Source organism: Anaerohalosphaeraceae bacterium, from assembly GCA_037479115.1.
Classification (GTDB): Bacteria; Planctomycetota; Phycisphaerae; order Sedimentisphaerales; family Anaerohalosphaeraceae; genus JAHDQI01.
Genome location: JBBFLK010000006.1, coordinates 1 through 57,671 on the forward strand (window position 1 = coordinate 1; position 57,671 = coordinate 57,671).

At 54.5% G+C, this 57,671-nt stretch carries 41 protein-coding genes and 1 pseudogene (1 of these 42 running past the window's edge); 3 read left to right on the forward strand and 39 right to left on the reverse strand.

Annotated elements, in window-relative coordinates:
- Nucleotides 1–323 precede the first annotated feature (323 nt).
- The 35 genes and pseudogenes from WHS88_04215 to WHS88_04385 form a co-directional block, all read right to left on the reverse strand.
- Nucleotides 324–1,568: pseudogene (locus tag WHS88_04215) on the reverse strand (site-specific integrase).
- Nucleotides 1,569–1,735: 167 nt separating this feature from the next.
- The gene (locus WHS88_04220; protein MEJ5259377.1) at nt 1,736–1,996 is read right to left on the reverse strand and encodes a hypothetical protein; all 261 of its coding nucleotides are present in this window, start codon (nt 1,994–1,996) and stop codon (nt 1,736–1,738) included.
- A 33-nt stretch (nt 1,997–2,029) separates the two neighbouring features.
- Nucleotides 2,030–2,815, reverse strand: coding sequence for a hypothetical protein (locus WHS88_04225; protein MEJ5259378.1), 786 nt, complete (start codon nt 2,813–2,815; stop codon nt 2,030–2,032).
- A complete protein-coding gene (locus tag WHS88_04230) occupies nt 2,805–3,050 on the reverse strand; it encodes a helix-turn-helix domain-containing protein (GenBank protein ID MEJ5259379.1) in 246 nt (81 codons plus the stop codon). The genes WHS88_04225 and WHS88_04230 overlap by 11 nt, the downstream gene beginning before the upstream one ends.
- Nucleotides 3,031–3,222 (reverse strand): helix-turn-helix domain-containing protein, encoded by a 192-nt coding sequence (locus WHS88_04235; GenBank protein ID MEJ5259380.1) that lies wholly within the window; start codon nt 3,220–3,222, stop codon nt 3,031–3,033. The genes WHS88_04230 and WHS88_04235 overlap by 20 nt, the downstream gene beginning before the upstream one ends.
- Nucleotides 3,223–3,349: 127 nt before the next feature.
- Nucleotides 3,350–4,039, reverse strand: coding sequence for a hypothetical protein (locus WHS88_04240; protein MEJ5259381.1), 690 nt, complete (start codon nt 4,037–4,039; stop codon nt 3,350–3,352).
- A 326-nt stretch (nt 4,040–4,365) separates the two neighbouring features.
- Complete coding sequence (gene carA / locus WHS88_04245) at nt 4,366–5,484, reverse strand: glutamine-hydrolyzing carbamoyl-phosphate synthase small subunit (GenBank protein ID MEJ5259382.1); 1,119 nt, start codon at nt 5,482–5,484, stop codon at nt 4,366–4,368.
- Between the two features lie 9 nt (nt 5,485–5,493).
- Nucleotides 5,494–8,700 carry a carbamoyl-phosphate synthase large subunit gene (carB, locus tag WHS88_04250; GenBank protein ID MEJ5259383.1) on the reverse strand — a complete coding sequence of 1,069 codons (3,207 nt, stop codon included), beginning with the start codon at nt 8,698–8,700 and terminating at the stop codon, nt 5,494–5,496.
- Nucleotides 8,701–8,803: 103 nt separating this feature from the next.
- A complete protein-coding gene (locus tag WHS88_04255; protein ID MEJ5259384.1) occupies nt 8,804–10,465 on the reverse strand; it encodes an NAD+ synthase in 1,662 nt (553 codons plus the stop codon).
- 10 nt (nt 10,466–10,475) lie between these two features.
- The gene (locus WHS88_04260) at nt 10,476–11,903 is read right to left on the reverse strand and encodes a glutamate synthase subunit beta (protein ID MEJ5259385.1); all 1,428 of its coding nucleotides are present in this window, start codon (nt 11,901–11,903) and stop codon (nt 10,476–10,478) included.
- Nucleotides 11,896–16,443: a glutamate synthase large subunit gene (gene gltB / locus WHS88_04265; protein ID MEJ5259386.1), complete on the reverse strand. Its 4,548-nt coding sequence runs from the start codon at nt 16,441–16,443 to the stop codon at nt 11,896–11,898. The genes WHS88_04260 and gltB overlap by 8 nt, the downstream gene beginning before the upstream one ends.
- 265 nt (nt 16,444–16,708) lie before the next feature.
- A complete protein-coding gene (locus WHS88_04270) occupies nt 16,709–18,805 on the reverse strand; it encodes a glutamine synthetase III (protein MEJ5259387.1) in 2,097 nt (698 codons plus the stop codon).
- A 114-nt stretch (nt 18,806–18,919) separates the two neighbouring features.
- Nucleotides 18,920–19,261 carry a P-II family nitrogen regulator gene (locus tag WHS88_04275; protein ID MEJ5259388.1) on the reverse strand — a complete coding sequence of 114 codons (342 nt, stop codon included), beginning with the start codon at nt 19,259–19,261 and terminating at the stop codon, nt 18,920–18,922.
- A gap of 29 nt (nt 19,262–19,290) precedes the next feature.
- Complete coding sequence (locus WHS88_04280) at nt 19,291–20,628, reverse strand: ammonium transporter (protein MEJ5259389.1); 1,338 nt, start codon at nt 20,626–20,628, stop codon at nt 19,291–19,293.
- A gap of 252 nt (nt 20,629–20,880) precedes the next feature.
- The gene (locus WHS88_04285) at nt 20,881–21,222 is read right to left on the reverse strand and encodes a P-II family nitrogen regulator (GenBank protein ID MEJ5259390.1); all 342 of its coding nucleotides are present in this window, start codon (nt 21,220–21,222) and stop codon (nt 20,881–20,883) included.
- Nucleotides 21,223–21,254: 32 nt separating this feature from the next.
- Nucleotides 21,255–22,622 carry an ammonium transporter gene (locus WHS88_04290; GenBank protein ID MEJ5259391.1) on the reverse strand — a complete coding sequence of 456 codons (1,368 nt, stop codon included), beginning with the start codon at nt 22,620–22,622 and terminating at the stop codon, nt 21,255–21,257.
- A gap of 36 nt (nt 22,623–22,658) precedes the next feature.
- Complete coding sequence (locus WHS88_04295) at nt 22,659–23,414, reverse strand: hypothetical protein (GenBank protein ID MEJ5259392.1); 756 nt, start codon at nt 23,412–23,414, stop codon at nt 22,659–22,661.
- A 238-nt stretch (nt 23,415–23,652) separates the two neighbouring features.
- Nucleotides 23,653–25,167: a sigma 54-interacting transcriptional regulator gene (locus tag WHS88_04300; protein MEJ5259393.1), complete on the reverse strand. Its 1,515-nt coding sequence runs from the start codon at nt 25,165–25,167 to the stop codon at nt 23,653–23,655.
- A 131-nt stretch (nt 25,168–25,298) separates the two neighbouring features.
- The gene (locus WHS88_04305) at nt 25,299–26,543 is read right to left on the reverse strand and encodes a hypothetical protein (GenBank protein ID MEJ5259394.1); all 1,245 of its coding nucleotides are present in this window, start codon (nt 26,541–26,543) and stop codon (nt 25,299–25,301) included.
- A gap of 13 nt (nt 26,544–26,556) precedes the next feature.
- Nucleotides 26,557–28,626, reverse strand: a complete 2,070-nt coding sequence (locus WHS88_04310; GenBank protein MEJ5259395.1) for a sodium/solute symporter — start codon at nt 28,624–28,626, stop codon at nt 26,557–26,559.
- A 248-nt stretch (nt 28,627–28,874) separates the two neighbouring features.
- A complete protein-coding gene (locus WHS88_04315; GenBank protein ID MEJ5259396.1) occupies nt 28,875–29,753 on the reverse strand; it encodes an FAD:protein FMN transferase in 879 nt (292 codons plus the stop codon).
- Entirely contained in the window at nt 29,750–31,321 is a 1,572-nt protein-coding gene (locus tag WHS88_04320; protein ID MEJ5259397.1) for a flippase activity-associated protein Agl23, read from the reverse strand. The genes WHS88_04315 and WHS88_04320 overlap by 4 nt, the downstream gene beginning before the upstream one ends.
- Complete coding sequence (locus WHS88_04325; GenBank protein ID MEJ5259398.1) at nt 31,318–31,953, reverse strand: discoidin domain-containing protein; 636 nt, start codon at nt 31,951–31,953, stop codon at nt 31,318–31,320. Before WHS88_04325 ends, WHS88_04320 begins: the two co-directional genes overlap by 4 nt.
- Nucleotides 31,954–32,123: 170 nt before the next feature.
- A complete protein-coding gene (locus WHS88_04330) occupies nt 32,124–33,410 on the reverse strand; it encodes a Gfo/Idh/MocA family oxidoreductase (GenBank protein ID MEJ5259399.1) in 1,287 nt (428 codons plus the stop codon).
- 8 nt (nt 33,411–33,418) lie between these two features.
- Complete coding sequence (locus WHS88_04335; GenBank protein MEJ5259400.1) at nt 33,419–34,606, reverse strand: MFS transporter; 1,188 nt, start codon at nt 34,604–34,606, stop codon at nt 33,419–33,421.
- Between the two features lie 11 nt (nt 34,607–34,617).
- Nucleotides 34,618–35,223, reverse strand: a complete 606-nt coding sequence (locus tag WHS88_04340; protein ID MEJ5259401.1) for a hypothetical protein — start codon at nt 35,221–35,223, stop codon at nt 34,618–34,620.
- The gene (locus tag WHS88_04345) at nt 35,220–37,055 is read right to left on the reverse strand and encodes a cytochrome c3 family protein (GenBank protein ID MEJ5259402.1); all 1,836 of its coding nucleotides are present in this window, start codon (nt 37,053–37,055) and stop codon (nt 35,220–35,222) included. Before WHS88_04345 ends, WHS88_04340 begins: the two co-directional genes overlap by 4 nt.
- 19 nt (nt 37,056–37,074) lie before the next feature.
- The gene (locus WHS88_04350; protein MEJ5259403.1) at nt 37,075–38,439 is read right to left on the reverse strand and encodes a Gfo/Idh/MocA family oxidoreductase; all 1,365 of its coding nucleotides are present in this window, start codon (nt 38,437–38,439) and stop codon (nt 37,075–37,077) included.
- 26 nt (nt 38,440–38,465) lie between these two features.
- Nucleotides 38,466–39,872: a family 16 glycoside hydrolase gene (locus WHS88_04355; protein ID MEJ5259404.1), complete on the reverse strand. Its 1,407-nt coding sequence runs from the start codon at nt 39,870–39,872 to the stop codon at nt 38,466–38,468.
- Nucleotides 39,873–39,874: 2 nt separating this feature from the next.
- Nucleotides 39,875–41,272, reverse strand: a complete 1,398-nt coding sequence (locus WHS88_04360) for a Gfo/Idh/MocA family oxidoreductase (protein MEJ5259405.1) — start codon at nt 41,270–41,272, stop codon at nt 39,875–39,877.
- A 21-nt stretch (nt 41,273–41,293) separates the two neighbouring features.
- Nucleotides 41,294–43,363, reverse strand: a complete 2,070-nt coding sequence (locus WHS88_04365) for a HEAT repeat domain-containing protein (GenBank protein MEJ5259406.1) — start codon at nt 43,361–43,363, stop codon at nt 41,294–41,296.
- Nucleotides 43,364–43,378: 15 nt separating this feature from the next.
- The gene (locus WHS88_04370; protein ID MEJ5259407.1) at nt 43,379–44,701 is read right to left on the reverse strand and encodes a Gfo/Idh/MocA family oxidoreductase; all 1,323 of its coding nucleotides are present in this window, start codon (nt 44,699–44,701) and stop codon (nt 43,379–43,381) included.
- Between the two features lie 12 nt (nt 44,702–44,713).
- Nucleotides 44,714–46,027, reverse strand: coding sequence for a Gfo/Idh/MocA family oxidoreductase (locus WHS88_04375; GenBank protein ID MEJ5259408.1), 1,314 nt, complete (start codon nt 46,025–46,027; stop codon nt 44,714–44,716).
- Nucleotides 46,028–46,051: 24 nt separating this feature from the next.
- Nucleotides 46,052–47,047, reverse strand: coding sequence for a sugar phosphate isomerase/epimerase (locus WHS88_04380; GenBank protein ID MEJ5259409.1), 996 nt, complete (start codon nt 47,045–47,047; stop codon nt 46,052–46,054).
- 17 nt (nt 47,048–47,064) lie between these two features.
- Complete coding sequence (locus WHS88_04385; protein ID MEJ5259410.1) at nt 47,065–48,237, reverse strand: Gfo/Idh/MocA family oxidoreductase; 1,173 nt, start codon at nt 48,235–48,237, stop codon at nt 47,065–47,067.
- Between the two features lie 265 nt (nt 48,238–48,502).
- Here WHS88_04385 and WHS88_04390 point away from each other — a divergent pair, with 265 nt between their 5' ends.
- Nucleotides 48,503–49,417 carry an NADPH:quinone reductase gene (locus WHS88_04390; protein ID MEJ5259411.1) on the forward strand — a complete coding sequence of 305 codons (915 nt, stop codon included), beginning with the start codon at nt 48,503–48,505 and terminating at the stop codon, nt 49,415–49,417.
- 4 nt (nt 49,418–49,421) lie between these two features.
- On the opposite strand, the gene clpB is transcribed toward WHS88_04390, so the two are convergent.
- Nucleotides 49,422–52,016 carry an ATP-dependent chaperone ClpB gene (gene clpB / locus WHS88_04395; protein ID MEJ5259412.1) on the reverse strand — a complete coding sequence of 865 codons (2,595 nt, stop codon included), beginning with the start codon at nt 52,014–52,016 and terminating at the stop codon, nt 49,422–49,424.
- Nucleotides 52,017–52,226: 210 nt separating this feature from the next.
- Complete coding sequence (locus WHS88_04400; GenBank protein ID MEJ5259413.1) at nt 52,227–53,477, reverse strand: response regulator; 1,251 nt, start codon at nt 53,475–53,477, stop codon at nt 52,227–52,229.
- 274 nt (nt 53,478–53,751) lie between these two features.
- On the opposite strand from WHS88_04400, the gene WHS88_04405 reads away from it, so the two are divergent.
- Entirely contained in the window at nt 53,752–54,789 is a 1,038-nt protein-coding gene (locus WHS88_04405) for a TRAM domain-containing protein (protein ID MEJ5259414.1), read from the forward strand.
- A 22-nt stretch (nt 54,790–54,811) separates the two neighbouring features.
- The gene (locus WHS88_04410) at nt 54,812–55,975 is read left to right on the forward strand and encodes a PatB family C-S lyase (protein MEJ5259415.1); all 1,164 of its coding nucleotides are present in this window, start codon (nt 54,812–54,814) and stop codon (nt 55,973–55,975) included.
- A gap of 8 nt (nt 55,976–55,983) precedes the next feature.
- Here WHS88_04410 and WHS88_04415 read toward each other — a convergent pair whose 3' ends face one another.
- Together WHS88_04415 and WHS88_04420 are read right to left on the reverse strand one after the other, a co-directional pair.
- Nucleotides 55,984–57,003, reverse strand: a complete 1,020-nt coding sequence (locus WHS88_04415) for a 2-hydroxyacid dehydrogenase (protein ID MEJ5259416.1) — start codon at nt 57,001–57,003, stop codon at nt 55,984–55,986.
- A gap of 107 nt (nt 57,004–57,110) precedes the next feature.
- A protein-coding gene (locus WHS88_04420; protein MEJ5259417.1) for a thiamine pyrophosphate-dependent enzyme crosses the window boundary here: on the reverse strand, nt 57,111–57,671 show its 3' portion. It continues 312 nt past the right edge of the window; 561 of the gene's 873 nt are visible here — the last part of the coding sequence; its start codon lies beyond the right edge, outside the window; it ends in the stop codon at nt 57,111–57,113.

Below are 57,671 nucleotides of genomic sequence, written 5' to 3' on the forward strand. Positions count from 1 at the left end.
GTAGCTCAATTGGATAGAGCATCGGTCTTCGGAACCGAGGGTTGGGGGTTCGAGTCCCTCCAGACGCATGGAGTTTTCAGTTGTGCAGAATGCGTCAAAAAAGGGGTTTCTAAGCATTCTAACGCATTTTCTGATTTTTTATTTCGTCCGACTGTGTGTGCAAATCTGTGCTTACTTGTGCAGGATTTTGCAGGTCGAATCAGTGCTTTTTCATATACCATTTTTGGGCCGCCATCTGTGCCGGTTTTGAGGGCCGCTGTTTCGGATTCCCAGTCCAAAGAGGGAAGATTTTCGACTGCGGCTGCCTGGTGTTCCGCTCGGGTGTGTGTGTAAATATCCAGCGTCATTGCCGCTGTGGAATGCCGCAGCAGGGCTTGAGCGGTCTTAATGTCCGTTCCGGATTCCACCAAAAAGGTCGCAAATGTATGCCTCAAACTGTGGAAATCGACTTTCCCCTGGCTTGTTTGGACGGCCAGAAACTCTGATTCCATCCGCCGCCGGTATTCTGCGGGATCGTCTCGGGCCGCTTCAATCCATTCCTGGCGGGCTGCGGTCAGATCGGCCTTGAGCATATCGGCCGTATGGTAGCCGGTCAGATGAAACGCCGGGGCCGTCGGCAATTTGTTCTTTAGGTGTTCCTTCAGCAAAGCCATTGTGGCCGTCCGAATGGGCAGGAAAGCCCCTTTTTTTGTTTTGGTATGCTCCGGTTCAACCCGAACCAAAAGCCGCTCAAAATCGAAATTGGAGCGTTTCAGAGAGCGGATTTCGTTCCTTCGCAGGCCGGTTTCCAGGGCCAACCGATAGACCAGATAACGTTCGGGCCCGCTCATCCCGTACTGTACCCCTGCTGCCCGCTTGGTATAGTCCAGCAGATAAGCGGCCTCCTCTCGGGTCAGGGCGCGCCGTTTGTTCGAAACGACAGCCCCTCTGAAAGACAGAATCTCCAGCGGATTGCCGGCCAGCCGTCCCATTTTCCTCAACCATCGCGTAAATTGCTTGCAGGCTCGGATGTAGTGCCGTTTGGACAAGGGCGACAAGGGCTGCTTGGTTTCGACCTTCTCCATCCTGCCGGTCTTTGGATTTTTCCGGCTCACAACCGCCCGCAGCCGCTCAATCGTCGCCTGGGTCTTATCTGCTGTTATATCCGGCAAATAGGAAAACCCCGCCGCCTGAAAAACCCTCCATACCCGAGCGGCCTGCTGGTTGGCCTGTTCGGGTGAAATCCCGCCGGCAAGGATATGATTTTTCCACTCCTCCAGGTGCTCCCGCAGCGGAACCCCTGCGGCAACCAACCCACCCGGCAGCAAATCCCACTGGGCCAGTTTGTGCCGCAGGCGGGCCGGCAGGCCGTCCAGCCAGTCGGAAACGTCCGGCGGGAAAAAACCGCTCTTTCGGCAGCCGACCGCTTCCAGCAGGTGCCGCTGAAGTTTTTCGGCCTGCGTTTTGTCCGTTCCGGCGGCAATCGTGTGCAGCCGGCCGTAGTGATCAGCAAAGGTGATATACCAGGAACGGGATATTTGCACACGCCCCGTGAGCGGATTGCGCCGCCGTCTTTTGTGAACAGCCATCTTCAGTCCTCCCGAAAAGTGTGCTTCTCTCTGTAAACCCTGCTGGGCGGTTCCGTCAATCTTTTTTTGCTGCAGCGGGTTCAACAGAGCCTGTTTTTAACGCCTTCTTTCTCGCGAACCCCCCGAAAACAGGCCTCTCGTTTTACGAACACCGCCCGGGGGATACCTTACCTACCCCCCTCCGTCGTTTTCTCTCTGAAGTACCCTCTAACAGCATTCTGGGCAGAATTTGCAGACGTTTTCCGGTAGGGATACAGCGGACAAGTACTCACTACGCACAAGGCGACTTCCTTACGCTGCCAGTTAACACAATCCAGGCATTTGGCATAAATCGCCGCCTTTTTCGACTGCCCCTGCATCGCCTTTTGATAAATCCCCTGATACCGCTTGGGGATTCCCGCAAGATACTCATCAAGCGAAATCGTCATCTTAACATCTCCTTAACATTTAATAAGTATCTCTTATAATCCGTGAGAATTTGCGTTTGACCCGGCCGCCGGTCTTTGGGCGTCAGGTTCCAGAGATTTCAGACACCCTCCCGTTTTCCGTTTCCAATCTCGCATTGGCTGGGTCAAAGAAACAACCGGTTTTCCGTTCTCGTCAGTCCAGTTCTTTTGCCTGTAGTAATCATAAAATTCTTTTGACTGCTGCTCGGATAAACCCAGAAGGTTTCCGTTCTGTATGCATTGATCCAATGAATACCTTTCGTCAGCAGCTTTTTGCTCTTTGGACAGCTGGACTGGGTTATCCCGGCCGGGTCCTGTCTGTCCTGTGCAGATTTCCTCGGAAGAATGATTGTTTAAGAGAGGGGGAGAGGGTTGTTTGCGTTTCCCTTTCTTTTTTATTTCTTCTTTTAAATTCTCTTTTAAATTCTGTTTGACGCCAGACGCAAAGTAAACGGCCTCAGAACGCAAAGTAGAAGAAGATTTCGTCAAAGTAGACGCAGAATTTGTCAAAGTATCGGGGGAATTTACTTTGCGTCTGGGCGCAAAGTAGATTCTCCTATAGCGGTTCTTTCCGTTTTCGATTTGGATAAAGTTTCTTTCCTGCAAGGCCGAAAGAATCCGAGAAACACTCTCCGGACGTTTGTTTATGATTTTTCCCAGAGCGGCATTGCTCATCCGGAGCCCCTTCTTTGGAAACGAAGCCGCCGCGCCCAAAATGACCTTTTCAGCCAGGGTCAATTCCTGAAGATAGAGAATCTCCGCCGGGATTCGGATGTATTTCAGGCCGTTTCTATCGCTCATTTTTGCCCCCCTTGCCGGCCGCCAGCGTCTGGAACCGCTCCAGGGACGGCATGCCCCATTCGACCCAGAGCGTAATATCCTCCCGCCGCCAGACCCGTTTGCCGCCCAGACGATAGGACGGGGGCAGCTTGCCCGCGTGCAGCAGACTGTAGAGGGTCCGGCGCCCTACGCCCAGCATTCGGGCCACCTGGGCAGGTGTCAGTAATAAAGGGGGTTCAAACGGCAGCGGCTCCATCTTGTCGCCCTTTTAGAGATTCCAAAACTCGTGAACGGTCAAAGCGGATAACCTTTGGCGAAATGACAATCCGGGGGATTTTCCCTTCTTTGGCCCATCGCAGAATGGTTTGCGGCTGGACTCCGATAAGAGCGGCCAGCTCCTCTTTGGTAAGTAAATCTATTGGCTGCATAAAAAAAGACCTTTCAAAAAAATGTCGTTTTTTTAAAAGGCCTTTTTATGCAAATGCATAAATTGCATAATGCAGCCGTTAGGCCTATAACTCAATTATACGTGAGAGATTGGCATGCATAAAAATTTCATTTCGGCCTTGTTCGACCATCTGTCCGCTTCCCCAGATCTACAATCCGGCTGTTGTAAGCGACTTTGGGTTTGGCCCCCTTCTCTTCTGTGAGAAGGTTATGATACTTTGCCCAGCCTTTAAACTCTTTAATCAACCGGCTAACCGTGTATTGCTTAAGTGGCCTTTTATATTCTTTCGAAAGCATTTTGGCAATTTCAGATTGGTTATAACCAGATTGATACAACAAATAGGCCTCTCTGGCCTCCTTCCTCGGTTCCTTCGGCAGTCGCAACGGCTGCTGCTCCTGAGGGACAGTGTTAACGGAGCGGTGGTGCTGAACCGCTTCCTGCAAAACCCTGAGTTGTTCAATCTTGGGCAGGCGTTCAAAGTCTTTGTAGGACAACCCGATGATTTTCTGAACCGCCAAAGCCAGGACAAAAGGGGATGCAAACTCATTTCCGGTCAGTTCTTTTGCGGCTCTATGGACAACCAGTTTATCCAGAAACTGAACAACCCCAGCCGGCCCGCCAAAACACTTTTCCAGTTTCTCTAAAATGTGGCTTGGCAAAGTAATCGGCCCCGGCCATCGGTCTAAGTCGCTATCTGTCAGCGGATATTCGTCTTCGGTTTGCTTCGCAGGAGCAACCCAATACTGCAGGATACCCCCCTTGGATGGATTCTGCGGTTTGGTTTGTTTCTTTTTCACTTGTCGCAGCCCTCTCGACAAGCCCGGAAAAACTCGGCGCGGCCAGCCAGGCGGGCTTTTCCTGGTTTTCGGACGCGACCCTATGCCGCGCCGTTTGATTCTATCCGTCAACGCCGGCCAGCGTCAAGATGGCTTTCCGGATATAGTCCGGCAGGGCATCCCAGACCAAAACCAGCTGCTCCAAATCAGTGCTTTTTCGTGTGCCTTGCGGTTTTTGATTTTCACAAGTGCTTTTATTATCAAGGACTTGCGATTTTAGAGCATCGGTCTTCGGAACCGAGGGTTGGGGGTTCGAGTCCCTCCAGACGCAGTCAAACCGAACCAACTCAGCGTTTGCTCATCCAGTCTGTAAATTGCTCGAAAAGATACCGCGAATCGTGCGGGCCCGGGGAGGCCTCCGGGTGATACTGGACGGAGAAGGCCTTTTTCTTTTTGACGGATAGCCCTTCGCTGGTCATGTCGTTGAGATTCAGATGCGTCATTTTGGCGCCTGTGCCCTTCAGCGAATCCAAATCCACACAAAAACCGTGATTCTGGCTGGTAATCTCAATGCATCCGGTTTCAAGATTTTTCACAGGGTGATTGGCGCCGCGGTGACCAAACTTGAGTTTGTAAGTTTTGCCGCCGAGGGCCAGGGCCAGCAATTGATGCCCCAGACAAATTCCGAAAATCGGCACTTTGCCCAGCAGAGCCCGAACCGTTTCGACCGCAAACGTCAAAGCCGCCGGGTCTCCGGGACCGTTGCTGAGGAAAACTCCATCGGGTTTTCGAGCCAGAACTTTTTCTGCAGGAGTATGAGCGGGAACGACCTCAACGGCACAGCCGTGCGAACGAAGCAGCCGCAGAATATTGTGTTTGATGCCGAAATCATACGCCACGACGGAATACCGTATCGAAGGGCGAATTTCCTCCCCTCGCAGAACATCCACAAATCCCTTATCCCAGCGGTAGGGACGTTCGGAGCTGACTTCACTGACAATATCGCGACCGACAAGCCCCGGATAGGCCTCCAGCCGATTCCGCAAAACCGAAATGCTGAATTCCTCTGAGGAAAGAATGCCGCGCATGGCTCCCTGCGTGCGGATATGGCGGACGAGCTTGCGGGTATCAATGCCCTCCAGGCCGACCACCCCGCTGTCTTTCAGATAGGCGGAAAGGGTCTTTCGGCTTCGCCAATTGCTCGGGTAGGGACAGGCCTCTTTGACAACCAGCCCGGCACAGAAAATTTTGCGGGATTCCCAATCGAGCTCGTTGGTGCCGGTATTTCCGATCATCGGATAGGTCATGGTCATAATCTGTTCATGATAGGACGGGTCGGTCAGGATTTCCTGGTAGCCGGTCATCGCCGTATTGAATACGACCTCGCCGCAGACTGTTCCGACGGCACCGAAAGAAGTGCCTTCAAACACCGTTCCGTCTTCGAGCAGTAAAATTGCTTTGGACATATCGTTCCTTTATCGGTAATACAGCTGAATCGGTTTGACTGAAATTTTCTTTTTCCGCATTGCCTCAATCGCCTGAACAATGGCTGCCGCCGCCCGAATCGTGGTGGCATACGGCACCTGATGGTCCACCGCGGCCCGGCGAATCGGGAAGGAATCCCGAATCGTCTGCTCGCCGATGGTGGTATTGATAATCAAATCCACCTGACCGTTGATAATGCGGTCCACAATATTCGGTCGGCCCTCATTCATTTTGCGAATAAACTCCGAGGGAATGTTGTTTTCAATCAGCGTGATGCAGGTCCCCCGGGTGGCAATAATCTTAAAGCCCATTTCATGGAATCGCCGTGCGATGGCCACAGCTTTGGGTTTGTCAGCATCTTTGACGCTGATAAAGACTGTTCCCCCGGTGGGCAGCGGATTGCCGGCGGCTATCTGGGATTTGGCATATGCGATTCCGATATCCTCGCTGATGCCCATCACCTCGCCGGTCGAGAGCATTTCAGGCCCCAAAATGACATCCGCACCCGGAAACTTCAGGAAGGGGAAGACCGCCTCTTTGACGGAATAATACGGACGAACCACCTCGCGGGTAAACCCGAGCTGTTTGAGGGTCATCCCGGCCATCACCTTGGCAGCCAGTTTGGCCAGCGGAACTCCAATGGCCTTGCTGACAAAAGGAATGGTTCGGGAGGCCCGCGGATTGACCTCAAGGATATAAACCTGATTGTCCTTGACAGCGAACTGAATATTAATCAGGCCTTTGACGTTCAGGGCCAGGGCCAATTGTTTGGTCTGACGTTTGATGTCCGCAATCACGGACTTGGGCAGAGAAAAGGTCGGCAGAATGCAGGCGCTGTCGCCGGAATGGATGCCGGCTTCTTCAATATGCTCCATAATGCCGCCGATCACGACGGTCTTGCCGTCACAAATCGCATCCACATCCAATTCCGTCGCATCATCGAGGAACTGGTCAATCAGGACCGGATGTCCTTCGGCGGCCTCAAAGGCCTCCAGCACGGAAGTGCGGAAGTCCTCCTCGTTATAGACAATATCCATCGCCCGACCGCCGAGCACAAAGGACGGTCGAACCAGAAGCGGAAACCCGATTTTTTTGGCAATTTTCAGGGCTTCAGCATAGGTGGTAGCACTGCCTCCGGCGGGCTGCCGCAGCCGCAGCTTCCGTATCAGCCGATTAAACTTTTCCCGGTCTTCTGCAATGTCGATGCTTTCCGGAGAGGTCCCAATAATCGGCACGCCGGCTTTGCGGAGCGGGGTAGCCAGTTTCAGGGGAGTCTGACCGCCCAGCTGGACAATCACACCGTCCGGACGTTCCGTCTCCACAATATTCATCACATCCTCAAATGTCAGCGGCTCAAAATACAGCCGGTCGGAGGTGTCATAATCCGTGCTGACCGTCTCGGGGTTGCAGTTGACCATGATGGATTCGATGCCGATTTCCCGCAGGGCAAAGGCCGCATGACAGCAGCAGTAGTCAAACTCGATTCCCTGTCCGATTCGGTTGGGCCCGCCGCCTAGAATCATCACCTTCCGAAGCGACGTCGGAGCGGCCTCGCACTCCTCTTCATAGGTTGAATACAGATAAGGAGTCTGGGCTTCAAACTCCGCGCCGCAGGTATCGACCTTCTTGTAAACAGGGTGAATTCCTTTTTCTTTGCGATACGTGCGAAATTCGATTTCGGAGACTCCCAGCTGTTCCGCAATATATTTGTCGCTGAAGCCTGCTTTTTTGAGTTTTTCGACAAAGGAAGCTTTCAGAGGTTTGGATGCAGACTTGAGTTCCTTTTCAAGATGAACAATCTCTCGAATGTGGTCCAGAAACCACCGGTCAACCTTTGTATATTCATAAATCTGCTCGGTGGAAAGCCCCCGCCGAAAGCCCTCAGCGATATACCACATTTTGTCCCAGCGTGTCGAACGAAGCTTGGAAATGAGCTCCACTTTGGACAGGTTGTCCGGAAGATGTTTGGCGTCCAGCGAATACCGGCTGATTTCCAGCGAACGAATGGCTTTCTGAAGCGACTCCTTCATGGTGCGTCCGATGGCCATTGCCTCGCCGACGGATTTCATCTGGATGGTCAGCTCCGGAGCAGTTTGCGGAAACTTCTCAAAGGTAAACCGCGGCCATTTGGTCACCACATAATCAATTGTCGGCTCAAAACAGGCCGGCGTCTTTTTGGTAATGTCATTGGGAATCTCATCCAGGGTATATCCGACGGCCAGCAGTGAAGCAATTTTGGCGATGGGAAAACCCGTGGCCTTGGACGCAAGGGCCGAGCTGCGGGACACACGCGGATTCATCTCAATGACAACCATCTTGCCGTTTTCGGGGTTGACGGCAAACTGAATATTCGACCCGCCGGTTTCCACGCCGATGGCCCGGATGATTTTGAGGGCGGCATCCCGCATGAGCTGGTATTCCTTGTCCGTAAGGGTCTGAGCGGGCGCAACGGTGATGCTGTCACCGGTATGGATGCCCATCGGGTCCACATTTTCAATTGAACAGACAATCACAACATTGTCTTTGCGGTCGCGCATCACCTCCAACTCATACTCTTTCCAGCCGATTACGGATTGTTCAATCAGGATTTGATGAGTCGGGCTTAAATCCAGTCCCCACTGAACGAACCGCTCGAATTCCTCTGCATTATAGGCAATGTTTCCGCCGGTTCCGCCCAGCGTATAGGAAGGACGGATAATGGCCGGAAATCCGATATCTTTGACGATTTCCCGTGCCTCCTCGGCTGTATGAGCATAGCCGCTGGCCGGTACTTCCAGCCCGATGCTCTGGATAATTTTCTTAAAGCGGTCGCGTTCTTCGGCCCGCTTAATGGACTGAAGATTGGCGCCGAGAAGCTTGACCCCGTACTTTTTCAGAACGCCGCTTTCCGCAAGGGCCACGGCGGTATTTAAGCCGGTTTGGCCGCCGAGTGTCGGCAGCAGCGCATCCGGCCGTTCCCGCTGGATGATTTGCGCAACAATCTGCGGAGTAATCGGCTCAATATAGGTCCTGTCGGCCATCTGCGGGTCGGTCATAATCGTGGCCGGGTTGCTGTTGACCAAAACAACCTTAAATCCCTCTTTTCGAAGGACTTTGCAGGCCTGAGCACCGGAATAATCGAACTCGCAGGCCTGGCCGATGACGATAGGGCCTGAGCCGATAATCAAAATTTTGTGAATATCGCTGCGTTTGGGCATAGGTCTTCTTTCTGTTCCGTCTTTACGTTTCGCCTGACGTCGTGTTTCCAAAAAAATCGCCGGATTATAGGGAAGCGGCGCGTCCGTTTCAAGACCTTTTCTTTTATCCTCTGTATCGGTTGGTAATCGGCATTCGCCGGTCCTTTCCGAATGCCCGGGGGGTAATCTTTATGCCGGGCGGAGACTGCCGGCGCTTGTATTCGTTCCGATCCACCATCTGAAGCACCCGTTCAACCTCCGGACGGGGAAGGCCGCGGGCAATCAGCTCATCCCGGCTGAGTTTTTCCTCAATAAAGCCCTTCAAAATCTGATCGAGAACAGGATACTCCGGGAGGGAATCGCTGTCTTTCTGGTTGGGTCTGAGCTCTGCCGAAGGAATGCGGTCGATTACACTCTGCGGAATCACCTTTTTCCCTTTGATTCGGTTGTAATAATCACAGAGCTGATAGACCATGGTTTTGGGCACATCTTTAATCACGGCAAATCCTCCGGCGGTATCCCCGTAGAGGGTGGAGTATCCGACGGCTGTTTCACTCTTGTTGCCGGTGGTCAGCACCAGATAGCCGAACTGGTTGGACAGGGTCATCAGCAGGGTCCCGCGAATCCGGGCCTGGAGATTCTCATAAGCCAATCCGGCTTCATTCCATCCTTTTACGGCCGACAGCGTCCGGCTGAAAGCAGACAGGATGTCTTCAATCGGCAGGATTTGAAAGCCGATACCGAGATTTGCCGCAACCATCTGAGCATCGGAACGGGTTTCGGCGGCATTAAAGCGGGACGGCATAGTAATCCCAATGACGTTCTCCGGCCCCAGGGCCTCCGCCGCGATAGCTGCCGTCAAAGCGGAATCCACCCCCCCGCTCAGGCCGATGAGAACCTTGGAAAAGCCGTTTTTGAGGACATAATCTTTTGTACCCAACACGAGGGCCTGCCAGACCTCTTCCATTGGGTCTGCAGGAATCGGTTCATAAGGTGCTGCCAACGGACTGGTTATCTCAAGTGTGCCGTCTTCGTTCCTGAAACAGTCAAAGACCAGCAGGTCCTCCTGAAAACCGGCGGCCTGAAAAAGGGTCTTTCCTTGTGCATCGACCACCATGCTGCGGCCGTCAAAAATCAGTTCATCCTGACCGCCAATCAGATTGCAGTAAAACAGCGGACATCCGAAATGGACGGCACAGCGGGAAATGACCTTCCTGCGCTCCTCAATCTTTCCCATATGAAACGGGGAGGCCGCCAGACAAAGAACCGCGTCGAATTCTCCCCGAATCTTTAGAAAGAAATCATCCAGCCAGGGCAGCTCCCAGATGTCTTCGCAGATGGTCAAGGCCAGCCGAAGAGGACCGGCATGGGCGACCACCGGCTCCCGACCGGGATGAAAATACCGTTTTTCGTCAAACACACCGTAATTCGGCAGGCAGCCTTTTTGGTAGTTTTTGAGAATTTTGCCGTCTCGAATGACGGCTGCGGCATTGTAGAGTCGACTCTTTTCTGATTGGGGCCAGCCGACAATCAGCATAAGAGACTGAATCTGACCAGACAGATGCTCTATCGTTGAATGGCAATCCTGCAGAAAGCGGGGACGATGAAGCAAATCCTCCGGCGGGTACCCGGAAAGAAACAATTCCGGAAGAACGAGTAAATCGGCCTTTTTCTCCTGTGCTGTTTTAACAAAATCGAGGGCTTTTCGGCAATTGCCTTCCAAATCTCCGACTGTCGGATTGGCCTGTCCTAATGCGATTCGAATCGACTTAGGCTCCTGCGGCATTCCTTTTCCCTTATAATGACTTCAGCCAGCGGTCGATGGCCGCTGCGGCTTTTCGTCCGGCATCAATTGCCCGGACCACCAGCGACGCCCCTGCCACGGCATCTCCTGCGGCGAAGACCATCGGATTGCTGGTCTGAAAATCCGACACCTTGATATTGCCGTTGTCATCCAATGTCAAGCCCAAATCCTGAATCAGCGGGCTGTGCTCAACATGGACAAATCCCATCGCCAACAGCACCAAATCCGCCGGCCGTTCAAATTCAGTTCCGGGGATTTCTCGAACCTCCCATCGCTGATTTTTCCGGATCCACTCTACCTGAATACAGTGAATGCGGTTTACATGCGTCTCGACACCGGAAAAACGAGTCGTCATCACGCTCCAGATGCGCTCACAGCCTTCTTCGTGGCTGGAGGAGGTCCGCATCTTCTTCGGCCAAAGAGGCCAGGGGGTTTCCGGCGCAGGCGTTTCAGGAGGTTTGGGAAGAATTTCAATCTGAAGGATTGATTTAGCCCCCTGCCGGCGCGCGGTTCCCACACAGTCGCTTCCGGTATCTCCGCCGCCGATAACCACTACATGTTTGCCCCTGGCGTCCAGACGTTCCTCTTCCGGAGTGAGCGGCTCGCCGGCCAGACGTTTGTTCTGCGCCCGCAGAAAGTCCATCGCAAAGACGATATTCTCATAGCCGCGGCCCGGAACAGGCAAATCCCGAGGCTGACCGGCCCCGAGGGCTAGACAAACGGCATCAAATCGTTTGCACAAATAGCGGGCTGAAAGGTCAGCTCCAACCACAACGCCGGTCTGAAACTGCACCCCTTCTTCCGTCATTTGGCGAATCCGCCGGTCCAAAACCCACTTTTCGAGTTTGAAATCGGGTATGCCGTATCGAAGGAGTCCGCCGGGCTGCGGGTCTTTTTCGAATACCACCACCTCATGCCCCGCCCGAGCCAGCTGCTGTGCGGCCGCCAGACCGGCCGGCCCGGAACCCACAACGGCGACCCGTTTGCCGGTTTTAACCAGGGCCGGCAGAGGGCGAATCCATCCTTCGGCAAATCCCCGCTCCACAATCTGAAACTCAATGTGCCGAATCAGAACCGGTTGGTCATTGACAGAGAGGGTGCAGGCGGTTTCGCAGGGAGCCGGACAGACCCGCCCGGTGATTTCCGGAAAGTTATTCGTGGAATGCAGGTTATCGCAGGCCTCCTTCCAGCGGCCCAGATAAACCAGGTCATTGAATTCCGGAATGCGGTTGGCAACGGGACAGCCGAATTCGCTGTGGCAAAACGGAATCCCGCAGTCCGCACATCGGGCCGCCTGCTGAACAATCGCATCCGGGCTGAGGGGGATTTCGATTTCCCGATAATCCCGAATCCGGTTTTCAACCGGCCGATAGGGAACCGGCTGGCGAGGATATTCAAGAAATCCTTTGATTTTAGCCATGCTGGAATACCTCTTCCGTGGCCGGAGTGGATTCCGTGTGGCGACGTTCCTGCGCACGGATCCGCTCGAGGGCCTTGCGATAATCAATCGGAATCACTTTGACGAATTTGCCGACCATGTCCGGCCAGGCATTCAGAATCCGCCGGGCATGGCTGCTGCGCGTAAGAGATTCATGTTTTTCAATCAGCTGACGTAAAAGTTCTTCATCTTCCGGTTTATAAACGCTTTCCAAATCAACCATATCCAGATTGCAGAGGGTGTCAAACATCTGCATCTCGTCAAGAACATAGGCAATTCCGCCGCTCATGCCGGCGGCAAAGTTGCGTCCGGTCTTTCCGAGGACCACCACGATTCCGCCGGTCATATATTCACAGGCGTGATCCCCTACTCCTTCTACGACAGCCACCGCTCCGCTGTTTCGTACACAGAAACGCTCCCCAACCATTCCATTGATGAATACCTCTCCGGACGTGGCCCCGTAAAGCAGTGTATTGCCGGCAATAATATTCTCCTGCGGCAGGAAGGGAGACCCGGCGGGCGTTTCGACGATAATGCGGCCTCCGGACAGCCCCTTGCCGAGATAATCATTGCTGTCCCCGATGAGCCGCAGGGTGATTCCTTTGGCCAGAAAGGCGCCGAAGCTCTGTCCGGCTGACCCCTCAAAGGTCAGCTGGATGGTATCATCCGCAAGACCGTCCGGATTGTACTGCTTCACAATGAAATGACTCAGAATCGTCCCGACCGCCCGATGCACATTCTGTATCGGCATTCGCAAGTGAACGGTTTTTCCTTTGTCGAGAGCGGGCTTAACCTGCTCCAGAATCCGCCAGTCCAGATGGTCTTTGAGCCGATCGGGCTGGGAGCTGACCTGCCTTCGGGCGGCACCGGCCGGCCCTTCCGGAACCAGAAAGATGCTGGAAAAGTCCAGTCCCCGGGCCTTGTAATGCTCGACGGCTTTGCGTGTGCACAGGCAATCCACCCGTCCGATCATCTCGTCCATCGTTCGAAAGCCCAGTCGGCTCATCCATTGACGGACTTCTTCCGCCACGAAAAGCATGTATCGCTGAAGAAACTCCGGTTTGCCTTTAAAGCGTTTGCGCAGTTCCGGGTCCTGCGTGGCAATCCCGTAGGTGCAGGCGCCTTCATGGCATTTGCGAAGAAGTGTACAGCCGAGCGTCACCAGCGCCGCTGTGCCGAAGCCGAACTGTTCGGCGCCGAGCAGAGCGGCAATGACCACATCGCGCCCCGTCCGCATCTGGCCGTCGGTCTGCACACGGATTCGGTCGCGCAGCCCATTGCGAATCAGAACCTGCTGGGTTTCCGCCAGCCCGATTTCCCAGGGACATCCGGCATGCTTGATGGACGAAAGCGGGCTGGCGCCGGTGCCCCCATCGTGGCCGCTGATGAGCACTTCATCCGCTCCGCCCTTGGCAACCCCGGCGGCAATCGTTCCGACACCGACCTCAGAGACCAGTTTGACGGAGATTTTGGCCTGCGGGTTGCTGCATTTGAGGTCATAAATCAGCTGGGCCAGGTCTTCGATGGAATAGATATCGTGGTGCGGCGGCGGAGAAATCAGCGTTACGCCGGGCGTCGAGTGCCGCAGGCGGGCAATTTCTTCCGTAACCTTATGACCGGGCAGCTGTCCGCCTTCCCCGGGCTTGGCCCCCTGGGCCATTTTAATCTGAATCTCTCTGGCGTTGGCCAAATATTGAATTGTCACACCGAAGCGGGCGCTGGCTACCTGTTTGATGGCCGAATTGAGGGAAGTCCCATAGCGAGACGGGTCTTCGCCGCCTTCGCCGGTGTTGCTCATCGCCCCCAGGCCGTTCATGGCCGCCGCGATGCATTCGTGAGCTTCCTTGCTGATGGAGCCGTGGCTCATCGCCCCGGTGCAGAACCGCCGGACAATTGACTCGGCGGGTTCCACCTCCTCCAGCGGCACCGGCTGGGTCTCCCGAAATTCAAACAGCCCGCGCAGGGTCCCCAGCTTTCGGGACTGTTCATTAACCAGCTGCGCGAATTCTTCATAAGCCTTCCGGTCATTGAGCATCACAGCATGCTGAAGTTTGGCTACGGTCGCCGGATTCCAGAGGTGATATTCCCCATCACGGCGGTAATGGTATTGTCCGCCGTAATCCAGTTCGAGTGAACCGGCCGGACGGGGCCTGCAGGCCTCCTCCAGCCGCTGAAGCACATCCCGGGCGATTTCCTCCAAACCGATGCCGCCGATGCGGGAGCTGGTGCCGGTAAAATACCGGTCCACCACATCCCGATTGAGCCCCAGGCACTCAAACAGCTGCGCGTTAAAATAGCTTCGCAGCGTGGAGATGCCCATCTTGCTCATGGTTTTGAGAATGCCTTTTTTGACAGCGGCGATGTAGTTGTCGGCAATCTGTTCGGGCTCCATGTCCGCCGGCAAATCCCCGTTCTGCTGCAGAAACGTGAGTGTCTCAAAAACCAGATAGGGATTGACAGCGTTGGCTCCGTAACCGCACAGCAGGCAGAAGTGCATCACTTCGCGGGCCTCACCGGTTTCAACAATCAGTCCGGCTTCTCCCCGCAGTCCCCGTTCAATTAAGCCGTGGTGAACAGCGGACACAGCCAGCAGAGACGGAATCGGCGCCTTCTGTCCGGCAGGATTTCGGTCGCTGAGAATAATCAAAGACGCATCCTCGCGCAGAATCGCCTGGGCCGCCGATTCAATCAGGGCATCGAGGGCCTGCTTTAAGGAATCGCCGGGACGGCTGCGATCTATCTCAAAAAGGGTAGAGACAGTCACAACCTTGAAATCTTTCCGCTGGGCCGAACGAAGCCGAATCATATCCTCATTGGTCAGAATCGGATGAGGCAGCTTCAGCTGCCGGCAATGCTGCGGCGTTTCCTCCAGAAGATTGAGCCGGCGTCCGGTGTACGTCATCAGACTCATCACCAGCCCTTCCCGGAGCGGATCGATCGGCGGGTTGGTCACCTGAGCAAACAGCTGCTTGAAATAGTCAAACAGCAGACAGGGGCGGTCGCTGAGCACGGCCAGCGGGGTATCATTGCCCATCGAGCCGACCGGCTCCTGGGCATGCAGGGCCATCGGGGCCAGAATCATCCGCAGCTCCTCGCGCGTATAGCCGAACAGCCGAAGCCGCCGGAAAAGCGTATCCAAGTCCGGTTTTTCGAGGTCCGGCGAAGAAAAGAGCCCCCTCAGTTCGATACGGTTTTCCTCCAGCCATCGGCGGTATGGCTTCTGACGGGCAATCCGCCCTTTGATTTCGTTATCGGTGATAATCCGTCCTTCTTCGGTATCGATTAAAAACATCTTACCGGGCTGAAGACGGCCTTTCTGGCTGACTCGTTCCGGGGAAAACTGAACGACCCCGGTTTCGCTGGCTATTACCACCAGTCCGTCTGTTGTAATCGTGTATCGGCACGGTCTTAGGCCGTTGCGGTCGAGGGTGCCGCCCACCAGCCGCCCGTCTGTAAAGAGCATAGCCGCCGGCCCATCCCACGGCTCCAGAATCGCTGAATGATATTCGTAAAAGGCCCGTTTGTCCGTGCTGATATGGTATTTAACCCCAAAGGCCTCCGGAATCATCATCATCATCGCATGCGGCAGCGAACGTCCCGCACGCACAAGCAGTTCAACCATATTGTCAAAACAGGCCGAATCGCTTCCCTGCGGGTCGAGCACCGGAATCAAATCGCTCAAGTCCTCCCCAAGAACAGGGCTGCGCAGGCGTTTTTCCCGCATTCGCATGTAGTTGCGGTTTCCGCTGAGCGTGTTGATTTCGCCGTTATGAGCAATGCATCGGAAAGGCTGAGCCAGTCTCCAGTTCGGCAGAGTATTAGTGCTGTACCGCTGGTGGACTATCGCCAGGGCCGACGTCATCCGCTCATCGGACAAATCCGGGTAATAGTCAAACAGCTGGCGGGCCATAAACATGCCTTTGTAGCAAATTGTCCTGCAGGAGAGTGTCGGAATATAAAAATCAACTCCGTCGTCCGCCAGCTTTTCGCGTACCAGCCGTTCCGCCCGCTTGCGAGCCTTGAAGAGGTCCCGTTCAAACGTTTCCGAATCCCGGCCGCCGCCGTCCACAAAAATCTGGCGAATAACCGGCTCCGCACTGAGCGCTATCGGCCCCAGACAATCCGGGCGAACCGGAACCTGCCGCCAGCCCAAAACCTCCAGTCCGTAAAAGGCAAGCGCCTTTTGGAGCAGGTCCTCGCAAACAGCCCGGACGGCCGGGTCTTTAGAGCCGAAAACCATCCCGACTGCGTATTGACCCGGATGAAAACCGCCGATTCCTATCTTTTTACATTCTGACCGGAAAAACTCATGGGGAATCTGAAGCAAAATGCCGGCGCCGTCTCCGGTCATGTCATCTGCACTGGCAGCACCGCGATGATTCAAATTCAAAAGAATCTGCTTGCCCAACTCGATTATCGAATGGTCTTTTTTCCCCGATATATGAACAACCGCCCCAATGCCGCAGGCGTCGTGTTCACGGCGTACTTCATATAACCCTTTGTCTTTCCAAAGATTGCGCACGTTTTCGGTGTCCTTTATGCAAAAACTTCCATCTATCCAACAACATCTCGGGTATTCTTACGCAGGCAGAAAACCCGGACTTTCATCAAAGTCGCGACAAATGTTCTTAATAAAAATTACTTATGCAAATGTTAGAATATTTTATCTTTTATTCTAAGAATTGTCAACCGGCTTTTGTCCAGTCGGCCCTGTTTCTTTGCAGGTTGGGCCATGCCGCTGGAACCCGCAGCGACATGGCCCACTGCTTGAACGGCTGACAATTCGCTTATCTCAAGAAGAGCATTTCCGCATAGGTCGGCAAGGGCCACATTTGAGCATCCACAAGCACCTCCAGTGCATCCGCCGCCTTGCGAACCGCCCCCATAGCCGGCAGGATTTCTTCCCGAGTGCGTCGGGCCTTCTCGTGGCTCGGGGAAACTCCCGCAATCTCTTTAATCTTCTCTTCGAGTTTCCCTATCGCCCCGGCCAGCTCATCAATCAGTCCGCAGACCTTTTCGAGCTGCTTGACAAGAGACGAGGACTTTACGCCGGCGGACTCTACAGAAGAAACCGAAGCCGCCAGTTTACCTGCATACATCTGACAAGCCGGCAGGATCTGACGTTTGGCTATATTCAGAGTTGTGCCGGCTTCGATATGAATCGTTCGGATGTAGTTTTCCAGGAGAATTTCCACCCGGGCTTCCAGTTCAACTCGGCTGAGAACATTGTTGCGTTCAAAAACCGCTATGTTTTCCGGCTCCAGAATGGTTTCAATAGACTCGACTGTGGAAGCAATGTTCGGCAACCCGCGCCGAGCGGCTTCCTTGACCCATTCCGCGGAATAGTTATCCCCGTTAAACACAATCCGACGGTGCTCAGAAGCTATCTTCTGCAGCAGCTTCTGGGCTTCGGTCTTGACGTCCTTGCTTTTCTCGAGCACATCGGCGATTTCTCCGAGCACATCGGCCACAATGGTATTCAGGACAAAAGCCGGGCCGGCACAGGACTGGCTGGAACCGACCATTCGAAACTCGAACTTATTGCCGGTAAAGGCAAACGGAGACGTGCGGTTTCGGTCGGTGCAGTCTTTCGGCAGAGGCGGCAGCAGCGAAGTCCCCAGCCGCAGTTCCCCGCCCTGCCTGGACGTCGGAGCTCCGCCGGCGGCCAGCTGTTCGAAAATTTCGGTCAGCTGCTCACCCAGAAAGATCGAAACAATCGCAGGCGGAGCTTCGTTGGCGCCGAGACGATGCTCATTGCCGGGGTTGGCAACGCTGGCCCGCAGCAGTTTGGCATATTTATCAACCGCCCGGATGACCGCACACAAAAAGACTAAAAACACCATATTGTCATGGGGCGTCTGGCCGGGATCGAGCAGATTCACGCCGGTATCCGTCACCAGAGACCAGTTATTGTGTTTGCCGGACCCATTGACCCCGACAAAAGGTTTTTCGTGAAGCAGACAGACAAAACCGTGCCGCTGAGCCACCTTCTGCAGCGTTTCCATCGTGAGCTGATTGTGGTCGGTGGCGACATTCACTGTTGTAAAGATCGGAGCTAGTTCATACTGGGCCGGCGCGACTTCATTATGCTGGGTTTTGGCCGAGACACCCAGTTTCCACAATTCCGTATTGACCTCATGCATAAAAGCAGCAATCCGGTCATGCAGCGTACCGAAATAATGGTCTTCCATTTCCTGCCCGCGCGGTGACGGAGCCCCGAACAAAGTCCGTCCGGCCAAAACCAAATCCAGCCGTTTTTCAAAAAACCGGCGGTCAATGAGAAAATATTCCTGTTCCGGCCCCAGCGTAGCCGTCACACGGCTGACGGCAGTATTCCCCAAAGCCTTCAGAAGACGGACCGCCTGACGGTTCAGGGCCTCCATCGAGCGAAGCAGCGGGGTTTTCTTATCGAGGGCCTGACCATTGTAGGAACAGAAGGCACAGGGGATATACAGAGTCTTGTTTTTAATAAAGACTGAAGAAGAGCAGTCCCAGGCGGTATATCCCCTCGCTTCGAACGTAGCCCGCAGCCCGCCGGACGGAAAGGATGAGGCATCCGGCTCACCTTTAATGAGTTCCTTTCCGCTGAACTCCATAATGGTCCGCCCTTCCGGCGTCGGGGAGATAAAGGAGTCGTGTTTTTCCGCCGTCAAACCGGTCATCGGCTGGAACCAATGGCAGTAATGCGTAGCCCCCTTCTCCATTGCCCAGTCTTTCATCGCATTGGCGATGACATCGGCCACGGCAATGGTTAATTCAGAATTGCCCTTGCGGACCTCCTGAAATCGCTTATAGATATCTTTAGGAAGCCTCTCCCGCATGACCGCGTCATTAAAGACGTTGGTTCCGAAGATTTCCGGAAGCTGACAATTTGATGTTTCCATGCATGCACTCCTGACTTTATTAAGGACCTTTTTCCTCTTTAACTCAGCAGGACCCATTCCTGCCAAGCATACTTTTTTTTGAATCGCAGGTCAAAAACCGTTTTTCCGAACCGCTCATCCGATCGCCTCTCGACCGCGCTGGCCTGTCCGAATCCGAATACACTCCGCCAGGTCCAGGATGAAGATTTTTCCATCCCCGATTTGGCCTGTGCGGGCGCCTTCAATGATTCCTTCCACCGTGGTATCGACAAAATTGTCATTGACGGCGATTTCGAGCCGGACTTTCTTGAGCAGATTGACCTCGAACTTGATGCCGCGATAGCTTTCTTCGTAGCCCATCTGCTCGCCGCAGCCCAAGGAATTCGTCACACTCATTTTTCCAACCTGACGGCGTGTGAGAGCTTTTTTCACATCCTCGAGCTTATGCGGCTGAATATAGGCGATAATCAGTTTCATTCTTTGTTCTCCATGAAAGGACTTGCTGTTTACATTGTACTGAACACCTGGAATCCGGCATAGGCTTCCATTCCGTGCTCTCCGATATCCAATCCGCGCAGTTCCTCTTCCTGACTGACCCGCAGGCCGATGGTCCAGTTGATGACCTTAAAAAGCAGCCCCATGGAGACAAACACAAAGAGGACGGTTACGGTGCTGCCGACAATCTGAATCCCCAGCTGAAGCGGATTGGCTCCATAGAAAAATCCGTTGTTGGCCAGTCCGAGCGAGGCCTTGCCGAAAAGCCCCACGCAAATCGTTCCCCAGATGCCGCACATTCCGTGTACCGGAACGGCACCGACAGGGTCGTCAATCTGAAGTTTATCGAGCAGCTCCACGCCGAGCACGACCAGGATACCGGATGACAGTCCAATCAGACAGGCCGCCCAGGGTTCTACAAAGGCGCAGGGCGCGGTAATCCCGACCAGCCCTGCCAGGGCCCCGTTCATCGCCATGGACAAATCGGGCTTTCCGAAGCGAAGCCACACGGTGCTCATCGCTGCAATCCCGCCCAGTGCAGCCGCCAGATTGGTATTCAAGGCAATTCGGCTGATGTCTGTTCCGCCTCCGGAAACGCCGAGTGTGGAGCCTGCGTTAAACCCGAACCAGCCGAACCAGAGAATAAAGACCCCCAGCGAAGCCAGCGGGATATTATGTCCGGCAATGGCTCGTGGCTTTCCGTCGATGCCGTATTTGCCGTACCGAGGCCCGAGGACGAGGGTTCCGGCCAGCGCCGCTACACCTCCGACTGTATGAACAACGGTCGAACCGGCAAAATCCGCAAATCCCATTTTGCTCAGCCAGCCGCCGCCCCAAATCCAGTGACCGACAATTGGATACACCAGCGCGGAAATGATGAAGGAATACATCAGATACGCGATAAACTTCATACGTTCGGCCATTCCGCCGGCGACAATCGTAGCCGCCGCCCCGCAAAAAGCGGCCTGAAAGAGCCAGAAGGCATACAAAGGCAGTGTCCCAACACGGTCCTCCAGACCCATCAGAAGCCAGCCGCGGGTTCCGATAAACCCGTTGCCGTCACCGAACATCAGCGCATAGCCGATCAGAAAAAAACCGAGCGAGGCCATGCAGAAGTCCAGAAAATTCTTGGTCAGGATGTTGCACGTATTCTTGGCTCGAATAAAGCCGGCTTCGACCATGCCGAAGCCGGCCTGCATGAAGAACACCAAAAAGGCTGCAATCAGCACCCAGACCGTATCGAGGGACTGCTGAAGGGGTAAGAAATCCGCTTCCTGAGCTGCCCAGGCCGGAACGGCGAGTGCCAATCCCAGGCTGAGAATCCCGAGTTTCTTGCTGACGACTGACAACGTTTTTTCCCTGTACACGCGTTTTCCCTTTCGTTTCAAAACCATCTGAATCCGTTTCAGAATCGAGTATTTGCAAACATTGTGCCAGAAGAACCCGAATCGATGAAAAAACGTAAGTATCTGTAAAAAAACAGGATACAGATTTTTTCCCCAAGAAAAAGGAGTCGGAGAAAACCTACAAAAATGTAATCGCAAAACACTGATTAAACATTTTTGTATTTTTCTGCCGACTCCAAACGTCCCCGGAGTCTTTCAGCCGATCGCCGCCGACCCTTTTTCACCGGTTCGGATGCGAATGCATTCGGCCAAATCGAGAATAAAGATTTTGCCGTCCCCGATTTCGCCGGTCCGTGCGGCGGAAATAATCGCATTCACCGTGCGGTCTACAAAATTGTCATTGACGGCAATCTCCAGACGAATCTTTTTGAGCAGATTGACCTCGAATTTGATGCCGCGATAACTTTCCTGATAGCCCATCTGGGCTCCGCAGCCGAGTGAATTGGTCACACTCATCTTGCCGACTTCGGCCTGAACGAGGGCTTTTTTGACCTCTTCCAGTTTATGAGGCTGGATGTACGCAATAATCAGTTTCATAGGCATACTCCTTAAGAAAAAGGAACTCCGAATTACATGGTGCTGAAAATCTGGAATCCGCTGTAGGCCTCCATGCCGTGTTCGCCGATATCCAGGCCTTTCATTTCTTCTTCGGCACTGACCCGCAGCCCCACCGTTTTCCGAAGGATCCAGAACAGCAGCAGCCCCAGACCAAACGCCCAGACAAAAGCCGCACCGGCACCGAGCAGCTGAACCCCCAGCTGACGGAGCCCCCCTCCATAGAAGAGACCGCCGTCAATCGCAAACAATCCATAAGCCACAGTACCCCAAAGACCGTTGACCGCATGGACACTGACGGCGCCGACCGGGTCATCAATTTTCAAAACCGCATCAAAAAACAGAACACTGAAGACCACCAACACACCCGCCGCCAGGCCGATGACAATCGCTCCGACCGGCGTGACTCCGTCACACGGAGCCGTAATCGCAACCAGGCCGGCCAGGGTTCCGTTCAACGCCATCGAAAGATCCGGTTTCTTCAGAACTATCCAGGACGTCAGCAGTGAGGACACCGCTCCGGCGGCCGCCGCCAAATTGGTTGTCACGGCAATATACCCCACCATTCCTCCGGCAACCGTCGTGCTGCCCGGGTTAAACCCAAACCAGCCGAACCAGAGGATAAACACACCCAGAGCTGCCAACGGGATATTGTGTCCGAGCAGGGCTTTCGGTTTGCCGTCCCGCCCGTATTTGCCCAGTCGAGGACCCAGAACAACAGCGCCGGCTAGGGCCAGCCAGCCGCCGATGGAATGAACGACGGTCGAGCCCGCAAAGTCATGAAATCCCAAATCCGCCAGCCAGCTCGTATTGTCCGTCAAAAGCAGATTGCCCCAGGCCCAGGAGCCGAAAACCGGATAAATCACCAGAGAAATCACGGCGCTGTAAATCAGATAGGAGATGAACTTGGTTCGTTCCGCCATGGCACCGGAAACAATCGTGGCGGCCGTCGCCGCAAACACCGTCTGGAAAATCAGGAATGTCCAGCTCCAGTCCTCTCCGGGCTCGATTCCGCTGAGGCCAAACATCGTCGTGCCGAACAGTCCGTTGGACCGTCCGAACATCAGACCGAAGCCGATCAGAAAGAACACGAGCGAGCCGACGGAAAAGTCCATCAGATTTTTCATCAGAATATTGACGGCGTTTTTCGCACGCGTGAAGCCCGTTTCCACCATCGCAAAGCCGGCCTGCATAAAGAAGACCAGAAAAGCAGCGATACAGGTCCAAATCACGTTCATATTGGTTTGCAGAGACTCTTTGACTTCCGCAATCCCGCTCGGCTCCTGCGCTGCGGCCTCTCCGGCAGATACAATCCCGCTCAACAGCAGCAGACAGACCGCCAATCCCCATCCTCTGCAACGAATCTCTCGATGACTATACATGCTTGGTTCCTTTCTGAAGAAAAAGTCTTCTCGATGTTAAAACTCGGTTGCCAGACCGACTCCGGCCCAAAACAGGTCCCGGTCCCCGGAAGGAAGCCCCTTGCGGATGTCTGAATCCAGAATCGTCACATAATTCAGACTCGGTGTTACGGTCCATTTTCCGAGGGTGAAGGGAAAGGCGATTTTCAGACTCAGGTCATTGAGCGCACTTTTATCGAGCGGGTCTCCGACGGCATCCGCCCAATAGCCCTCATTGTAGTTGGAATCCCCCCACCCGACCGCACAGGACAGGGCCAGACCGACCGGCACGGATTCACTGAGCTCCGCAATTTTTTCAATGGTATGGCCGATGCCGGCGGATACGTAGGTCCCGTTGATGTCGTCAAAATCGTAATAAACGGTCACTGAAGGGCTCAGAAACGTATCCAGCGACAACCCCGAATACACCTCCTGCGTGCTGCCGGCACCGGGAAACCGGTAATAAATATACCCCAGCGACAGCGACAGATTGTCCGCAAGAGAAAGGGAATAACTGCCGTAAAAATCATACTCCGTGAATTCTCCGGCCTGGCCGTTCTCATTGGTCATATCCAGATTGCCCCAGATTCCGGCCGACCAAGGGCCCTTGCTGATTCCGATCGAGGGCTGCCAGACCCAGTCATCCACGAGGTTGTGCCCCCGCCAGACATACTTGCTGTAGAAATCACTGGTCAGCGAGAACGAAACCTTCTCTTCCGCAGCCGCCGCTGCAGACACTGCCAAAACCACTCCTGCGCAAATCCATTGTCTCATACACATTTTTCTTCTCCCAAAAAATGACATTATTTTTCAGCCGGCGCACACCCGCCGACTTTTTACGAAATGAGAGAAGAAGCAACAGATATGCCAGATCAAAATGCAGGATGGAAATGCCGTATCATTTTGTACTACAAAGAGATACGAAAACTTTACACTTCAGGAATATTGTGCGGCAAACAACAATATTGTATATCTAAAAGAAGGAATCTACATTTTTGTATATCCGCCGAACTTATTTTCCGAGCAGATGGTATTTGCGCATCTTGTAGCCGAGCATTCGTTCGGTAATGCCCAGCTCTTTGGCCGCCTGCCTCTGCTTGCCGCCGGTTTTCTTGAGGGCATCTACAATCATTTCTTTTTCGAGATTGGCCACACGCTCCGGCAAAGTCAGCCCGTCGCGGCTCGGAGTTTTCTGAACCATCTGAAGGGAAGGCGGCAGATGGTCGGAGCGGATGACATCTTCATTGCAGACCAGCACCGCCCGCTCGATGCAGTTTTCCAGTTCGCGGACATTGCCGGGCCAGTGATAACTGGTGAGCATTTCAATCGCCGGTGTGGAGATGCGGTTGATCTTTTTGCCGTTTTCACGGGCATATTTCTCGAGAAAATAATCTGCCAGCAGCATAATATCGTCCTTGCGGTCCCGCAGCGGCGGCATGAAAATCGGAAAGACATTGATGCGGTAATACAAATCCTCCCGGAACAGGCCGTTCTTGATGCCCTCTTCCAGATTCTTATGCGTAGCCACCACAATCCGGACGTTGGTTCGAATAGTTTCGGTGCCGCCGACACGTTCAAATTCACGGAATTGAATCACCCGCAGCAGCTTGACCTGAAGATTCAGAGAAAAATCGCCGATCTCATCCAAAAAGATAGTCCCGCCGGAGGCCAGCTCAAATCGGCCGAGTTTCCGCTGGGTTGCCCCGGTGAACGCGCCTTTTTCATGGCCGAACAGCTCGCTTTCCAGAAGCAGTTCCGGCAGCGCCGTACAGTTGACCTTGATGAAGGGTTTGTCCGCCCGCATGCTGTTGTAATGAATGGCATGGGCGACCAGGTCCTTGCCGGTGCCGCTTTCGCCGCGAATCAGCACCGTTGCATTGCTGTTGGCCACCTGCTCAATGAGCCGATACACCTCCTGCATCGCATTGCTGGTGCCGATCATATTGTGAATGCTGAATTTTTTCTTCAGCTCGCTGCGCAGACGGGCGTTTTCATCCTCCAGTTTCAGCCGGTCGGAAACAACCAGTCGGTTCAGCTTGACCGCCTGAGCCACCATCGTTGAAAGAACTTCCAGCAAATTGACATAGAATTCCAGATTCTCCCCCGGCAGAACTTTCCTGTCGGCGCTGATGGCGCCGATGGTCTTGCCCTCCAGCTTAATCGGCACACAAAAGAAGGCAATTCGTCCCCGTTTGGGTTTGGGACGCCGTCCGGTCTTGGCCAAAAAACGGGGGTCTTTGCTGATGTCCGGGACAATCTCCCGGATGCCCCGCTGGACGACCAGGCCCGTGATTCCCTCTCCGACTTTGTAAGTAACCTGTTTGGACTCATCCGGAATGCCGTGGGCTACTTTTATGGCAATCGTCTCGGTATCCGGGTCCAGAAGCATAATCTGTCCGCGTTCCAGCTTCAGATGGCTTTCGAGAGTGGACAAAATGGAACCGAGCGTTTCTTCCAGATTCAAGGAATCCGCAATGGCCCGCGACACCTCCGCGAGCAGCTGAACTTCTTTTCCGAGTTTTTCCATCGATTACATCCCGATAGACAAGATTGTTGATTTATCTGATATATCTAACAAAAATGTAGTCTCAATTTCAAACAAAAAAACGGGCACCCATTAGGGTGGCCCGTTTCATTCCCTTTCTTCTCCGTTCGCCGTCAGAGCGTTTCTTTGAGCACCGCAATTCCCTCCACCACTTTGCAGGTATGAACGGCAAAACGGTCGGCGTAATCCGGCCGAGAACGGGGGTACGCCGTTTCGACGGCTTGTTTGAGCTTGTCAGCATCTTCCGCCAAAACCAATGCCCCGGCGGCTCCTTTGTCCCCGCCGCCCAGCATCCGTTCGCCGAGCACACCGGGCACGGTTCGGGCAATATCGCACATCGTCTCCAGTTCCGGACCGGAGATGACATATTCATCCCGCAGACCAATCCCGTCTTCGCGGAAAATCCGCCCGACGGTTCGAATATCGCCCTTCTTCCATGCCTCGAGCATCTCATAAAAACGTTTTTGGGCCTTGTAGATATAGGTCATCCGGCTGACCAGATGAGGCACTTCCTTTTCGAAGCGGCTTCGGATTTTTTGATAAAGGGCTTCGTCCCGAATATCCGCCAGACAGCTGATAGAAAAGCCGGCCGTTTTTGCCTTCTGGACCATTTCCTCGCACTCCGCCCGGCGGACTTTGTAGGTGGACTTTTCCAGCCCCGGCCGGACTGTCCCGGTATCCATCACCACAATCCGGAATTCCGGGGCTCCCTTGCCCAGCGGCACATAGGCAATCGAACGGTCAGACGGCCGATAATGCGTGCCCATCCCTTCCTTGGCAAACAGAATCATAATCTGGTCCAGCTTGCCGCAGGGAGAGCCGATGTAGTCATTTTCCACTGCCTGAGCCAAATCCACAATCTTCATCGAATCCGATTCCTGAATGCCGTTGACATCCAGAATCGACAGAATCAGATTGAGCGTCAGAGAAGCCGAACGGCTCATCCCACCGCCGGGGATATTGCCGTACAGGACCGCATCCATTCCCTGCGTAAGTTTGTATCCTTCCCGCCGCAAAATATACTCCACACCGTACGGAAACCGAGCCCATGTATCGGCAATTTGGGGAGATTTGGGCGGCGGCACGGAACCCAGTTCAAACTCAACAAGACCGTCATTCGGGAAATTCCCGCTGTACAGCCGCATCTTCCTGGTGCCATTGGGCTTATAGGCCATCCAGATAAACCGGTCGGTGCCGACGCCGAATAATTCGGTCCCGTTGTAGTCCCCGTGTTCGACTCCCAGACAAAACCGGGAGGAGCTGCGTCGGATTTTCGCCCCTTTCAGGGACAGATTGTGTTCCGAAGCCAGTGTTCGCAGAACATCGATAGCTTGCTGATCATTCGTTACAGATTTCACGGTGCAATCTCCTTTATCTGGCTAATCCGAGCGGGCTGAAAATCACATACAAAAGCAGCGTCAGCACCACAACCACAACCCCGGCGACCGCCGCGCCTCGGGAGGAATGCAGCTGAATTGTCGTGTTCTGTCGAAACTCGATGGGCTGTGTCAGCGGTTTGGCCGCTGTAATCAGGGCCATCACCAAAAGACAAACAAGAAAACTAATGGCCATTCGGTTCAGGAAGTTGCCGATTAAAAAGGCCATGACCTGGTTCTCCATCAGTTTGCCGAAAGTCGAAACATATTTGAGCCCGCCGTACACAAAGAAGTTGGTCACAAGCCCCGCCACACCGCAGACAGCCGGAGCGCGGCGTACTACCAGGCCGAATACAAAAACGGCCAGCACGCCCGGTGACAGAAAGCCCTGGCTTTCCTGAATAATCGTAAAGATGCTGTTGCTGATTTTGGGATTGCCCAGCTGCGGGGCCAAAAAGATCGCTACGGCCGTAAACACAACGACACAGATACGCCCAAGCGTCACAACGGCCTGTTGGGAAGCATTCGGGACCAGATATTTCTTGTAGATGTCCATCGTAAAAATGGTGGAAGCGGCATTGAGCATGGCGGCCAGGGAGCTGACAATCGCTCCTAACAGAGCCGCCAGCACAAACCCGACCAGTCCGCTCTTTTTCGGAAGCACCTTGCTGAGCAGCTGGCCGAGAGCGGAGTCATACTTATACCCAAGAAACTTCTCCGTCGTAATCTTGGCATTCGAAGCACGGGCCGACTCACGAACCGCCGCATTGTACTGGTCCAGTTCCGCCGCCAGGGCCGGAAAAACGGTCCGCCAGGATTTGTCATCCGATTCGAACACGGTAAAGGACTGGACCTGGAGCTTGTCATAGTTCTCTTTCAAAATCGGCAGGACAAACGGATTTTTGATTCGGCTGGCCTTCAGAGCTCTCTGATTGGGGAAAACTGCCACCAGAAAAGTCCCCTGTGTCGGGGCGGCCAGCGCTTCCGGTGAAGGCTCTGAAACAACCTGAACCAGCTGCGTATTCGGATTAGCCATCTTGTATTTGGCCAGAACCGGGGCATTGTCCGCCGCCGCCTTGGACTTCATATCCGGGGCAAACAGGTTGAAGGCGATAATGCCGGGAATCACAATGACAAACGGGATGAGCAGTTTCATAAAGGCCGAAAAAACAATGCCCTTCTGCCCTTCCGCCAGCGAAGCCGAACCGAGCGTCCGCTGGGTAATGTACTGATTCAGCCCCCAGTAATAAAAGTTCGGAATCCACAGCCCCAGCAGCAGCGCCGTCCAGGGCAGGGTCGCATCGCTCATCGGCAGAAACATATTCAGCCGGACCTTATTGAGCGAGACAAACCGCTCCAGTGCCCCTTCACTGCCCGTAAAGGTTTTCAGGCCGACAGCCCCCGTGCTGACATCCTCAATATAGGAGGCCTCCTGGACACTGCCGAGCATCTTAAAGGCAAAAATCATAATGACCGCCCCGCCGACAATCAGAGCGCTTCCCTGAATCAGGTCGGCCCAGGCGCAGGCCTTCAGCCCGCCCGCCGCCACATACAGCATCGCAATAATTCCAATCACCAGCGAGGCCTGCGCCACGGTCGGCACGATTTTCATTTCCATTTCTTCGGCCATGGTATTAATGGTCAGGGCCCCGGAATAGGTCACCGCCCCCAGCAGAAGCATGTAAATGAAAATGGTCGTTACCGCCATGATGGTGCGGGCGGCCGTGTTGTAGCGGTATTCGAGAAACTCCGGCATTGTATAAATGCCCGCCCGCAGGAAATAAGGCAGGAAACCAAAAGCCACCACAACCAGCGTAATGGCCGCCATCCATTCATAACTGGCAATGGCCATTCCGATATGGCTGGCGGCGTTTCCGCTCATTCCGACAAACTGCTCGGAGGAAATATTGGCGGCAATCAGAGAAAATCCAATCAGCCACCAAACCAGACCCCGACCAGCCAGAAAATAATCCTCTCCGGACTTTTCATGGCGGCTTTTATAGAGCCCCAGCCCCACGACACAGACGACAAAAACAACAAAAACAATTACATCCAGAATCCCCATTGTCCAGACTCCTAAAAAAACGTTCTCTTCGTCTCTTTCTGTGTCTAACAAAGCTCCCGTCATTCCCAAAACCTGTCTTCCGCAACTTTAGCGAAGGCAAAAGGCGGGAATCCGGACTTTTTGTGAGACGCCTTAAATTATTTCCGAATTATCCACATTTTGGAGGCCGTATCAACAAAGATTTCTGAAAGTATTGGCGAACCTGCCTATCCAATTCCTTGCAGAACTTGCAGAAAAATGACACCTTCCTACCAGGGACCGAATTGAAGGGGGTTTTCGGTCGGCTTTTCTTTCAGAAGAATCAGGATCCCCAGCGAAGGGTTTTCACGACTGAACCGCTCTATTTCCTCCCAGGTCATCACCATAAGAGCCGTCGAAATCCCATCACAGACAGCCGAGTCTTCCCCTTTTACCCAAACTGCCGATTTGTCTTGAATTGCCTGACCGGTAACCGGACGAATCATGTCGGTTCCCCGCCGAAGACCGGAGCAGCTTAGCGCTTCGTTTCGCATCTGGAGAGTCCGAATCTCTTTTTGCGTAAACGGATTGGTCAGACGGACGGGCCAGCCCGCCTGTCCTGACGGCGCATCCATCGCCAGGATGGTACTGGTTCCGCCGTGAATCAGGACTTTTTGAATCTGCCATTCACCAAGCACATCGGCCATTTTTCGGACGGCAAATCCTTTTCCAAGTCCCCCCAAATCCAGCCGAATTCCATCCGAAAGCACTCGGACGGACATCTCCTCCGGACGGATTTCCAGCCGATGCATCCCAATCGAAGACAGTCGGTTCCGAATCTCAGTTTCCGAAGGCGTCGTTGCTTTCCATAAATCGACCAATCCTCCCACCGTACAATCAAAGAGTCCTCCGGTCAGATGGTGAATCTGTACGGCAGACTGAAGACATTCTATGGTTTCCGGAGAAACAATCACCGATTGTCCTTTTTGTGCGGAATTAATCCGGGAGATGTCGCTGTTAGGCAGAAACCGGCTTAAAAGCGATTCCAGTCGGTCCAGTTCATCAAAGGCTGCACGAGCGGCGTTTGCAGCATAGGCAGAGCCCGGATGCTCGATAAACAGTTCAAATTCCGTCGCCATCGCACGATGACAGAAATGAAACGGTTTCATCGGGCCCTCTTTGTTTCAGAGACGGATTTGCCCGCCTGCACCAAATCCAGCAAATCTTTTCGTATGTATCCTCTCCATTCGAGAGAAGGCCGCAAATAGACCGGTGCATCAAAAAGCGGAAGGTACATATGCCGCTGTCCGGGCGGAGGGGTTTCATACAAATATTTCAAAATCTCCGGTTCCATCCGTGCATCGGCCAAAATCAAAGCAGCGGCCGGCATCGACGGTTCGACCTCGCTGAAATAACCAACGAAAGGAAACGAGCGAAGATACCACGGCCACGGCCAGTAATCATTGTTTTCTGCAAAAATTTGGATATAAAGCCGCTGCCCTTCCCCGGAATATTCCGCAACCTGCTGCACCTTTTGAAACATCGAAAAAATGTCAGGGCTTGTGTGGCCGTAAACATATGGATTTGAAGGACTTGTCGCATATTTTGTCATCAGACACACACTCTGAACCACCGGACTGATGAGGCCGAAAATCAGCAGAACAGCCGCCGCAAAACGCCGCGGACCGGGACCGGAGGCCCATTGCAGAAACCGGTCAGCCGCTAATCCGGCCGGCAGCGTCATTCCATACAGAAAAGACAACGCATTCCACGGCGTCTTATAAGGAATGGCAGAGTAAAAAAGCGTTAATATCACCGAAAAAAGCACCAAAAAGGAAACAAAAGGGTTTCCTGCCCCTTTTCGCCGGTCTGCCCAAACAATACCAGCCCCCAGCAGAGCCAAAGCCACAATCCCATCCTCATTCCAGACAGGCGGCTCAAAAAACTCTACCCAAGTTAACAAGTCCAGATAGTACCACCAGGGGTGAAAATGCGCCGTTTTGGAAGCCGCATGAGCCGGATACAGCCAGAAACTTTGAAGAGAATCCGCCAACCCCCGTCCATGCGTTCCGAAGCTGGAAAAGAACAGAATCCAGACAAACAGAAACGCAGCCAAAGCCGCCGCCGCATGAGAAAACACCCTTTTTCCGGCAGGACGTCCCCATATAAGGAGAAAGGCCAAGGCCGCCGCAGCAAAGGACAGGACGGCCGTTTCTTTCGTCGCCAACATCAACCCCGCCGAAAGCCCCGTCCAAACCGCCCAGCCGAGACAGGGTTTATCCCAATAACGGCAAAGTCCCCCTAAAAAACACCCCAGAAACAGAACCAGCCATATCTCATGAATGAAATAGCCGCTGTAATAGACAAATGCGGGCGAAAATGCCAGCAGAACGGAAGCAAACAAAGCGGCCCTCCTGCCGATGCACGGAGCCATCAGCCAGACAGTCAGGATTACTCCCAAACCAGCCAGAGCGGTGGTACCCCGCAGAAGACCTTCCGTCAGTCCGTTTAGCGTATGAACGCCTGCCAGCCGGGCACCCAGCCACGTGAAATAATACAGGGTCGGCCCGTGATACTCGAGCGGCTCATACTCATACAGGCCGGTCTCCAGAAGATGCCCGAGTTTGACCGCTTGAACCGCTTCGTCTGTGTGCATCGGGCGGACAGATAAAAACGGGAAACGAACCGCTGCTGCCGCGGCCAGCACTGCACAGCCGAGATAAAAAGAACGCCTCATCGCGGGCTTCTGCCGAAGACCTCTATTTCGATGAAATGATTCATATCATTCTGGTTGTTGCCGCTGCTGTAAATCCGAACATAACGGGCCCGGGTCCCTTTGGCATCAATCAGTTTTCCTTCCGATGTCCCGACAAAGTTCTTGTCTTTCCCGACGCCCAGACCGCTCGAATTGTCATCGTCATTGTTAAACAGGGTTACCACGCCCGTGATGAAATCCGGGTCGCTGCTGACCTGAACAATCACATCATAATAAACCCGTTCGGTCTTATGATACTGCCAGAAAACAATGGCATAAATTTCGTATTCCTTCTCCAGATCCACCTGAACCCACTGGGTAAACGGGCCCAGCTCAACCAGACTGCCGTCGTGGGCTTCCTTGTCGCCGTCCGTAATCATCGCATAGGACCCGAGGATGGGTTCCGGGTCGGACCCGGTGACGGGCTTGCCTCGGGAAATCAAAGCTGTCCCTTCCGGTGCCAAAAACGGCGGACGCGGTGCCCCCAGCGGTTTTTCCAGATTTCGGACGCCGGCGATGTTTTCCGGCGTACCCACAAACTGCGGTTTAGGCAGCGTTAAAGGAATCGGGACCAGTTTTTCCGCTTCCTTTGCGGCCGGAACTGCCGCCGGCACAGACGGTATCGGTTCCGCAGTCTGTTGCGCGGGAGCTGCTGCGGCAGACGGCTCCGACGGAGCCGATGGAGCAGGCGGTTCTTTTTTCTGGCAACCGGCAAACGACAATGTCAACAAGATGCATCCGCCGAAAACGAAAAGATTCTTCATTATTTTTTCTCCTATCAATCTTATATCTGATTCCAGGGTGAACGCATGGGTCGAAACCGCAGTCGGTTGGCCTGTTCATCTCCGACAAACTCTTCTTTCACCGGGTCCCATTGAAGAGGCCGGCCTAAGGAAGCAGCAATATTTCCCAGATGGCATATGGAAGCCGTTCGGTGGCCGATTTCCGCCGGCGCCGCCGTTTGTTTCCGGGTTCGAACGCACTCCAGAAAATTGCGGCGGTGATCGCGGCTATAATACAGCTGAATCGGCTCTTTGCCAACCGTGTATTTGACAAGATGTTCCGGCTCTGAATACAGCCGTTCGCGGCTGACAAAAATCTTCCCTCGGGTTCCTTCGAACAGGACACTTCCGGTTCCGCCGCCTGTTCGGCAGAACAGCCGAACGCCGTCCGCATAGGTAAACACCAAATCATACGACAGAGCCGTGTCAAACAGTCCCTCTTTGGGGAACTCTCCCGTCCCCTCCACCCAAACCGGACCGGTATAGTCCGTCCCGTGTCCCCACTGGGCGATGTCAATCTGGTGAGACCCCCAGTTGGTCAGCTGCCCGCCGGAATAATCAGAAATAAAACGAAAGGTGTAATGACACCGCTGGGAAGTGTACGGTGCCCACGGGGCCGGCCCCAGCCAGAACTCATAATCCAGCTCCGGTGGAACGGGCTCCGGCGACCACTGCGGCGGGCAGGTACGGTTATTCGGAGGAATCTCGACATAGATGTTTTTCAGGTCTCCAATCCGGCCGTTGCGTACGAGCTGACAGGCCCGATGAAAATAGGCATCCGAACGCTGATGGGAGCCGGTTTGGAAAACCCGACCGTACCGCTGAACGGCATCGCAGAGAATCCGCCCTTCGGCAATCGTCAGGGTCAGCGGTTTTTCACAATAGACATCTTTGCCTGCTCGGACGGCCGCCAGCGCCATCGGCACATGCCAGTGGTCGGGGGTGGAAATAACGACGGCATCGATATCCTCCCGAGCCAGCAGTTCGCGGAAATCCGTTGTGCCGCAGGAAGCACCAAGCCCGGCTTCCGCAAGGCCCTGCTGAAGATGACGGCGGTCTGCATCACAAACAGCAGCAACCTGCGTACCCGGCTGGTTCAGAAATCCCCGCAGATTGCCCATCCCCATCCCGCCGACTCCGATAAAGCCCAGCGTAATGCGGTTGGACGGCGCTGTCCTGCCGAAAAGAGACGCCGTTGCAATCCAGGGAAACCCCAGCGCAGAGGCCCCTGCGCCCTTCAGAAAGGAACGCCGGCTGAACGAATTCGACTGGTTTAGTACATTCAGCATCGAAATGCTTACAGACTGCCTTTCACTTTGGAAAGAACCAGCGCCAGAATCATTAAGACAATGCAGACAGGCAGCAGCAGTTTCAGACTTTTCTGAATGGAGGCACCTTTGGCCACATTGCCCATCGCTTTGGGAACGATAACGGCACCGGCCAGCCCCACCGCAAAGATAATGCCGAACAGACTGCCGTGAATGTCCGGCGAAAACTTCGAAAAACTCACACCAACGGTCGTCGGAAAACACGGAGCAAACGCCAAGCCGGCCAGAGCCGCCAGAAGCCGCGCATGGAGCGATTGAGTACACTGCATCATCAGAAAGATGGCGATTGCGGCAACAAGAGCGGCGGCGGCAATAACCCATCCGCCGTTGGCCGTCAAATCAAACCCGATTCGAGCGGGCAGAAGCCCCGTTGCCAAACGGCCGGCCATCATCGCAATCGCAAAAATGGATAAGAGCTGCTGGCCGAACGCATCGGCAGCCGCGGCTTCGATCGAGGCGTTTTCCTTCTGGATGACTTCTTTGCCGAAGGTGGGAAGCCAGTTGCAGAAAGAGGCCTCCAGAGCAATATAGCAAAACAGAACAAAAGCGGCCGTCAAAACCGCCGGCTGGCCGAGCAGTTTTACCGCCGCCGCTATATCCAGTTTGGCACTGCTGGCCGGATATCCCTTGGCCGCCAGAGCTATCAGCACCGGAAGCAGAACAATCACACCAAGGACAGACACGGCCTTTTCATATCCGGCGGTTCGAAACAGGAAACTGACAATCAGCGGCGTCAGGAAAAGCCCCAGACCGAAAAAGACATTCGCCAGATTGCTGGCCGCGGCAGGGTCCTTGCCGTCAAAAAGCACCTGCGGCGCCATCACATTGCCGGCTGTATTCAGGGCCATCGCCCCAAATCCCAGCAGCAGACACGGCCAGAGAACGGCGGTATAGGTTTTCCCAAAGGCCAGGATAAAAATGCAGACCGCCGTCAGAACAAACCCGAGCACTGCAATCCACTGATAGCCGATGGCATCCGTTACCACCCCAACCACCAGCGAAGCCACCAGACAGGCAAACATGAATCCGGAAATCAGCGTGCCGAATTTGCCCGCATCCATCTGGACCCGCGGCATCAGCTTGACGCTGATTGACCCCAGCAGAGAAAAGCACATTCCTAATCCGAATACACAGCATAATGCAACCGCCTGGACCATAACGAACCTCCTTATTCCACAGGATTAGTTTGATTTTCCATGCCGATTTGACGGCGGATAAGCAGGTAAAGGAAAAGAAAGGCCAAAGAACCGAACGCCAACGCACACCAGCGATGGACGTCCAGAAGCAGCTTTTGACCATCGGTGCCGAACCAGGGGAACATGCTGAAGACCATACTCAGTGCCAGCGGCAGCGAGAAAACCAGCAGACCCCAAAAACAGCCTTTGAGAACGGCATCCGACCTGCCTTCGAAAACCATGGCACCCGCCCAGCCGAACGTCAGAATTGCCAGACAGACCGCCAAAATCGGGGCGAAGGTTGCGTGAATCATCAGCAGCCAGCCGGCCAGACGGCAGCCGAAAAACAGCGGACCGAACCCCGTCAAAAACAAGACGGAAAAAGACAGCAGGGCCAGCAGCAGAACCAGCTTTCGAAAACGTCCCCACGGAGAAAGCTTCTGCTCCAGCAAAAGCAGCGTGCAGACGTGAACTTTCGTACGAATAAGGTCTCGAAACGTCCAGCGCCCGCTGCGGCGGAAGAAACACAGCAGGATATGAAGCCCGATGCCTCCGAGAAGACCAGCAAAGACCAGCAGTGAAATCCAGCGGAATATCATTTTGGTTCCTCCACGGCCTTTTCCGACAAGACGGCCGCCGCCTTCACGGCATAGGCCAGAAGCACCAGAGCGACCAATCCGCAGGCACACAGACAAATCGCTTTCATCCAGGGACGAAAGACAAAGGAGAAATTAAACGCCCAGACATACAGGCGGCTCAATCCCTGCAGTTGGACCATTGGAACAAACCGCTCCATGCCGGCTATAGGGGAATCCGCCGGCACAGGAGCAAAAAAGAACGGCGAATTCGTCGTGTGGCAGTCTGCACAGCCCAGTGTTCCGAGGGCCTGCTTGGCGGGCCGGACATCGTGAGCAATCGGCCAGGCATAGGGCTCTGCGGCCGGATGGTCGGTACTGACCAGTGCATCGGCCTGGAGGCGATAAAGTCGTCCGCCGCAGATATAGACCGGCTGTTTGGCCGAATCGGACGGCGCCAGCCGACGAAGCACCTCGGCAATTTGTTCCTCTGTAAGGACTCGCCAGTCCTTGACTCGTTCGGCATCGGCGGCAAGAACCGAACCGGCCGCCTTGAGCACCTCAGCCGGCGGCAGGGGCAGGACTCTTTCTTCCTCGAGCAATCCCCAATAGGCAGGCCAAAACAGCCGATGCGGACCGATTTTGCCGTCGTGCCCTTTCAGAAAGACGGGGCCGTACACCTTGGGCAGCCGCAGGTCCATCGAATGCTTGCCGTGCAGCCCGATTTTGTGCATACGGGCCGTACGCCACTGAGCAATCTCCTGCTGAGGCCAAAGGCTTGTATGGCAGGCTGTACAGGTGAGTTTTTCAAAATGGATGGGGGGAATCCCGCGGTGGAGCGGCTTGGGAGCCCCCAGCCGACCTGCATCCGGCTCGACAGCTGCTGTGCCCAGATGACAGCCCTCGCAGGTGAGCGAGGCCAAACGGGGGTCGCTCATTTCATACCCGCGGTTGATTTTGTGATCCCGTCCGTGCCGGTGACAATCCGTGCAGCTCAGCCCGGATTTGAGATGGACATCCTCATCTTCCGTCCAGATATCCGATTCTCCGAGTTTGAGATTCTGATTGGAATGACAGAAATAACACCGTTCAGGCGGACAAGTTCGGCTGATGTCAAAAAAGACCTGGCCTTCCTTGTTAAAGATTCCTTCCCGATAATGGGTCGTAATTCCCTCGTCAAATTCCGGGTCAAAGAAATCAGACAGAGCGGAGGCGGTTCCGTTAACGACAGCCAGTCCGCTGGAGGCGGCGGCAATCCAGCGGTAATTCTGACGAGCCGCCTGCAGGGCCGCCGTATTCAAATCCTGCCGATTGTCCCGATTGTGACAGGCCAGACAGTTGATTTCATATTTGCCGCTGATTTCCTGACGGGTCACCAAACGAGGATTTTTGGGGTCCGCCGGGACCTCGCCATAGCCGCCGCCGGGCAGATGAGTGCCGAACTCATTCAGATAATCCCACCCGCTCAATCCAACCTGCTCCGGCGTAAAGGTCCCCTTCCAGCCGCGTGGGGAGATGGGAATCTGGGTGCGGGTGCGGACATCCCGCAGCACCCAGGGCTGACCAGGCCGTCCCGGCGCGTCTTTGGGCTGCGGACCGGGAAAATGCCAGCCGGAGGCAATGGTTTCATAGTCATGGCACTGGCCGCAGGTCATCCGCGTTGAAAAGGGACGGGCGGGATTGTCCTGAGGACGAATCTTGACCCCCTTTTCATCCAGCAGGTCAATCCAGTGGACATAAGGGCTTCGGTTGGCGTCATTGCCGTCCCCGAGCCGTCCGCCCGGTTCTGCGGCGAATGCTGTTCCGACAGCCGCTGCGGCCAACACTCTAAGAATGAGCTGCTTGTTGCTGTTCATAGACACGTTCGGCGGCTGATTATACAGAAAACTCCTCAGGTTTAAATTCCAAACGGCACGCTTTTTCAACAGCCTCATTGACCTTCAGCACCGTTACGGCCGTCTCGTAGCCGACCTCCGCCGGACAGGTCAGCTTTTCGTTGCCGCGAATGGCCTCCAGGAAATTGCGGATGTGCGGCTGATGATACGGAACATTCATCGAGACCGGGATGCGATATTCCGCCATCGCCAACGTCCCTTCCCGAACATCCAGAACCGCTTCTTCTTTTTGGGTATTATCCACAACGGGTCTGCCCTCGGCCTTTTTCAGATAGCCCTTGGCAACCCAGGGGTCCCATTCTTCCTCGGGCACCCAGCTTTCCCGATAGAGACTGCCGCGGTTGGCTGATTCGGAAATAACGAGCGTTCCTTTAAGCCCCATAAACGATTCAAAATAGCCGTTGGCGCTGTTTGTCGTCAGCGTCTGGTAGAAAGCCCGCACCGGTCCTTCCGGTGTCTGATATTCATAGACGGCCATTACATTGTCGTACCACTCATGGTTTTTCCAGTAATCTATGCCGCCGCTGGCCATCACACTGCGGGGAGCCGTTCCCAAAAACCAGTTGTAAATATCAATCTGATGAGAGCCGAGGTCCACAATCGGCCCGCCGCCGAGCCCTTTGAACCACCGCCAGTTGCGGAACTGGTGCATATTCTTAAACCCATACTGATTCAGCACCGACTCCGGGATTTCCGAGCCGGCCGGCCAGTCCAGGTCCTCGCAGGAGGCCTTGCTTCGATTCCACTGACCATTGATGGTGGTAATTCGGCCGAGCAGTTTGGCTTCCTGGATGTATTTCTCGTAGCAGTACCGATAGCGCGGGTTGCTTCGGCGCTGATGCCCGATTTGCAGGAGTTTGCCGGTTCGGCGGGCGGCCTCGAGCATCCGTCGGGCTCCCTCGAGCGTATTGCTCATCTCTTTTTCACAATAAACATGAAGTCCCTTTTCCAGGCAGGCCACCGTCTGTTCGGCATGCCAGAAATCGGGTGTGGCGATAAAAACGGCATCCAAATCCGTTTCTTTGTCGAGCATTTCCTTATAATCCACATACGGTCTGCCTTCGTGACCGTAGGCGGCCTTGTAGGCCTGCACGCGCCGCGAGACCCGCCGGAGATTGACCTGCTCCCAGATGTCGCAAATCGCCAGAATACGGATATTCGCCTCCGGTCCCAGTTTAATCGCCGCATCCAGAAGGGCCTGCCCCTGAGCACCCGCTCCGATAAAGGCGACATTGAGAACATCTTTTTTCCCGTCCGCTCCGAGCGCCTTGCCGGAAACAAACAGCCCCGCACCAATGGCGGCGGTCGCTTTCACAAATTCTCGTCGATTGATGGAATGACTCATCTGAATCAGCTACCTCCCTTTTTGGTTCAGTTCAGCTCACGAATCTTAATATTTCGATATTCAACCGGAAAATCATGATCCTGAAAACCGATGTATCCTTCCGGCGGCAGGTCTTTATAGGCAATATCAAACTTGTTGGACGAACCGTCCGGATTCTGGCGGGCCGTTGTCCACTGCCGCAGGTCCATATCAATCATCGGCTGATGATTCAGAAATACGCGAATAATGGGACCGGAAGCAATGATGGTCATACGATTCCACTGGCCGGCCGGATTTACGGGATTGTTCTGCGGAGCCAGGATGTCATAAATCGCCCCGCAGGTATCACGCCGGTTGATCGGTTTGCCGTGGGAGTCCATAATCTGCACCTCAACCCACGGCAGCCACGTTCGTTCGGCCGCACGCAGAAAGACGCCGCTGTTCGTATCTTTCTCGACCTTGAAATCAAAATCGAGAATAAAATCCCTGTACTTGGCCTGCGTCCAGATGTCTCCTTTCCCCCTGCGGCTGAGGACGCCGTTCCGGTAAGTCCAGCTGCCGGGATTGAAAACCGCATTGCTCAAATCATCCTGAAAGAGGTTCGCCCACCGTTCAGAAGCCAGACGGGCGGCTTCCTGCGTATAGAACGCGATGCACTGACGAAGCTGGGGAATGTAATCCTCGTTCCAGTGATTTTCATATTCCAGAATAAGCGGCCCCTGATACCCTTGTCTGTGCAGCTGAGCCAGAGCGGCACCGATGCGGTTTTTGCCCTGCCCCCAAATCAAATCTTTGCCCTCATCGATTTCCTTCAGATGAACATTATAAATTCGTCCGCTCAGCTTCTGAAGCCATTCAACCGGGTCGATTCCGCTTCGCACCCAATGGCCGATGTCGGGGGCCGCACCAATCCAGGGGCTTCGGTCCTGACAAATCGCATAAACAATTTCCGGATTCCAATAGCGGGTCGGCTGAGGGTGATTGTGAATCGCCACGCGAATCTGATATTCCTGAGCAAGCCGGTCCAGCACTTCGAATTGGTCCAGAGAGGGCTCAGAAAGAATCACTTCAATCCCCATCGCCTTGGCAAATTCGAAGGTTTTCCGCATTTGAGGCTCTTCACTCGGAAAGCCGTACACACCGAAAGTCTTGACCTGGATTCCGGTCTGACGGAGTTTCTCGAGAACCTTTTCTCGCAGTTCCGCTGAAATCCCGGGGCCGAATCCCTCGGAAATCTCCGGGCTGATTCGCTGTCCGGGAAAGGCCTCCAGCCATCGCAGTCCCAATGCAGCCGTCTGGTCAATGGTTTCAAAAAGGGTCTTATCCTTCATCGTCCAGGCCTGCATCCCGAACCGCCAGCCCTCATAGACATCCGCCGGAATCACCATGGAATGCGACTGGGCTGTCAAATGGAGCATAAATACGACCGCCGACAAGAGAATGGTTCGCTTCATTTCTACACCTCCAGCTTCCATCCGTCCCGATAGGGCTGACGGACATATTGATTGGCTTCTTCCACATTCGTCACCCGCATGGCTTCGCCGTCCCACAGCAGTTTCTGCCCGGGATAGAACAGGGCCAGATTGCCCATCAGAACCATTTCCGTAAACGGTCCGGAATAATCAAAACTGGCGCTGGGCTGCCGGCCTTCTTTGCAGGCCTGAACCCAGTCCAGCTCATGGCTTGTCGTCACGCGAGGCAGCGTGCGTTCCGGCCGTTTGTAATCTCTCATTTTTGAATAGGGAATCAGCTGCGGCCCTTTGGCATAACAGCCGCACATCAGTTTGCCCTTGTCCCCGACAAAAATCACGCCCCCGCTGCTGTCGCCCATCCGCCGCTGCGGCTCCAGTTCATCCGGACGAGGCGGCAAAAGTCCGCCGTCGTACCAGTGCACCTGAACCGGCGGCATATCTTCGCGGGCCGGAAACTCAAAATGAATAATCGAGGCCGTCGGATAGGTTTCCGGATGCTCCAGATGCTTCCATTTTTCGACGCAGATTTTGGCAAAACTGCCCTGAACACTGGTTGCGTATTTCAGCTTCAGGGCCCAGAACACCGGGTCCATCACATGACAGGCCATATCCCCGAGGGCCCCCGTGCCGAAATCCACCCAGGACCGCCAGTCCCAGGGATGATAAACCGGATGATACGGCCGCATCGGCGACGGTCCGATCCACAAATCCCAGTCGAGTGTGGACGGCACCGGCGGCGTATCCGACGGACGAACCTGGGCCTGCGGCCAGACCGGCCGATTGGTCCAGGCATGCACCTCCCGCACCGGACCGATAGCTCCGTCCCAAATCCATTCACAAATCAGCCGGATTTCTTCTCCGCTGTGTCCCTGATTGCCCATCTGGGTCACTACGCCGTATTTGCGGGCGGCTTCGGTGAGGATGCGTGCCTCATAGACCGTGCGCGTCAGGGGCTTCTGCACATACACGTGTTTGCCGCGTTTCATCGCCTCCAGCGCCACGACCGCATGCGTATGGTCCGGTGTCGCCACAATCACCGCATCGATTTGGTCGCCCATTTCGTCGAGCATCACGCGGAAATCTTTATAGCGTTTGGCCTTCGGATAAAGGGAAAACGTCTCCGCGGCATAGGCCTCATCGACATCACACAAAGCCACGATATTTTCCGCGCGGGAGGGGTCTTCGCCTTTGGGGTCGCAGACGGCCATCAGGTTGGCTTTTCCCATTCCGCCGACCCCGACACCGGCAATGTTCAGCCGCTCACTGGGAGGTTTGCGGGTTCCTCCCCCCAGAACAGAGGACGGCACAATTGTAAAGGCGGCGGTTCCGGCAACTCCGCGAAGGAAATCCCGCCGGCTGAGCGACCCTGCTGGTTTTTTCATATTGATGTCTCCGTTAAAGGATTATCGAGATTTTTGCATCGCATTGAGCATTTCCTGAGCGGATTTGGCGATTTCTTCCGGAGGAGAAGATTCAAGCAGCTTTGTCAAAGCATCCCGGCACAGCTCCGGACGTCGGGATGACATCCTTTGACAAATCGCCAAAACAGCAGCCTGGGCCTCCGGACGAATCGACTCCTGCGTTAAGCACCCGACGGCGGCCTTGAGGGTCTGTTCTGACGGCACGTCCGCCAAAGACGCCAGCACAATTTTCTTTTCCTCTTCCCGAGGCGCCAGTCCCATCGCTTCCGCCAGCGTCGATGCCTTTTGCGGCATCGGCAGATTCGACTGTCGAACCATCCTCACATACGCCCGGAAGGCCAGAACGCGGCGCGACTCGGTCTTGCCTTCCGCAGACCATCGCTTCATTTCCTCTGTCACTTCCGGCCCGGGCCATTCAGTCAAGGCACGAAAAGCCGCCTCCTGAAGGTCCGTATTCTCCGACTGAAGCCCTTTCCGCAAAATCTCCAGAGAATCCGGATCGCCCAGACGTCCGAGGATTTGGTAAACAGCGGCGGTCTTCTGAGGACCAGCTCCGGCAAGCAGCGGCAAAAACGGCTTGGCGCGGCCTGTTCGTTCGGTCTGTTTGGAAGCCGCTGCGGCCAGCAGCCGGATAACCTCTGCATCCGCATTGTCAAGCAGATGAGTCATCTGCGGAATATCCTCCGGCCCTGCCAGAGCGGAAAGAGACTCCATCGCCACCCGACGGACGGGACGGCTGCCGACCGAGGCGGCTTTCAAAATCAGAGGAAAGGCTTCCCGTGTCCCCCGGCGTCCGGCGGCAAGAATCAGTTCATAGCTTTGAGCGGATTGAGTTTCCGCCGTAAAATCCATCTTTTCAAGCAATTGGGCAATAGCCGCATCCGTTTGGGGGTCCGGCAGACGTTCCAGAGCCGTCTGAGCCGCCTGACGAATCCGCCGTTCCGACGATTGAGCGGCTGTTTGTGCCAGGGGCTGAATACAGGAGGCATCCCCGACAACCGACAAGGCTTCCAGGGCCGCCAAAACCACCTCCGGTGACGAAGCGGAAAGAGCAGACAGGGCCGTTTCTTTGGCGGCAGAAGACTTTGTTTCACCCAAAGCCGTCAAAAATTGGATTTGCTGCCATTCCGGCAAAGAAGACATCATTTGTCGGGCTTTCTGAATGACAGCCGGACGATTCAGCCGACAGGCCCACAGCAGACAGACTGTCCGAATCTGTGCATCTGCATCCTCAAGGCCCTCCAGCATTAGACGGTCCGCCTGCTCCGGCGGAACAGACTGCAGAAGCCCCTGCAGGGCCGCTGAACGAAGCAGTCCGGACAAATCCTTTTTGGCATAAATCTTCTGAAAGAGCAGCGATGATTCCGCTGTTTTACCCGATTTGAGCAGATTTTCTCCGCAGGCTAACAAGGCATCATATGCTCTGGGCTTTAAATCCGGGAGAATCTTGTCCATCTGTTTTTCTATGGCAGCGGCAGCCTCAGGGGTTGCAATTTGTCCCAAAGCCGACAGGGCCGCCTCCGCTACTACCCGATTTTCATCCGCCGCAAAAGGAGCAATCGCTTCCACGGCTGTGCCGGTCCTGCGAAGTCCCAGCGACGTCAGCAGGCCAATCCGGACAGAAGCCTCCGAAGACGCCAGATGCTCCATCAGCACCTTATCGGCCTGCGCATCAGGAATCCGAACCAGGGCATACTGAGCCAGCGCTGCGGTCTTTGGGTCTTTCAAAAGTCCCGCCAGCACCGGAACAGACCGGGCCGAGCCGATAACACTCAGCTGCCGGCAGATAAAATCTTTCAGAGCAAACGAACAATCCGACTGGAGCATCTCCAGCAAAACCGATTCAGCCTTTTCCAGCTCCTCCGGCGAATCATAAACCGCTTGAATCTGATTCTCGATATCCGTCAGAACACGCCGGCTTTGACCGAAGTCATACTGCCGAGACTGCTCCAGAAGAGTCCGAAGCCCCGCTGCGTCCAGTGAGGCACTCATGCACACATTCGACAGAACAGCCAGAATTCCGAAATTCAGCATCCAGAAATTTTTTCTCATAGGATTCATTCCTTTCTACAGATGCCAGGGGCTTCGCATCGAACGGCCGAGCAGACGGGAGGCCTGCGGGTCATTCAAAATCGTTTCCGTTTTGGGGTCCCACTTGATTTTGCGGCCCAGAAGCATCGCAATCTCCCCCAACAAACCAACGGTAATCGAGCGGTGCGCGATTTCCGCCGGTGCCGCCGTCCTGCCCCGGCTTTTGATGCAGTCAATAAAATTGCCGTGATGACCGGAGGGGCTGAAAAACAGACGTGTTTCGTTCGGTCCGATTTTTTCCCGAAGAATTTTTGGGTCAGATGCCCTCAGAACATCGCCGCGGTCCACGTGTATCCAGCCGTGCTCACCGTACCAGACCGTCCCCATCCCTTTCGGCAGACGGGAGGCGTTGGCCACCTTCATCTGCAGTCCGTTCTCGTATCGGCACACGAACTCATATTCGTAGGGGGTATCATAAATGCCGTCCTGATAGTATTTGCCCTGCCCTTCGACCTCACAGGGACCTGTCAGGTCCAATCCAAGTCCCCAATGGGCAATATCAATGTGATGTCCCGCCCAGTCGGTCAACTGCCCGCCGGAATAGTCCATAATCCAGCGCCAATCCCAATGGACACTGCCGTGTCCGAAATCCTGATAGGGCCGCCAGGGAGCCGGTCCCAGCCACATCTCATAATCAAACCCGTTCGGCACGGGCAGAGGCCGAAAGGAAGGGCTGTTGGGGTTTCCATCCGGCAGCCCCACCTCCACATACGAGACCTTGCCGATGCGTCCGTTCCGGACCAGCTCGCAGGCCCGATGGAAATTGGCCAGCGAGCGCTGCCAGCTGCCCGTCTGCCAGATGATTTCGTATCGCCGGACCGCCTCACAAATCGCGCGTCCTTCCTGAATCGTTCGAGCCAGCGGCTTTTCGCCGTACATATCCAAACCGGCCTGCGCACAGGCAATGGAAATCGGCGCATGCCAATGGTCAGGCACGGCATGGCAGACAGCATCCAAATCTCCGCGGGCAATCAGTTGTCGAAAATCGCCGTACACCGCGCAGTCTTCATTTCCGTACTTGCGGTCGATTTCCTCCTTGAGGGTTCGGGCCCGCCGCAAATCCACGTCACAAACCGCGACAAACTGTACCTGGGGAAAATTGTAGAGAAACGTTTGGGCGTTCCCGGTTCCCATCGCCCCGCATCCGATAACCCCCATCGCAATTCGATTGCTCGGGGCCACGGTGCCGAACTTGCCGAGGGCGGAAGGACGAATCACATAGGGAAAAGCAATCATTCCCGCTGCAGCTCCGCAGGTCTTCAGAAACGCTCTTCGGCTGAACGGTTTTGACTCTTTCATCTTCGATTTTCCTTAAAGCGACCATGGACTCCGATACGAATGGCTGAGCATACGGTCGGCGGTTTCATCATTCAATATCTTTTCCGTCTTAGGGTCAAATCGAATTTTTCTTCCCAAAAGCATGGCAACCTGCCCCAAATGGCCGGGGGTGGCGGAACGGTGCGCCGTTTCACAGGGGGCCAGCGTTTGTCGCCGGCTTTTCACACAGTCCAGAAAATTGCGAACATGATTGGCCGCTCGAGGCAGATGCACTTCCGAAGGGCCGAATTGCTCCTGCAGCAGACGTTTCGGATGAGCATCCAGCTGTCCCCGAGTCACCCAGACCCAGCCGTCCGTTCCAATCCACCGAGTCCCCATGCGGATGTCATCATGCCCGCCGGCGATAATCATCTCAAATCCTTCGGCATATTTGGCGGTGAGCCGATAGCGGGTCGCCGTATTCCACAACCCATCTTTGGGAAACTCGCCGCTGCCTTCGATTTCAATCGGGGATGCATGGTCCAGATTCAGCCCCCAATGTGCAATGTCCACGTGATGACCGACCCAGTCCATCAATTGTCCGCCGCCGTAATCATAAATCCATCGCCAGTTTTTATGAACCCGGGCCGGACAATACGGAGCCCACGGAGCGGGCCCCAGCCAGGTTTCATAATCCAGCTGGGGCGGGGGCGGCCCCATCGTTTCCTGACCCTGGGTGCCGGCGAAATCCCGATGGCCGGAGGGCAGCCCCACTTCGACCATATGGATTTTGCCGATGCGGCCGTTTCGTATCAGTTCACAGGCAAAACGGAAATTGGATTCCGCCCGCTGCCAGCTGCCCGTCTGCCAGATGACGCCGTACCGCTGCACCGTATCGCAGAGAATCCGCCCTTCCCGGAGGGTGTGCGTAAGGGGTTTCTCGCCGTAAATATCCTTGCCGGCACGGGCGGCTGCCACGGCAGCCAGCGCATGCCAATGGTCCGGCAGGGCCAGCATCACGGCATCTATAGTTGGATCGGCCATCATTTCGCGATAATCGGTATAGGTCTTGCAGTCCTCATTGCTGTAGTACCGATTTACCTGTCTTCGGGCTTGTTCAAGATGGTTTCGGTCAATATCGCAGACCGCAACAACCCGGCAGTCGGATTCGGCCAGAAACGCCCGCAGGTTGGCCTCGCCCTGCCAGCCCATTCCGACACAGCCGACGGTAATGCGATTGCCGGGTGAAACAGCCCCCTGACGTCCCAGTGCAGACGGACGTATCCAATAAGGAAAACCAATCACCCCCGCCGCCGCTATCCCCGCATTCCGGAGAAAATCCCGGCGGTTTATGGCAGAACCGCTCATAAAATCCTTTCTGCTTGAACCCAGTCAGGTCCGGTCGAAGGCCGCATCGAAGGCCACCTTCGAAGGAGCAAAATCAATCTTTTTCACAAATGCACACGCTTCTTTTGCCCCGTGCATTCGATCCATCCCGCTGTCTTCCCATTCGACGGACAGCGGCCCCTGGTAGCCGATTTGGTTGAGCGTTCGAATAATTTCCTCAAAATTAATGCCCCCATGTCCCAGGGAACGGAAATCCCAACCCCGCCGCGGGTCTCCGAAATTCAGATGCGAGCTGAGAATGCCGCTCCGGCCGTCCAGCTGCAGAGCGGCATCCTTCATATGCACATGATAAATCCGGTCGCCGAACTCCTTCAGAAAACAAACCGGATTGACCATCTGCCAGTGGAGATGACTGGGGTCAAAGTTAAACCCGAATGTCTCCCGATGGCCGATTGCCTCCAGGGCCCGCCTGGCCGTGTAAATGTCAAAGGCGATTTCCGTCGGATGCACTTCGAGGGCAAACTTCACCCCGCATTTGTCGAACTCATCCAGAATCGGATTCCACATCTTGGCAAAATATTTGAAGCCGTCCTCAATCATTTGTTCCGTAACGGGCGGGAAGCTGTACAGCAGATGCCAAATTGACGAGCCGGTAAAGCCGTTGACCACTTTTACCCCCATATTTTGAGCGGCTTTGGCGGTTTTCTTCATCGTTTCAACCGCCCAGGCCCGTTTCTTTTCCGGATTGCCCGCACAGTCCGCCGGAGCAAAAGCATCGGAACGGCTGTCATTGTTCAGGTCGCAAACCAGCTGGCCCGCCAAATGGTTGCTGATGGCAAACAGCTGCAGTTTGTGCTTTTCAAGGATGGCCCTCTGTTTTTTGCAGTAGGAGCTATCTTCCGCCGCCTTCCAGACGTCCAGATGGTCGCCCCAGCAGGCCAGTTCCAGTCCGTCATATCCAAACCCGGCCATAATTTCAGCCAGTTTTTCCAGCGGCAAATCCGCCCACTGCCCTGTGAAAATCGTTACAGCTCGTGCCATAGGTCCGCTCTCCTGTCCTATTTCTTAAACGGGGTCCATTTTTGTTTGCTTTTCGCACTGGCCAGAAGCGTATCCAAAAACAGCATTCCGCGAAGTCCGTCATGGACATCCGGGAAATCGAGGGCCAGCGGGTCCGGTTTGCGTCCTTCCATTCTGGCCCGGACCGCATCCGCAAAGTTGCAGTAAATATTGGCAAAGGCCTCGATAAAGGCCTCCGGATGCCCAAACGGAAGGCGTGTCGCCCGGGCGGCGGCGGGACTGTAGGCGGCCACATAGTCATTGCCCCGCTTCCAGACCTGCATCGGCTTGCCCATCGGTTTAACATACAGATAGTTGGGATGCTCCTGATGCCATTCCAGACCGCCCTTCTCGCCATAAATCCAGATGGCCAGGTTATTTTCCTCGCCGACGGAAATCTGGCTGGCATGGAGAACCCCTTTGGCCCCGTTGTTAAATTTCACCAGACAGTTGACGTCATCATCCAGTTTCCGCCCCTTAACAAAGGTCGTCAGTTCCGCACACAAATGGGTCATTTTCAGACCCGTAATGTATTCCGAAAGATTTTCGGCATGGGTTCCGATGTCGCCGCCGCAGCCGCTTCCGCCGCTCTGCTTGGGATCGGTTCGCCAGGAGGCCTGCTGCTGTCCTGTGCGCTCCAGCGCCGTGGCCAGCCAGCCCTGCGGATACTGCACAATAATCTTGCGTATTTTGCCCAGTTCGCCGTTTTTAACCATATCCCGAGCTAATTTGACCATCGGATAGCCGGTATAGTTGTGCATCAGACCAAAAACCCGCTTGGTCTTTTGAACAATCTGCACCAGACTGCGGGCCTCCTGAACCGAAATTGTCATCGGCTTTTCACACATCACATGAAATCCGGCCTCCAGCAAATCGCGAGCGATAGGATAATGCCAGTTGTTGGGTGTGGTAATCGCGACAAAATCCATCCGCTCCCCCTCCGGCAGCTTCAGCTCCTGCTCGATCATTTCCTGATAGCAGCTGTAGCAGCGTTTCGGGTCTAAATAGAGCACTTTGCTCATCTGCTTGGATTTTTCAGGATTGATATCAAAAGCACCTCCCACCAATTCGATTTGACCATCCATTCTGGCCGCCTTGCGATGAACCTCCCCAATAAATGCTCCCGGTCCCCCGCCGACCATTCCCATCCTGAGTTTTCTGCCGAGCACCATAATGTCTCCTTTCTATTGCCGTTTCTGTATAGTAAACGACTTTTCATCAGGAGTTTTCTAACATATTTGTATAATTTTTTAAACAATCAATTTCAAATTGTCTGCAAAATCCCTCATTTTGCCGTGCTCTAATTCTTGAAATCGTAAGAAATTAGGGTTGATAAACATCGCGGCCCGCAAAAAAAATTGCAAAAAGAAATGGTTCTGTTATATCTTTTCTGCTGTGAAAGCCGTTCGAATTCACCAATTTGGACCTCCGGAAGTAATGCAGACGGAAGAGGTGAGCCCTCTAAAGCCTGCCTCCGGACAGATTCTGATTGAGGTTAAAGCCGTCGGCGTCAATCCAGTCGATACCTATATCCGCTCCGGAAATTACCCCGTAAAGAAAGAACTCCCCTTTACTCCGGGCTTTGATGCGGCGGGGGTCGTGCTGGAGGTCGGCTCAGAGGCCGGTCCCTTGCAACCCGGCCGGCGGGTTTATACGTCGGGCTCCCTGAGCGGCACCTATGCCCAGCAGGCCCTCTGTCTGCCCAAACACCTTCATCCCCTTCCGGACACCGTCTCCTTCGAAGAGGGGGCCGCCCTCGGCATTCCATACGGGACGGCCTGGCGGGCCCTGTTTCAGCGAGCCCGGGCAGTCAGCGGCCAATGGGTTCTGATTCACGGAGCCAGCGGCGGAGTGGGCATTGCGGCGGTTCAGTTAGCCGTTTCGGCCGGCCTGCAGGTGATTGGAACAGCCGGTACGGAAGAGGGCCGGCAGCTGGTTCTCCAACAGGGGGCTCAATACGTTTTTGACCACAATGACCCCGGCCATTTTGAGAAAATTCTCGACCTGACCGGCGGGGTGGACATTGTGCTGGAAATGCTGGCCAACGTCAATCTGGACCGGGATATGGAAATCATGGCCAAAGGCGGCCGGCTGGTGATTATCGGTTCCCGCGGACGCATCGAAATCGACCCCCGAAAGGCCATGTCCAAAGAACTCAATCTTCACGGTCTGATGCTGATGAATGCCTCCGCCGAAGAATCACACGAGATTTATGCGGGCATTGAAAAGGCGCTAATTCAGGGCAAAATCAAACCGGTCATTGCCTCGCGGCTGCCTCTGGAAGAAGCGCCGAAGGCCCATCGGCAAATTCTCGAATCCGCCCATCTTGGGAAAATCATCCTGCTGCCCTGACCGGCTACGCCGCCGCGGCGATTTTCTCAAACCGGAAATGACGGCCGTCAGCGTCGATGCGGATTTTGTCTCCTTCATTAAATTTGCCCGCAATCAACTCCGCCGCCAGCGGGTTTTCCAGACGTTGCTGAATCACCCGTTTGAGCGGGCGAGCCCCGAAAGACGGCTCGTAGCCCTCATCCATCAGCAGCTGCTTGGCGGCCTCCGTAAATTCCACCTCCAGATTCCGGCCTTTGAGCCGTTCGGCCAGATACCGCAGCTGAATATCCACAATCTGCTTCAGATGCTCCCGACGGAGCATATGGAAGATGATAATCTCATCAATCCGGTTCAGAAACTCCGGCTTAAAGTGCTTCTTGAGGGCTTCTTTGACATGGGCCTCAATCTCCCAATCCGCCCCCTGCTCTTCCGTCAGCTGCAGAATCTGCTGGCTGGCAAAATTGCTGGTCATAATTATCACGGTATTCTTGAAATCGACCGTTCGGCCTTTTCCATCCGTCAGACGCCCGTCATCAAAGACCTGCAGCAGCACATTAAAGACATCCGGATGAGCCTTTTCGATTTCATCCAGCAGCACAACCGAATAGGGTTTTCGCCGCACGGCCTCTGTCAGCCGTCCGCCCTCTTCATACCCGACATACCCGGGCGGAGCCCCAATCAGGCGGGCCACCGAATGCGGCTCCATAAACTCGCTCATGTCAATCCGAATCATGCTGTTGGGGTCATTGAACAGAAACTCCGCCAGCGCTTTGGCCAGCTCGGTTTTTCCGACCCCCGTGGGCCCCAGGAACAGGAAAACCCCGATCGGCCGGTTCGGGTCTCCCAGTCCGGCACGGTTGCGCCGGACGGCATTGCAGATGGCCGAAACCGCCTCTTCCTGTCCGACGACGCGCTGCCGGATTTCCTCCTCCATTTTCATCAGACGCTGACGCTGTCCGGCCATCAGACGGGAAACCGGAATGCCTGTCCATTTGCTGACCACCTGAGCGATATGTTCTTCCGTTACTTCGTTGCGAATCATTGAAGAGCCGTTCGCCTTGGCCAGTTTCTCTTCCGCCTCTGAAAGCTGTTTGCGCAGGCCGAGAATGGTCTCGTATTTCAGGCGTGCCGCTTTTTCCAGGTCCCCGCGCCGCTGGGCCTCTTCAAATTCCGCCTGCGCAGCGGCAATCTGCTCCTTGAGTTTTTTCACTCGCTCGATGACGCCTTTTTCGGACTCCCAGCGGGCCGTCAGTTCCGCATCCTGGGCCTTCAGCTCCGCCAGCTGCTTTTCGGTTTTATCCAGCTGCCGCCGGCTGGTTTCATCTGTTTCCTTCTTCAGGGCCTGACGCTCAATCTCCAGCTGCATAATTTTCCGCCGGAGGGAATCCAGTTCAGAAGGCAGGGAGTCATTTTCAATCCGCAGACGGGAAGCGGCCTCATCAACCAAATCGATGGCTTTATCCGGCAAAAACCGGTCGGAAATATACCGATTCGACAGTGTCGCCGCCGCCACAAGGGCCGCATCCGTAATCCGAACACCGTGGTGGGCATCATAGCGGTCCTTGAGCCCCCGCAGAATGGCAATCGTTTCTTCAACCGTCGGCGGGTCCACCATTACCGGCTGAAAACGCCGTTCCAGGGCAGCGTCTTTTTCAATGTATTTGCGGTATTCGTCCAGCGTCGTAGCGCCGATGCAGCGCAGCTCTCCCCGGGCCAAAGAAGGCTTCAGCAGATTGCCGGCATCAACAGACCCTTCGGCCCTGCCCGCCCCGACAATCGTATGCAGTTCGTCAATAAACAGAATAATGCGGCCCTGTGAATCGATAACTTCTTTGAGCACCGCTTTGAACCGCTCTTCAAACTCTCCGCGGAACTTGGTTCCGGCAACCAAAGCCCCCATATCCAGGGCAATAATGCGTTTGTCTTTCAGTCCGGCGGGTACATCGCCGGCCACAATCCGCTGGGCCAGTCCCTCTACAATCGCCGTTTTTCCAACCCCCGGCTCCCCAATCAGGACCGGGTTGTTCTTGGTTCGCCGATTCAGCACCTGCATGCAGCGGCGAATCTCCTCATCCCGGCCGATGACCGGGTCCAGCCTGCCCTTACGGGCCAGCTCAACCAAATCGATGCCGAACCGCTCCAGGGCCTGATATTTGCTTTCGGGATTGTCGTCTGTTACCTTCCGGTCCCCTCGAATCTCTTTCAATGCCTTTTCAATGGCTTGAGGGGTAATTGAATTCACGGACAAAATCTCTTTGGCATCACTCTGAATATCCGCCAATGAGAGCAGAAGATGTTCCGTGCTCAGATATTCATCCCCCATCCGGTCGGCTCGGTTTTGCGCATCGAGGATAATCTGCTGATAGGCCGAATCCGGCAGAATCTGTCCGGAGACCTTGCCTTTCGGCAGACGATTCATTTCACTTTCCGTCATTTGCCGGATTCGTTCAGTCCGGCTGCCGATTTTCTTCAAAATCAAAGGCACCATCCCCTCTTCATCCGAAAGCAGCGCAAAAAGAAGATGCAGCGGCGAAAGAACCGTATGCGAACGGGCCATCGCCACCTGCTGGGATGTCGCCAATGCTTCCTGTGCCTTGAGTGTAAACTTATCGAATTTCATAAACTCCCTTCCTTTCCTTACGGTTGCAGAAAGGAAAGAGCAAACGCTGTGCCCAAATCAAAACAACACATAAGATTTTATAAATAAAAAGCTTACAAACAGAAGGGGGCTGCAAACCGGTCTGCCATTTTGGCAGGAGAGGAATGAAGCGCACAAAAAAGGGACTTTTCACAAGTCCCTTTCGTTCAGAAAAAGAAAAAGAGAAAGGTTTTATTTGTTCTGCAAACGGGTCCGCAGGCAAAGCTGGACCATTTCATCCAGCTGCTGGGCAATTCGCTGAACATCTTCGGCTTTTACCGTCTCCTCCAGGTCTTTGGCCTTTTCCGTGAAAACAGGAAACCCTGCAAAACCGCCCAAACCCTTTAAGGCATGGGCCTTAAAGGCCAGCTCTTTCCAGTCCCTCTTTTCAAAGGCCTTACGCATTTCTTCAATCTTGGCCGGCAGATTTTCTACAAACGTTTCTACGGCCTTTTGATAGTCCGGGTCCCCCTCGAGAAAAGAGAGGATTTCTCCGCCCGTTTCCGCCGCTTTCAGCTGCTTTTGCTGAGCCAGCAGCCGCCAGACTTTCCGCTGGAGCCGTTCCCGGCTGATAGGTTTCCCCAAACAGTCATTGCACCCGGCATCCAGGGCCTTTAAATCATCGCCTTTTTGTCCGGACGCCGTCATCGCCAGAATGGGGGTTTTCTGATTGAACGAATCGGCACGAATCTGACGAATCGCCTCAAAACCGTCCAGAATCGGCATCTGAAGGTCCATCAGGATCAAATCAAATTTTTCCTTCCGGCACAGCTCCACCGCTTCCTGACCGTTGGTGCATTGCATGCACACGCACCCCATTTTTTTCAGCAACACCTCCAGCAGGGCTCGGTTTTCCTGAACATCGTCCACCAGAAGAACACGGGCGGTGTCGGAAACGAGGTTGCCTTTTTTCGGCTCTTTTTCGGAAGTCTGGCTCTGAACTTCCGAAGATGAAGAAGGGGATTGTGAACCTGATTCTGAAAACACAAAGGAAAAACAGGTATGCCCTTCCTGAGAAGCCGTCATCTCCAACCGGCCGCCCAGTAAAGCAATCAGTTTGGCGCTTAGACGCAGGGGCATTGCGATTTGCGACAGCTGCTCATCCCGCCCCCAGATGCTGGCGGAGGTTTTCGGGTCCAGAACGGACTGAATACGCTCCGGAGCAGGCCGCCATCCGGTATCGATTACAGAAATCATCACCTGCCCATTCTCTTTTTGCACCCGGACCCTGACAGTCCCCTGCCGGGTTCGAATCAGAGCCTGCTGAAGCAGGGCATTCAGGGCCTGTCCCAGTCTGGCCTCATCGGTTGAAAAACTGCTCGGGACATTCTCCTCCATCTCCAGGGACAACACGACTCCCTGCTCCTGAGCACAAGGGCGATGCGTGTCCAGAATCTTTTGAAGAAATGCTCGTATCTCTACCGGAGTTTTCACAAGACTCATTTTGAACTCCTAAGCCGTTTGCTGTTTGCCCGCTCAATATCCAACAGAAAAATCGACTGTTTCGGCTGCCCGCTTAATCAGTTTTTCGGCCGGATTTGGACCTGTTCCGGAGCTGAACTGTCGCCTTCATGGTCCTATAAATTAGGTCGATACGAAGAATGAAAAACCTGCCTTGTTGTTTTTGAAAAGTCCTTTGGCTATACTGCCGATAGCTCTTTAATAATTCCGGATATTTTCATCAAACTTTCTTCTGATTATGGAAAGGGGTTATTGTATGCTTTTATTATTATTTATCCGAGTTCTGTTTCTGATTACCGCCACCGCTTTTCTGCTGATCGGACTGAACAACAGGGCCAGAAGCCCGCAGGATATCCAGATTTTTGTCATCGGCCTTGTGGTTATGATTCTGGCAATTCTGGTCGAATGGCTGACCCCCAAAAAAACGCTCTCAGCCCTGGCGGGGATTTTCTTCGGACTGCTGGTCGGTATGCTGATCAGCTGGGCTATGTCGCGGGTTCTGGAGATGCTTAACCTGCTCTTTTTCAAATTAGAGGCCGATACGCTCCAGATTGCCACCTGGCTGATGGGGGTGTGTATCTGTTATCTGACCATCAGTCTGGTGATACGCACCAAAGATGATGTTCGCTTTGTGATTCCCTATATTGAGTTTTCTCGTCAGACCAAGGGTTTGCGGCCTTTGGTTCTGGATACCTCCGTCATCATCGACGGACGGATAGCCGACATTGCGGAAACCAAGCTGTTTGACGCCCCGCTGATTGTGCCGCGGTTTGTTCTGAATGAGCTTCAGCTGATTGCGGACTCTCCGGAAAAAATCAAGCGCAATCGCGGCCGGCGCGGTCTGGATATGCTTAACAAACTCCAGAACAGCACCATTGTCGAAGTGAAAATTGATGATACACCCCCGCCGGGAATTGAAGACAACGCCGGCGTGGACCAAAAACTGATTGCCTTTACAAAAAACTGCGACGGCCGGCTGGTTACAAACGATTTCAATCTGAACAAGGTGGCAACCCTGCGGGGCGTGGACGTCATCAACATCAACGACCTGGCCAACGCTTTGAAAACCGTCACCCTGCCCGGCGAAACGATGCGGGTCAAAATCATCCGGCTTGGGGAAGAACCCACGCAGGGCGTCGGATATCTGGATGACGGCACGATGGTTGTGGTCGAAGGAGCCAACAGCAAAATCGGCCAAACCATTTCCTTTACCGTTACCAGTTCACTCCAAACCTCGGCCGGGCGGATGATTTTCGGCAAGTTCGAAAACGGACCAGTCTCCGCCAATACCTGACCAGTCAGCCGGTGGGATGACCTTGACTTCGCAGAAACAGCATTTCCGGTTCGACGATACACCCGAACGGGCAGGAACGGATTCTCTCAAATGGGCCCGGTATGCCGGACACGATGTGATTCCGATGTGGGTGGCGGATATGGATTTTCCCTCGCCGCCGGCTGTTTTGGAGGCCCTCCGGAAACGAGTTGAACACGGGATATTCGGCTATGCTGCCGCACCGCCGCAGGCCGCAGAGGCCGTCTGCCGATGGGTCCAAACCCGATACGGATGGGACATTCAGAAGGAATGGATTGTCTGGCTGCCGGGGCTGGTGTGCGGACTGAATGTCGTCTGCCGGGCTTTCGCAGAACCCGACAAAGAAGTCGCTGTTTTGACACCCGTCTATCCGCCTTTTTTGACGGCTCCCGTCTATTCCGGCAGAAAACTTCTCCGATGTCCGCTTCGAAAAACGCCCGACAGATATGAAATCGATTTCGAGCAGCTGGAACAAACCATCAGTCCGGCAACACGGGTCCTTCTTTTCTGCCATCCGCATAATCCGGTCGGACGCGTTTGGGAGCGGGCGGAATTGGAAAAACTGGCCGAGCTGTGCCTGCGCAAAAACCTGGTGCTTTGTTCCGATGAGATACACGCGGATTTGATTCTGGATGAAACCAGCCGGCATATCCCAACCGCCTTCCTATCGGCAGAAATCGCCCGGCAGACCATTACGCTGGCATCCCCAAGCAAAACCTTTAATCTGCCCGGACTGGGCTGTGCTTATGCCGTCATTCCCAATATTGAACTTCGGCACCGTTTCCTGCGTACGATGCGGGGAATTGTCCCGCATGTCGGTCCATTCGGATATACGGCCTGCATCGCCGCCTATCAGGAAGGGGCTGAATGGCTCGACAGTCTGCTCAAGTACCTCCGAAGCAATCGTGACTTGCTGTGCCAAACCATCAACTCTCTGCCCGGCTTGTCCGTAATCCCCCCGCAGGCAACCTATCTGGCTTGGATAGACTGCCGAGGATTAGGACTATCGAATCCTGCAGAGTTTTTTGAAGAGGCCGGGGTCGGGCTTTCAGATGGGGCGGAATTCGACGGTCCGGGATACGTTCGGCTGAATTTTGCCTGCCCGAAAAGCCGGCTTCAGGAAGCCCTGCACCGAATCCGAAAAGCCGTCTCCAACCATACGATATAAAGACCGGTTCAGGATTCTTTGCAGCGGCAGACGACCTTCTGACAAAGCACGATATTCTGACATTCGCCCCGCTCAAAGGCCGATACATTCTCCAGGGTCGTTTCCGCAATCGCTGTCAGGGCGTTTTGGGTAAAAAAGGCCTGGTGTCCGGTTACAACCACATTCGGAAACATCAGCAGCCGGGCAAAGACATCGTCCTGAATAATCTGATTGGACAGGTCTTCAAAAAACAGGTCTGCTTCTTCCTCATAGACATCCAGCCCCAGATAGCCGATTTTGCCGCTTTTAAGGCCTTCGATGGCCGCTCGCGTATCGACCAGTGCCCCGCGGCTGGTATTAATCAGCATGACCCCATCCTGCATTTTGGCGATGGACTCCGCATTAATTAAATGATACGTCTGCGGAGTCAGGGGGCAATGCAGCGTGATAATCCGGCACAGTCGATAAATATCATCCATGGAAACATATCGGACCCCCAGTTCGAGGCACTCCGGATTGGGCTGAAGGTCATACGCATACAGAATGCACCCGAACCCATTCAGAATACGGGCCACGACAGAGCCGATTTTGCCGGTGCCGACAATTCCGGCCGTTGTCCCGTGCAAATCAAAGCCCAGCAGCCCTTCCAGCGAAAAATTGCCCTCCCGGACGCGCATATGCGCCCGATAAATCTGACGATTCAGAGCCAGCATCAGCCCGACGGTATGCTCCGCCACTGCATAAGGCGAGTAGGCAGGCACCCGAACAACAGAAAGTCCCCACTTTTCCGCCGCCGCCAGGTCCACATTATTGAAACCGGCGCAGCGCAGGGCAATCAGCCGCACTCCCAGCTCAGAAAGGGCCCTGATGACTTCCGCATTGAGCTCATCATTGACAAATACACAAACCGCTCCGCTGCCGGCCGCCAGGGAAACCGTTTCGGCATTGAGACGCTCTTCAAAAAAGACCAGCTCATGGCCGAAGGCTTGATTGGCCTGCCGGAAGGAACGTTCTGTATACGGTTTGTTGCTGAAAACTGCTATTTTCATCGGGGTTTCTCCGATTAACACGCCAAACTTTGTCCTAAATATATTCTACATAAAAAATGGAAGCGGGTTCGCTTCCATTGACAAAACAGCCAATCAACGTCTTAAAGCTACTCCTTGTAACTTTGGAGAAGCCCCCTCAATTTCTCCAGGTCCACAGAACGCTGGAAAAGCGGCCGGGTGTCTGTTTCATAAATCCCGGCGGCCTGGTTATAGGGGACCTTGTTGGGATTGATATAGAAAATCCCCAGCGGAAGTTTCCCTCCCTCACTTTCTTCAATCGCCCGGGAAAAAGCCGCCCGCCGATCCAGCGGATTGTGGTCTTCCAGCCAATACGTACTCTCCTTAAACCACTGATAGGTATTGACCTTGTTGAAGGTCACACAGGGCTGAAGGATATCGACAAGAGCATATCCCGGATGCCGGATGGCTTGTTTGAGGATTTCTTTGGTGCGTTCGGCCTCGCCGATAAAGGTTCGGGCAACAAATGAGGCATCCAGCGCAATGGCTACAGCCAGCGGATTAAAAGGCTCATTGATAACGCCGGCCGGCTGAACCGGAGTCTTAAACCCGCGCCGACTGGTCGGGGAGGCCTGCCCTTTCGTCAGCCCATAAACCATATTGTTATGAACAATGTTCGTGATATTGGGATTGCGGCGGATGGTGTGCAT

What these genes read in the sequence shown, in the direction of transcription:
- clpB (MEJ5259412.1), bottom strand. Translation starts at nt 52,016, where the DNA reads ATGAAATTCGATAAGTTTACACTCAAGGCACAGGAAGCATTGGCGACA.
- carA (MEJ5259382.1), bottom strand. Translation starts at nt 5,484, where the DNA reads ATGTCCAAAGCAATTTTACTGCTCGAAGACGGAACGGTGTTTGAAGGC.
- WHS88_04355 (MEJ5259404.1), bottom strand. Translation starts at nt 39,872, where the DNA reads ATGAAGCGAACCATTCTCTTGTCGGCGGTCGTATTTATGCTCCATTTG.
- WHS88_04230 (MEJ5259379.1), bottom strand. Translation starts at nt 3,050, where the DNA reads ATGGAGCCGCTGCCGTTTGAACCCCCTTTATTACTGACACCTGCCCAG.
- WHS88_04260 (MEJ5259385.1), bottom strand. Translation starts at nt 11,903, where the DNA reads ATGGCTAAAATCAAAGGATTTCTTGAATATCCTCGCCAGCCGGTTCCC.
- WHS88_04390 (MEJ5259411.1), top strand. Translation starts at nt 48,503, where the DNA reads ATGCAGACGGAAGAGGTGAGCCCTCTAAAGCCTGCCTCCGGACAGATT.
- WHS88_04255 (MEJ5259384.1), bottom strand. Translation starts at nt 10,465, where the DNA reads ATGCCGCAGGAGCCTAAGTCGATTCGAATCGCATTAGGACAGGCCAAT.
- WHS88_04415 (MEJ5259416.1), bottom strand. Translation starts at nt 57,003, where the DNA reads ATGAAAATAGCAGTTTTCAGCAACAAACCGTATACAGAACGTTCCTTC.
- WHS88_04400 (MEJ5259413.1), bottom strand. Translation starts at nt 53,477, where the DNA reads ATGAGTCTTGTGAAAACTCCGGTAGAGATACGAGCATTTCTTCAAAAG.
- WHS88_04220 (MEJ5259377.1), bottom strand. Translation starts at nt 1,996, where the DNA reads ATGACGATTTCGCTTGATGAGTATCTTGCGGGAATCCCCAAGCGGTAT.
- WHS88_04385 (MEJ5259410.1), bottom strand. Translation starts at nt 48,237, where the DNA reads ATGGTGCTCGGCAGAAAACTCAGGATGGGAATGGTCGGCGGGGGACCG.
- WHS88_04405 (MEJ5259414.1), top strand. Translation starts at nt 53,752, where the DNA reads ATGCTTTTATTATTATTTATCCGAGTTCTGTTTCTGATTACCGCCACC.
- WHS88_04375 (MEJ5259408.1), bottom strand. Translation starts at nt 46,027, where the DNA reads ATGAGCGGTTCTGCCATAAACCGCCGGGATTTTCTCCGGAATGCGGGG.
- WHS88_04380 (MEJ5259409.1), bottom strand. Translation starts at nt 47,047, where the DNA reads ATGGCACGAGCTGTAACGATTTTCACAGGGCAGTGGGCGGATTTGCCG.
- carB (MEJ5259383.1), bottom strand. Translation starts at nt 8,700, where the DNA reads ATGCCCAAACGCAGCGATATTCACAAAATTTTGATTATCGGCTCAGGC.
- WHS88_04285 (MEJ5259390.1), bottom strand. Translation starts at nt 21,222, where the DNA reads ATGAAACTGATTATTGCGTACATCCAGCCTCATAAACTGGAAGAGGTC.
- WHS88_04235 (MEJ5259380.1), bottom strand. Translation starts at nt 3,222, where the DNA reads ATGCAGCCAATAGATTTACTTACCAAAGAGGAGCTGGCCGCTCTTATC.
- WHS88_04350 (MEJ5259403.1), bottom strand. Translation starts at nt 38,439, where the DNA reads ATGAGTCATTCCATCAATCGACGAGAATTTGTGAAAGCGACCGCCGCC.
- WHS88_04295 (MEJ5259392.1), bottom strand. Translation starts at nt 23,414, where the DNA reads ATGAGACAATGGATTTGCGCAGGAGTGGTTTTGGCAGTGTCTGCAGCG.
- WHS88_04370 (MEJ5259407.1), bottom strand. Translation starts at nt 44,701, where the DNA reads ATGAAAGAGTCAAAACCGTTCAGCCGAAGAGCGTTTCTGAAGACCTGC.
- WHS88_04275 (MEJ5259388.1), bottom strand. Translation starts at nt 19,261, where the DNA reads ATGAAACTGATTATCGCCTATATTCAGCCGCATAAGCTCGAGGATGTG.
- WHS88_04315 (MEJ5259396.1), bottom strand. Translation starts at nt 29,753, where the DNA reads ATGAAACCGTTTCATTTCTGTCATCGTGCGATGGCGACGGAATTTGAA.
- WHS88_04300 (MEJ5259393.1), bottom strand. Translation starts at nt 25,167, where the DNA reads ATGGAAAAACTCGGAAAAGAAGTTCAGCTGCTCGCGGAGGTGTCGCGG.
- WHS88_04365 (MEJ5259406.1), bottom strand. Translation starts at nt 43,363, where the DNA reads ATGAGAAAAAATTTCTGGATGCTGAATTTCGGAATTCTGGCTGTTCTG.
- WHS88_04310 (MEJ5259395.1), bottom strand. Translation starts at nt 28,626, where the DNA reads ATGGGGATTCTGGATGTAATTGTTTTTGTTGTTTTTGTCGTCTGTGTC.
- WHS88_04290 (MEJ5259391.1), bottom strand. Translation starts at nt 22,622, where the DNA reads ATGTATAGTCATCGAGAGATTCGTTGCAGAGGATGGGGATTGGCGGTC.
- WHS88_04320 (MEJ5259397.1), bottom strand. Translation starts at nt 31,321, where the DNA reads ATGAGGCGTTCTTTTTATCTCGGCTGTGCAGTGCTGGCCGCGGCAGCA.
- WHS88_04330 (MEJ5259399.1), bottom strand. Translation starts at nt 33,410, where the DNA reads ATGCTGAATGTACTAAACCAGTCGAATTCGTTCAGCCGGCGTTCCTTT.
- WHS88_04345 (MEJ5259402.1), bottom strand. Translation starts at nt 37,055, where the DNA reads ATGAACAGCAACAAGCAGCTCATTCTTAGAGTGTTGGCCGCAGCGGCT.
- WHS88_04335 (MEJ5259400.1), bottom strand. Translation starts at nt 34,606, where the DNA reads ATGGTCCAGGCGGTTGCATTATGCTGTGTATTCGGATTAGGAATGTGC.
- WHS88_04270 (MEJ5259387.1), bottom strand. Translation starts at nt 18,805, where the DNA reads ATGGAAACATCAAATTGTCAGCTTCCGGAAATCTTCGGAACCAACGTC.
- WHS88_04340 (MEJ5259401.1), bottom strand. Translation starts at nt 35,223, where the DNA reads ATGATATTCCGCTGGATTTCACTGCTGGTCTTTGCTGGTCTTCTCGGA.
- WHS88_04360 (MEJ5259405.1), bottom strand. Translation starts at nt 41,272, where the DNA reads ATGAAAAAACCAGCAGGGTCGCTCAGCCGGCGGGATTTCCTTCGCGGA.
- WHS88_04225 (MEJ5259378.1), bottom strand. Translation starts at nt 2,815, where the DNA reads ATGAGCGATAGAAACGGCCTGAAATACATCCGAATCCCGGCGGAGATT.